The organism is Paenibacillus sp. sgz302115 (assembly GCF_056120445.1).
Genome location: NZ_JBVYOK010000017.1, coordinates 57,672 through 115,342, shown reverse-complemented (window position 1 = coordinate 115,342; position 57,671 = coordinate 57,672). Strand labels below are relative to the sequence as shown.

The window sequence follows — 57,671 nt, the reverse complement described above, 5'->3', positions numbered from 1 at the left end:
CATCCACTGCCGCCAGGAGCCTTTGAGACGGCTGATCTTGCGGCGGGTCCGGTCATCCAGAATCTCGGCGCCGCCGCCCGGAAGGGAATCGAGTCCTGCGGCGTGGATCTCACGGACAACCTGTTCCAGCGGCAGGCCGGATACCTCCACCATCTTCATAATCTCCGCAGGAGAGAAGGAATGCATTGTAATCTCCGGGAAACGCTGCTTAATGCCTCGCAGCAAATCCGTATAATAGCTAAATGGCAGATTCGGATTGGTTCCGCCCTGCATCAGAATCTCGGTACCGTTCACGGCAATGGTCTCGGCGATTTTCTGATATATTGCTTCATCGGGAAGAACATAACCTTCTTCAGAACCAGGTCTGCGGTAGAAGGCACAGAACCGGCAGTACACATCACATACATTGGTATAGTTAATATTGCGTCCAATGACGAAGGTAGCCATCGGGTCCGGGTGCCAGCGTTTCATAATAATATCAGCGGCAGCGCCCATTTTCTCAATTTCGTTGCTTTCGAACAACCGGATTGTGTCCTCCAACCCGAGACGTTCGCCTTTAAGTGTCTTATCCAGAATAAGATCTATAGCACTCATCATTCGCGGCCTCCTTTTTAAGCCCAGAAAATAGGGTAATTTAACATGGCTTCACCGTCTTGAAGGCGGCATCTATTTCAGCGTGAAATCTAAAACAAATATATAAGCTCGTTTCTTCATCGTATCACAATCAGGGCAGCTTGAAAAATCCTAATTTTAAAATAAAACAGCAGCGCACGGGATGGCGCTGCTGCCGAATCTGCTTATTTTCCGGCCATGCCTGGCCGATTACTATGCTTCCAGCTCAAGCCGTGCGGCTTCCAGCGCCTGGGCGAGATCTGCGATCAGATCATCCGCATGCTCGATGCCGACGGAGAAGCGCAGCAGGCGGTCGTCCACGCCAACCGCATCGCGGATCTCTACCGGAATATCGGCATGGGTCTGCACTGCGGGGTAGGTCATGAGGGACTCCACGCCGCCCAGGCTTTCGGCGAAAGCGATCAGCCGGATATGACGAAGCAGCGGCTCGACGTACCGGGCATCTTTTACCTTAAAGGAGAAGATTCCGGTGTTGCCCGAGGATTGGCGGTTCTGGATCTCATAACCTGGGTGGTCCGGCAGTCCGGGATGGAACACCTCCGCAATCGCCGGATGCCCCAGCAGATAATGGGCCAGCGCCAGCGCATTGCTCTCATGGCGCTCCATGCGCAGCGCCAGTGTCTTCATGCCCTTCATCAGCTGATAGCTGTCATTCGGCGCAAGCACGGCGCCCAGCGAGTTATGCAGTATGGCCATTTCCGCCGACAGCTCAGCGCCTTTGGTTACAATCAGGCCAGCGAGAACATCGTTATGGCCACCCAAGTATTTGGTCGCGCTGTGGACGATAATATCCGCTCCCAGCTCCAGCGGCCGCTGGAAAAATGGTGTGAGCAGCGTATTATCGACAATCGTGAGCAGCCCGTGCCGGCTGGCCCACGTACATACTGCGGCGATATCCGTAATCATCATGAGCGGATTGGTCGGCGTTTCGATAAATACAGCCTTGGTGTTCGGACGCCGTGAAGCCTCCAGCCCGTCCAGATCATTCGTATCCACATAGGAAGCGCTTATGCCGTATTTGGAGAGAATCCGCTCCAGCAGACGGTAGGTTCCGCCGTACAGATCCAGCGACACCACCAGATGGTCGCCTTGTCCAAACAAAGCGAATACCGTAGTCAGCGCAGCCATCCCGGAACTGCAGGCAAAAGCGGCATCCCCGGACTCCAGCTCCGCAGCCGCCTCTTCCAGCACCCAGCGGGTAGGGTTCTTCGTGCGGATGTAATCAAAGCCTGTGCTCTGTCCGAGCCTCGGGTGACGGAATGCCGTCGCATTGTATATCGGATAGTTAATCGCACCCGTCGCCGGGTCTTCCAGTGAACCAATCTGCGCTAGTCTGCTCTCAATTCTCAATTTCTCATCCATTGCTGTCGCCTCCTAAGTGTGTGTACACGAAAATTCCTTCTATATTTAGAATACTAAATAATCGGCCTGGTCTATATCGTAAGGGGTCTCCTGGTATACATAGTAATTGAGCCAGTTAGAGAATAATAAGTTGGCATGGGCACGCCAGACAGCCGGCGGTGTACGCTGCGGATCATCCTGAGGATAGTAATGCTTCGGAATCGCAATGTCCATTCCTTTGGCGATATCCCGGTCATACTCCCATTTTAACGAGAACGGATCATATTCGGAATGTCCAGTCACAAAAATTTGCTTGCCGTCAAGTGTCGAAACCAGATACACTCCAGCTTCCTCCGATTCGGCAAGGATCTGCAGCTCGGGATTCGCAAGAATGTCTTCACGCGAGACATCGGTATGGCGGGAATGCGGAACATGGAATACCTCGTCAAAACCGCGCAGCAGCTTAACGTTAGCCTGGTTCACTGTGTGCGAAAAAACACCAAAGCATTTCTCGTCCAGATCAACCTTGCGTACACCATAGTGATGATACAGTCCGGCTTGAGCGGCCCAACAGATATGCATGGTCGAGGTCACATTTTGCTTGCTCCATTCAAAAATTTCTTTCAGCTCTTCCCAGTAGTTCACATCCTCGAATTCCAACTGCTCTACAGGAGCGCCGGTAACGATCAGTCCGTCAAAGCGGCGGTCGCTGATTTCATCAAAGGTTTTATAAAAGCTCTTCAGATGCTCCGCCGAAGTGTTCTTGGAGGTGTGGGAGCTGGGATGCAGCAGCACAACATCCACCTGAAGCGGTGAATTCCCGACCAGGCGCAGGAGCTGCGTCTCCGTCGTTTCCTTGGTCGGCATCAAATTCAGGATCGCAATCCGCAGTGGACGGATATCCTGGTGGAAAGCCTGGCTTTCATCCATTACAAAAATATTTTCTCCGGACAAAACCTCTTTGGCCGGCAAGCTGTCGGGAATTTTAATTGGCATTGTTGTCTTCGCTCCTTCTGTTCATGTGGATATCAAAAAGACCCTTCTCCGGGGAGAAAGGTCATATATCTGCAGTCATATGCGCCTCTCTCATCTGCCAGAGAACTTGTGCCGGTCAGCCTAAGGCCATCCATGCAAAGCTTCCGCAAGAATTAGCACCGTGCGTAAATACGCCGGTTGCCGGGTTTCATCGGGCTAGTCCCTCCACCTGCTCTTGATAAGATTTAGCTGTATTCAATTGAGAAAAAGTCACACAAACGTTGAATGCTTTTCTTAAAATTCACTTTAAATCATGAACCTCCTTTTCGTCAAGTCCATACAATGCTAAAGGGTCTCTAAAACCCCCGAGAATTTAGCTTGAAAGACCCAAACCCGGGCGTTATACTAGACAAGTGTTTCACACCCTATATGACGAAAAGAAGAGGTGAGAGAGGAATGGAAGGCGACCCGAGTTCGCAGTTGAACGTCCAGAACGAACAACCACACAGGATTAACATCAGCTTGCCGGCGGCGGGAGCGTCTCTTCTTCATGCCCTCGAACCGTCATTTGGCCTTATCCATTGATCGTACCACCGGCCAAGCTGATTTTTTCCCTGTGCCTAAATTAGCACATCCCTGAAGAAGATCAGGGACAGAAGGAGTGGGATCAGATGAAAATCCGGCTGGTAAACGCAGGGGTTTTTACGCCTGTTGATGACATTGAAGAAACTTTGACCGCCCCTGCGGAAGGATTTTATTGGATTGATGCGGATGTAGAGGATCTGGAGCTGCTTCAGCCTTTGTACAATCTGCATGATCTGGCCGTGGAGGACTGCCTTAGTGAAGAGGATCAGCGTCCAAAGATTGAAATTTATGAAAGCCATTATTTTATTGTGGTGAACAGCATCCGTTTTGACGATGAGGAAATTTTCCTACGTGCGCTCAACGTATTTTTGGGCAGAAATTTCATTATTACCGTCACCAAGCAAAAGATCAATGAGCTGCGTGTCCTGAAGCCCATTCTGTGGGAGCAGGAGGTCAGCGAGCCTGACCGTTTCCTGTATCTGCTGATCGACCTTGTCGTAGACAATTATTTCTCCGTCGGCGACCGGATCGAAGCGCGGATTGAGAAGCTGGAAGAGGATATCCTGATGCACACCAAGAAAACGCATCTTAGCGAAATCATCGGTCTGCGAAGTGAAATTCTCTGGCTCAAGAAAATGCTCGGACCGCAAAAGGAAGTTATCAATACGCTGAACAAAAAAGACCTTCGCCTGATCGACGACCAGTTGCAGAAGTATTTCAGCGATATTTATGAAAATGCGGTCAAGATCTCTGAAACATTCGAAACGTACCGCGATCTCATGGGCAACTTGCGCGAAGCTTATCAATCCAGTATCGCCAACCGCGCCAATGAAATCATGAGAGTATTTACGGCCATTACCACGATATTCATGCCGCTGACCGTCATTACCGGTATCTACGGTATGAACTTTGACAATATTCCTGAGACACATTCAAAATACGGCTATTATGGAGTAATCGGCGTCATGGTGACGCTCGGCTGCGGAATGCTGGTTATTTTCCGCAAGAAGGATTGGCTATGAACTTAAACGTACGAATAAGCAGGACGAAGGCTCCGGGTTACCGCAAGGTAAGGAAGCCTTCGTCTTTTTGGTATGCTGCTACTCCATGCGCTCGAACAATCGTTCCGTATCCTCGCGTTTGCACAGCTCCCGCTCCGGATTCATCACTGCTGCCGCTCCAGAGGCGATGCCGAACTGAACCGCCCTACGGAGCGGCCACCCCCGTTCCAGACTGTAGACCAATCCGCCCACCAGACTGTCACCTGCTCCCACCACACTCAGCACAGAAACTTCAGGGGCCTGCAGATGCTCACAGCCTTCTTTGGTAATGAGCAGCGCTCCTTTGCCGCCCAAGGAAACAACGACCACTTCAGTCCGCCCTTGCTCAATCAGCTCCAGCGCAGCCGCCCGTACCTCCTCATCACTGGAGATTGCACGCCCGGTCAGCTCTTCCAGCTCGCGCACGTTCGGCTTGAGCAGATAGACCCCCGCATTAGCAGCCAACTGCAGAGCTTCCCCCGAGGTGTCAACAATGACCCGGGCATTCCACTGCTTAGCAGCTTCTACCACCTGACCGTAAAAATCCGCAGGACAGCCCGGCGGCAGACTGCCGCTGGCAACAATATAAGTTGGCGTCACTTTCAGCGACTTCAACTGCTCCAGACACTGCATCCAGTCGCCCTGGGCAAAATTCGGCCCCGGCATGTCGAACCGGAACTGCTGTCCGGTGGATTCCTCCACGACAATCAGATTCTCCCGGGTCTGCCCCGAAATCGGAATCTCCTGATGGCTCACGCCTTCCTGTTCGAGCATATGATGCAGCAATTGTCCATGCAGTCCTCCCGATGCATACAAAGCCAAGGACTCGCCACCTAATCTGTGGACCGCCCGCGACACATTTACTCCCCCGCCTCCCGGTTTATATGAGGCTTCCCGGCAGCGCAGCTTATTGTCAGGGACAACTCGCTGAATACTTGTGCTGGCATCTACGCTGGGATTAACCGTCAACGTTACGATCATAGGGACATCTCCTTTTTTGAGTGTATACAGGTATGATACTGCATTGTGCTGTTTTTTCCTAAAAATGCTATCTACAGATTCGTCGCAATCTGTAACTGGATTGCCTGCTCCCGCCGGTAACGGATGCGGATTAACCGCAGGCGCTCATAGTAGATATCCAGTCCTTCTGCGGGCGAGAACGCTTCGCCATAGGCTTTGTAAAGTACAGGCTTCAGGAAGGTATCGCCCATAAGCTCAAAAGCCGTCCAGATGTTATCTTGCTCGCTGAGGGGTACATTACCCAGCTCATAGGCAATTAGCTTCTCCACGGAGTAGCCGTCTTTTTCCAGTTCCTCTACGCCCTCAAGCACTTCACGGCGGCTTATACCGCTCAGCGCTTTAAGCTGCTCTATGCCCAGACCCTCCTCAATTCCCTGCAGCAGCGTTCTCCGCAGACGCATACGCTCAAGCTGCTTCTTGTATTTAATTTCTTTCTGCTTATATTGCCAAGATACAAAGCTGTCCTCATCTACGGCTACATGCACCCAGTTCAGCGGATAGTTATGCTCCCGGTGAACTGCGGAGGTAATATTCAGCCAATCCCCGCCATACTGTGAGGCTTTGCCCTCACCCACACCGGGAATTTGCAGCAGCTCCTCCGGCGTGCGGGGAAGAAAGGCGCTAAGCATGCGCAGCAGACGGTTGCTGGCGAGGATGTAAGGCGCTTTCCGCTCACTGGATGCCTTGCCCCGCCGCCAGGCGCACAGCTCGTCATAGACAGTCTCATTGCCAAAGTGCTCGCTGTAATATTGCAGCTTAAGCTGCTCCTGGCTCCGGCTGCCGGACGAGCCTTCTTCTTCATGAAATACGCCATCAATCAGGGGTCTGTAGCCATCCCCCATCTTCACAGCCAGCTCATGCCGGTATACGCATAGTAACTCATTCCAGGAGCTGCCTTCATACCATAAGCTGTCTCCCCTTTCCTCAGTACCGGAGAAATCGCGCCAGCCCAGACGCCAAGTGCCCTCATCTTCCCCAATCCATAGCTGGGCAAATACCTCCTGGTCCGCCCCGGATATTCTGGACAATCGGTTCATAAATACAATCTGCATCCCAATCCCTACCTTCCTTGTCTTACAGCATGCATGATCCTTGCGCTGACCGGAGTTTCCTGCTTCCCGTGCGGTCCAACTGCCCAGGTGCTGTACAGCGTGAAACATCCGTATATTGGCACAAAAAAAGCACCTCTCCCACGAATTCGTGAAAGAGGTGCTTCCTCTTGAATGCTATACTGTTAATGCTTACAATACCATATATTGAGAAACAGTCAATCTCTTTTTATCCAGACACAGATTACTACCGGCCCAGCGCCAGCTTTGCCAGTCCAAGTGCGCCGGCTAGTCCGGCATTGTCGCCAAGCTGCGGCGGAACGATGTAGCTCCCGATGGCTTCATTGAGCGCAGGATGCTGCACATAGCCGCCCAGCAGCTCTTGAAGCTTGGCGTGAACAGCCGGGAAAAGCTGGCTCTGCTTCATCACGCCGCCCCCCATTACAATCTTCTGCGGCGAGAGAATGAGCACGTAATTCATCAGCGCATGGGCCAAATAATGGGCTTCCATCGCCCAGGCCGGATGATCTGCAGCCAGTTCGCCGGCTGGCTTGCCCCAGCGGTAACCAATAGCCGGGCCTGCGGCCAGACCCTCTAAGCAATCCTTATGATATGGGCAGAAGCCCTCATAGGTATCCTCCGGGTGGCGCCGCACAAAAACATGCCCCATTTCGGGATGGGACAGGCCATGCACCAGCTTGCCTCCGACTACCGCGCCGGCTCCGATCCCTGTCCCGACCGTAATATAAAGACAACTATCCAGCCCTTGAGCCGCGCCCCATGTGTATTCTCCCAGCGCCGCACCGTTGACATCCGTATCAAACCCGATGGGCACATTAAAGTGTTCAGCTACGGTTCCCACCAGATTATATTGCCCCCAATAAGGTTTCGGTGTCGTTGTGATGTACCCGTAGGTCGGGCTGCCGATCACCGGATCTATCGGTCCGAACGAGCCGATGCCGATGGCCTCCACATTTTTGCCGGTAAAATAGTCCAGCACAAGCCCCATCGTTTCCTCAGGTGTTGTCGTTGGAAAGCTGACCCGGTCGATAACCGTACCGTCCTCAGTTCCAATTCCGCATACAAACTTTGTTCCCCCTGCTTCAATCGCTCCCAAAACTTTCACTGCAGCAGTCTCCCTTCCCCATAAACGTCAAGCCTTAGATTGGCTCTTCGTGTAATAAAGCGTTATCTTTCCCTTATTATACGTGCCTGAGCGTTGTATGACAAGCGGTTGACATACTAAAAAAGCAACAACATTAAGAGCAGGAAATTCGCTGAATCCAATAACTGCTCAGGCACTCTGCGAAGAACCCATAAATTACAGCAAGTCTTGGCCGAATAGCCTGAGCCTTTGTATTACTGCGTGCATGGCCTGGTTGGAGCGAACCTTTACACTACATCTTGCATCGGCCTTGGCTGGAGCGAACTGAAGTGGAAAAAGTACACCTAATCCAAGTCGTGTAATCCCCCTGAGATTAGTTAGTGGAAAAAATCCACTTATTTCCTTCTACAATCACTGAATGGATGGAAATGGAGAGGAATAAGTCTACTTTTTCCATTTAATCATCAAAAATTCAGTAAAATTCATGAATTAGGTTTCCTTTTTCCACTTCATTTTGCTGACAGTTTCCCTGTTGTTGTTCATTTCATAAGCGAATTCTTACTGCAGAATACCTTGCTTTCTCTCACGGTAGCTGCGGCACGCTTCTACCAGCCGGACTGCCGCCGGAAAATGCGAAGCCAGATGAATGTGCGCATAAGCAGCCATAACATTCCCGCAGGAGTAGCCCTCCGGCTGGCTGCCGCTTCTGCCTTTGCTATCATATGCATAGGTCCACGACTCTCCGGTAACATAGCTCATCAAGGAGTAGTGAAATTCATGGCCGCGCAGGCTCTCTCCCTGCTTCAGCAGCAGGCAATTCTCCCGCGCTGTAACTTCGCGGTAGCCCAAGGCCACGCGCCGCTCCTGCATGACGGTATGGGCGGGGATAATCCCGGCCATCGCATGCACTGCTCTGGCGCGGTCCTTGAGGCTGCGGGCCAGCACCATATAGCCGCCGCATTCCGCATACAGCGGCATTCCAGCCGCTGCCGCTGCCCTGAGGCCGCGCAGGAAGGCCGAATTCGCGGCGATCCCGGCGGCGAATTCCTCCGGGAAGCCGCCGCCAAGGTAGATGCCGTCCGCATCCGGCGGAATACCTTCGCCGCTGAGCGGGCTGAACAGGGCAAGCTGCGCCCCGGCGCGGGCAAGCAGCTCCAAATTATCGGCGTAATAGAAATTAAACGCCGCATCACGGGCAACAGCAATGACCGGTGCCCGGTCATTTGCAGGGGCCGGAGCCTGGGGACAGATCACATCCCAGGGTGGATTGGACCGCATTTCTGAGCAGCCGTCTCCCGGGAAGGCCGGTGTCGGGAGGGGCGCTGCGGCGGGCGTTGGCTGGACCGCAGGCCTTGCTGCCTCCACCGGGCAGCCAGTGGGAGTGGCAGTGACTGGCTGATCCTCCTCCGGCACTGGCGCAGATAGAGCTGGCTGCGCTGCTTCGGCAATCGCTGGTAGTACCGCATGCTGCTCTTCCCCTGCCACCTCAACCGGGCAGCAAGCAGGAGCGGCAGCGCCTTGCTGCTCCTCTCCCAGCATTGCCGGCGCTGGATAATGCAAGGCAGGCGCTGCCACGGCAAGCTCCAGCAGCGCATCCAGGTCCGTGCCCTCTGCCAGCAAATCTGCGGCACGGTCGAATAACGGCTCCAGCTCACCTCGTTCGACGGCGGGCAGCAGCCCTAAATGCCGTTCCGGGATATCCAGCCCGTGATCCCGTTCCAGCCAGCCGATGACCGGAATGCCGCAGGCCGCTTCAATCGCGGCTTTGACCATCCGGTAATGGCTGGCGCTCCCGCAGCGGTTCACGATCACCGCAGCGATGCAAAGTTCCCGCTCCAATTGCTGAAAGCCCAGCACAATCGCCGCCGCGCTGCGGCCCATGCTGCGCACGTCCACCACCAGTAGCACCGGACTACCTGTAAGGATGGCTATCTCTGCCGTTGATCCTGTAAGCGAAGTCGCTTCTTTGCCGTCATATAGCCCCATAACACCCTCGATCACCGACAAATCGGCTTCCTCCGAGGAACGCAAAAAATACTCCAGCATATAGCTGCTCGAAGTCATCCAGGAATCCAGATTGCGGGCGGGCCGACCCGTTACGGCAGCATGATAGGCCGGATCAATATAATCCGGCCCGCATTTGAAGGCCTGCACTGTAAGTCCGCGCCGGGCAAAGGCCCGCAGCAGGCCAAGCGTTACCGTAGTTTTGCCCGATCCGCTGCCTGTACCAGCGACCACGAAGCGGGGGCGGAGCGCTGATGGCTGCTGCTGTCCGCTTAGTTCATTCATTTGTTACTCCCTCCGCTCCGCCATAGTTGACCCTCGCTACAGCGATTGTCGCATTGCCGCTTTTTTTCTTCTTCAGCACAAGCTCCCGCGCGCCAGAGGACAACAGAGCCGCAGGCTCGCAGACACCGTAGGCTCCAGTCGCTTTGAATACTGTATCCGAGGGCTGCTCCAGCGCTACCGTATTCAACTGCTCCGGTGAATACAAGACCAGCTCCCATCCATACTTCCCGCATAAGGCCAGTAGGCCATCTTCGTCCCCCTTGATCGCGGCAGTGGCGAGATTGCGGACGCTTAATAGCGAAAGCCCCAGCTCCGCAAGAGTGCCCAGCACTACAGCTTCCAATTCTTCCAGCGATGTGCCGCGATTGCAGCCCATGCCAAGGACTAAGCTGCGCGGATGATAGACTACCGTCCGTTCCCCCAAAGCAGTCATCTCCGGCTCTGCCAGATGCCGGTCAGTGACCACAATCGCCGCGCTGAACGGGAATTCCCGCAGCTCTGCCATGCTGCCGCAGAGCCGCACATGCTCCGGCAGTTTAGCTCCGGGCGGCAGCCAGCCGCGCTCGCCGCTCTCCTGCAGGAAGGCCACCGCCTCCCCGTTAACCACAGCGGCGCTGACTGTCTTCATCGGGGCGAAGCTGTCCGCACGCCAGCCGAATTCCCGGCCCAGCAGGTCCACCGCGAAGGTGCCCTGCACATCCGAGGCGGTGGTGATCACGGGACGGCTGTCCAGCAGCTCTGCGATCTGCAGCGTAAGGCGGTTGGCACCGCCCAGGTGACCGGAGAGCAAGCTGATGACATGCTCTCCCCGCTCGTCGATCACGATGACGGCGGGATCGGTTCTTTTATCCCGGAGCAGAGGCGCAATCAGCCTTACTGCCGCACCCAGCGAGAAGAATAGAATGATGCCTTCGTAGCGCCGGAACAGCTCCGGCAGCAGCACTTTGACCGGCCCCTCGAACACATGCCGGGTGCCTGCTGCCTCCTGTAGTTCTCCGCTGTACTTGGCGCAGCAAAAGACCTCGGTATCCGGCAGCCGCCCGCCCAGCGTAAGCGCCAGCCGGATACCGTTTCTGGTAATGGCGACCGCTGCGTACCTGCTAGCCATTCGGGCCCAGTCCTTCCCGGCAGCCGTGAGTGAATGTCTTGTCGTACAGCTTCGAGCGGTGTTGGTCACGGTCTACCAGAGCAGGGTCCAGCGCCCAGCCGGCCAGGATCATCGCATGCATGGTAATGCCCGCTTCGCGCAGATCATCCGCAAGCTTCGCCACCGTGGTCCGCAGAATCTGCTGGTCCGGCCAAGTGGCCCGCTTCACGACAGCTATCGGCGTGTCCGGGCTCCATCCGGCGGCGAGGAATTCCTCCGCTACGTGCCCTGCCAGTGAAGCGCTGAGGAACAGCGCTACAGTGCAGTGATGCTCCGCCAGGCGGCGCAGCTGCTCACGCTCCGGCACCGGCGTCCGTCCTTCGGCGCGGGTCAGGATCACCGTCTGCGTCAGCTCCGGGACCGTCAGCTCCGCCCCCAGCGCCGCCGCCGAAGCAAACACGGAGCTGACGCCCGGGATGATCTCATAGCTGACACCGCAAAGCTTCAGCAGCGACATCTGCTCCAGAATGGCGCCGTACATGGACGGATCGCCTGTGTGGACACGGGCCACGCTTTTGCCGGCCTGCACTGCCGATACCATTAGCTCCACCTGCTGCTCCAGGTCCATGCCCGAGCTTTGCAGCACCTGGGCTCCCGGCTTCGCACTGGCGATCAGCTCCGTGCTGACCAGCGAATCGGCATAGAGCACAACATCCGCCGAACGCAGGATGCGGCTGCCTTTTAACGTAATCAGCTCGGGATCACCGGGGCCTGCACCCACAATATATACTTTTGCCTCCAGCATCGTAGTCTGCGTCATTTGCTCACCACCATAAGGCTCAAATATTCCAGCTCTTTGCCGCGCAGCTCACGCGCATCCCGCCACACGGTCTCATACGGGGAGGTCACCTTGGTGACGACGGATGCTTTTCCGCCAAGCTCAAGCTCGTCCAGCACATCCAGCACCAGCTCCAGCACCTTGGCCACCTTCAAAAACACCACCGTATCATGCTGGAGCAGCGCTTCTTTCAGCGCCTCGCGGTCCTCCGTAGCCGGGATAATCCCCACCCGCTGGTCGCCATCGGCCAAAGGCTGTTCAAGCGCGGCAGCCGCGCCAAGCACCGACGAAATTCCCGGTATCGAAACAATCGGCACACCGGGATGCAGCTCCTGCATCAGCCGGGCCAGATGAATAAAGGTGCTGTAGAGATTCGGGTCCCCCTCCGTCACAAAAGCAACATCCCTGCCCTGCTTCAGCTCATTCCAGCACAGCTCCTCCGTACGGTTCCAGCCGTTTGCCAGTTGTTCCGGATCTTTGGTCATCGGGAATACGAGCCCCAGCATGATTTTTTCTTCAGCATTGACGTGCATGTCCACAATTTCCTGGGCGTAGGATTTCCCGCCTTTTTTGGTTGCCGGATAAGCGATTACCGGACATTCCTGCAGCAAACGGCAGGCTTTGAGTGTAATCAGCTCAGGATCGCCGGGACCCACACCCACACCGTACAAGGTTCCCAGCCCAAGGGGAGCCAGCTTTTTGTCCGCGAACGTGTTCTCGTCAACAGCATCATACAGAACATTTACGGCCTGCATTGCCGCTTCGGCGGGCAAATTTCCAGCATCAGGCTGCTCATTTACACGCTGCTGCCGCAGTCCTGGCGCGCCTCTGGTTTCAGTCATTTTCATCATAATCCTATTCCCCTCCTCATGTTGCAATTATGTAAATTATCCAGAGACCCTTGGCTTTCGCAGAAAAAATAAATGTATTTACTGCAGCTAAAAGGACGCGATTGAACGAAATAGCAGCGATAGTTGCATTCTGTACATTTAAAAAAGCCGGAAGCTTCTCTTTTGCGGAAATACTGTCTTTATAAGTGTACGCAATACAATTAATCGGCAATAGCGTCCAAAAAGCACCTTTTTAGTTGCAGGAAATGCAATTAGCAGGCTGGGTACTACGCCCGCTGATAACGTAGACAGGGTTCAGCCCCTCAAACCGGGTCATACCGAGGATCGGCTTGCCGCGTGAAGCCTGAAGCTGCGTCACCTCTGTTGCCATTCCCGCGAGCTTCAGCGCCTCCATGCCGGCATACAGCGTCTCAACGGTTATCGCTCCGATAACAATCCGCCCTTCCGGCTGAAGCCGCTGTGCGCAGTGGGCAATAATGCTCCCCAGCTCGCCGCCGCTGCCGCCGATGAACACCGCATCCGGGTCCGGCAGCAGCTCCAGCCCCTGCGGGGCTTTGGCATGGATAATCTCGAAATCGGCGCGGAATTTCCGGCGGTTCGCTTCCATGTTGGCCAGATTGTCCGCTCCTTTTTCCAGGGCGTACACCTTGCCAAGTCGGGCGATCCGCGCACATTCCGCCGCTACTGCACCGGAGCCGGAGCCGATGTCCCAGACTACTGCATCCTCGGCCAGATTCAGCTCCGACAGGACAAGAGCGCGCACCTCGCGCTTCGTGATCAGCCCCTTTTCCGGGCGCCGCTGGTGGAAGACTTCGTCAGGGTAAGCAAAACCGCGCCTCCGGGCAGGTCCGCTTCCCGGCTTCCGCCGCAGAATGACCACATTCAGCGGAGCAAAGGTCCCTTTTTCCAGCTCCTCCAGCTCCCAGAACCGGCAGACCTCCCCGCTCCCGCCCAGCCGCTCGCAGACAAAAGCCTCATATTCCGTCATTTCGAACTCCCGCAAATAAGCGCCAATTGCTGCCGGTGTATTGATTTCGTCGGTCAGCAGTGCGATCTTGTGCCTGCCGTCCATCCGCTGCGCCAGCCCCCGGATAGGACGCCCGTGCAGACTGATCAGCTCGGCATCCTGCCAGCTATCCCCCAGCCGCGCAAAAGCAAGCTGAACGCTGCTGTAATGCGGAATGACTTCGACATTCTCCGGCCCGAACCGGCGGACCAGATAGCCGGCAATGCCAAAAAACAGCGGGTCCCCTGACGCCAGCACCACCGCCCGCCGCTCTCTCCACACTTCCTCCAGCTTGTCGGCAAAAGCCTTGAGGCCGTTCTTCAGAACGATTTTCTCGCCTTGGTAGCCACTGAAAAAAGACAGCTGCCTCTCCCCGCCGAGCAGCACCTCGCTCCTCTGCACCTTGCTCAGACTGTCCGGCGTCAGCCCGCCGGCTCCATCCTCACCGATGCCAATAATATAAATAATGTCAGCCACAGATCTCCGCCCTTCCCAGCACTCGGCCCTTCATCGTGATCAAGACCATCTCCACGGTCATGTCCCCATTTATATGCTCTAGACAATGCCTGCAGGCATGCACGCACAACTGTTCAAAAAAGCCGTCATTCCCGGCCTCCGTCATCATATCCACGACCTGGGAGGCTGTATTGGCGGCGGCAATCTCCTGTACCAGCCTCTCATCCGCCCCCGACTCCGCTGCAATCCGGGCAAGAAAGCCGAAATCTACCGAGGCATTTTTGGAGTGGATCAGCATGGCCCCCTGCGCCACCTTTGAGTACTTGCCCGCCATGCCTACCAGCGTGACTTTGGTGATTCCATAGGCCTTGGCATGCTCCAGCGAGAAGCCTACATATTCGCCCATTTGGATAAAAGCTTCCTCCGGAAGCCCGGCGAACATTGCCTGCGCATATTTCTCACTGCTGCCGCCTGTGGTCAAAATAATCTGCTTGTTCCCCATCGCTGCTGCGACTGAAATCGCCTGCACCACGCTTGCTTTGTAGGCCTCGGTGGAGAACGGCGTCACTACGCCGCGCGTGCCAAGAATAGAGATGCCGCCAAGAATGCCGAGCCGCGGATTCAGTGTCTTCAGCGCAATAGCTTCCCCTTCCGGCACACTGATGACCACCCGCAGCCCCCGGGACGCGCCATGCTCCTCCAGCACCTCGGACACAGCCTCCTGAATCATTCGCCGAGGAACCGGATTAATCGCCGCTTCCCCAACCGCCACCGGCAGTCCCGGTTTGGTGACTCTCCCGACACCCTTGCCTCCGTCAATCTCCACACCGGGAGCATCGCGCCAGCTTACAGCCGCCTCAATCCTGGCCTGATGTGTGGCATCCGGGTCATCCCCGGCATCCTTGACCGTTGCACAGACCGCCGATGCATCGCCGTGGCGCTGCCAGCCGGTCAGCCCGAAGGTATGCCGGAAGCCTGCCGGCAGATCTATATCCACAGTCTGCGGAAACTCGCCTGTGATGAGCAGAAGCGCCGCGCCTTTGGCGGCTGCGGCAGCACAGGCGCCGGTGGTGTAGCCCCGGCGCAGCGGGGCCGGGGAGCTGGCGGCAGCGGGTTCTTGACCGATGCCAGTGGCCTTGGGGCTGGGCGGTGCCGGCGTGCCGCCTAACTCTTTGACGCTGCTCATTACCTTGGCAGCATCGAGGTCACTTGCGCCGTCCTCTGGCGGCGTACCTCCAGGGTCCGGGCCGCTCTGTGCTGCCAACACACCACCAGGACTCAAGCCACTCCCGCCACTGGCTAGCCCAGAGCGGGAGTGTAGCGGCGCTTGCTTCCCCTGCAGCTCCGCTGCAATCCGGCTCCTGTGGCTATGCTCCAATTCCTGAGCGCTTTCCAGCCCGGGCAAATCCAGTGATTTCTGAAACTCCAAGGCCATCAGCTCTCCTTTTCTGCTGTTAGATGTAATTCTTTATCAATAGCTGCATCAGCCCTGATTCTGCAATTCTTCCGCTTGACGGACTGCCAGTAAACTCAAGGCATTGACCGCCGCGACAACAACCGTGCTGCCGCCTTTGCGTCCAATATTAGTGATATAAGGGATGTCCAGCTTACGCAGCTCATCCTTGGACTCCGCCGCCGATACGAATCCAACCGGCATGCCGATTACGAGCCCCGGCCGCGCTGCACCCTCTTTTACCAGACGAATCAATTCCAGCAGCGCCGTAGGCGCATTGCCGATCACATAGATGCCGCCCGGCGCTTCGGCGCAGGCTTTGCGGATTGCGAGAATCGCGCGGGTCGCCCCCAGTTCCTTCGCCTGCTCAACAACATCCGCATCAGAGATATGTACTCTAACCTCGCCGCCATATCTGTGAATCCGTTCCTTGGCGATCCCGGCCTCCACCATCCGCACATCGGCAATAATCGGTTTCCCCTGCAAAATAGCGGCAATCCCCGCCTCAATCGCCTTGGGATGAAACACCAGACTCCGTCCCAGCTCAAAATCGGCAGAGGCGTGAATGATCCGCTGCACCACCGGATACTGCATTGCGGTAAAATCATGCGCTCCCAGTTCCTCGGTAATCATCTGAAAGCTCAGGCCCTCGATCTCCTGCGGCTGCACCGTGAGCGGTTTAAAATCCGTGCCAAACTCCATATCTATCCCTCTTTTCGTAATAAGAACTGATCATCCGCCAACACACAGCCATCCGGCTTTCCGCTCTATCGGAGCGATATTTTTACCGTTCATTTGTTCAAATTAAAGACACACTCTAACCGCAGCGCATTTTCCCGCCTATTCCAGCATCCGCGCCACTGCATCCGATATCCCGGCAAAAGAATCATAGACCCCGCCAAAAGCTCCAAAAGGAGTCTGCGGCCGCGCAATCAAAATCACATACAGCCCCATATCAAGCGCCGCATGCACCTTCTCATCGACGGAGCCTTCCGCGCCGCTCTCTTTGGTAATCATGACCTGCGTGCCATACTGCCGGTACAGCGCCTCATTCAATTCACGGGAAAATGGCCCCTGCAAAGCAATGATGCTGCGCTGCTCAATCCCAAGTGAAAGGCATTTCTCTATATTCTCCAGGCAAGGCAGCAGCCTGACCGTCAGCCGGATACCGGGAGCGTTCAGCAGTTCCCTGGCGAAAATCTCCAGCGTCTTGCCGCCCGTGGTCAGCATGACCGAGCCCTTCAACTCCTTGGCTCTGCGCGCGGCTTCTTCATAAGAGTGTACAACAATCAGCTTTGGCTGGCTGTCATATTGGATACTGCGCCGCTCGTAGCGAAAATACGGAAGGCCCAGCGCAGCCGCCGCGCCCATTGCATTAGCATGTGCCTCCAGCGCAAACGGGTGGCTTGCGTCTACTACAGCACGGCAGCCTCGCTCCTGCAAAAAAGTGAGCAGTCCCTGCTGATCCAGCCGGCCGACGCGGCTCCTGATGCCGGCGGCCTTCAGTCGCTCCGCAGCGCTGGGCGTTACCACTGAAGCCAGCAGCGGCAAGTCCCGCTCCGCCAAATGCAGCGCCAGATCACGGGCATCCCCAGTCCCGCACAGCATAAATATCATCGCGGTCAGCGCTCCTTCCGGGCACTGGCCTGGGATACTCCCGCATGATGGTGATGTCCGCCACCATGTTCATAGCCGTGCCCATGATGGCAGCCTCCCTCATGGTGATGCCCGTTACCATGTTCATGGCCGTGCCCATGGCAGCCTCCCGCATGATGGTTATGTCCGTCACCTTGTTCATGACCGTGCCCATGGTGGCAACCTCCCTCATGATGATGATGTCCGCCACCATGTTCATGACCGTGCCCATGATGGCAATGACAATCTCCCTCATGATGATGGTGATCACCATGACTATGACCGTGTCCATGGTGGTGGTGATGCGCGGCAGCTTCATCACGATATTTGCAGTTGTCACAGTTGGAATAGGCCTGTCCTTCCAGGGTCTCATCAATGCGCCCCAGGAGCATGTCTGCCAGTAGCGGATGAGAGCCCAGATAGCTGCCGATCTCCACTTCAATCTCTGGATGGGCGGCGGCGAACAGCCGGACCGTTTCGTTAAACTGCTGCATCAGCAGCCCGTTGAACAGCAAATACGGCAGCACCACAATTTTACGCGCGCCCAGAACCAGACAGCGCTCCAGACCCTCGGGCAGCAAAGGCCTGGTAATGGCAATAAAGCAAGCTTCGACGCTTTTATAGGAGGTGCGTTCCCAGAGCAGCCGGGTCAGCTTGAAGAAATCGCTGTTCGCATCGGGGTCGCTGCCCCCACGTCCCATTAAGAGCACTATTGTATCTTTATCTTCAACTGCAGAATGCCTCGCCCCGGCACAGGCAGCTCCGGCCTCCAAAGCTTCAGACACTGCAGCCGCAGTCTCCAGCCCGGCAGCATTCATCTCTTCGGGCAGGCTGCTCATAAATTCCGGCTCGTTCAGCGGCACAGCCTCCCTGATACGGTCCAGCAAAATATCCACGGCTCTCTCCTGTACGCCAACCGGACATCCATACACAAACTCCACACCGGGATATTTCAGCTTGGCCTCATCCAGCGCCATCGGAATATCCAGCTTGGAGTGGCCCGCCGCGAATAGAATAATCGGAACAACATAGATTGTTGCTGCTCCTCCTTGCACACACCGGTCAATGCCTTCGGAAATGGAGGGTGCGGACAGCTCAATAAAACAGGTTTCAAAAGCCAGCTCCGGTCTGCGGGCGGCGAGCATTCGTGTGAACTCACGCAGCTCTTCATTGCCTTCCTCTACCCGGCTGCCGTGACCTACGAGCAGAACGGTTCTCTTCCCGCTGTCCTCCACTGTCATATCCTTACTGCCCATACCCATCCGCTCATAAAAAGCATGAAATCGTTCATTCATGCGGCCTTCCGCACGATATTGCCGAACAACCTCCATTACTGCGGCTACCGCTTCGTCCTCGTTCATTCCTTCACGGACCAGGCTGCCCGGATGGGCGGCCCGCCCGGATTTTTTGCCGCCGAGGTACAGCTCATAGCTGCCTCTGGACCAGATCAGGCCGATATCCTCCAGAACCGCCGAGTTGCAGGCCATCCCGCACCCGGCAATACTAATGCGCAGCTCACGCGGCACGTGCTGGCCGTTCAACTGTTCGTAGAGCCGCTGCGCCGCTCCCAGCGCATCCTGTTTTCGCAGCTCACAAAACCCGCAGGTGATCACTTTCACAAAATCCCCCGGCAAAGTAACGTTCAACCCGGCCGCCGTCAAAGCATCGGCTATTCCTGCTTGCTCCGCCTGGATGCTCCGCAGCAGAAAGTGTCCGTCTTTGGTGTACACAAGCCTCCCGTCAGCGCCTGCCAGCTCTGCCAGCAGCTTCATTTGCTCACCGCTGAATGTCCGGCTGCCAATTGCCGGAGCAATCTCCAGTTCGCAGGCTGCGGACGGATTTGCTGACAGATCGCCGGAACCCATGCTCTTCACTTGCTCCACCGGAGCAATGGATAATCTTGCATTTAACGCAGCCAGCTTGCCCGCTCCATTGCCCGTAATCTCTACTGCCTGCTCGTTCGCTCCATTGCCAAGGCCCATCGCTGCATTCTCAGCCGCTCTTTCACCCGCATTCAGCGCTGTCCTCGCGCCCGCTCCAGTGCCTGCGCCCCCCTCCGGCGCTGCTCCGGCTCGGAGCACGGCATCCCGGCCGGCTTCGCCCCCGGTCATCGCCGCCAAAGACCACGGCTCCGCTGCGGTCCGCAGCCGCTCATGCGGCTTCAGTGCCTGCGTATCGGCCCCAAGACTATACTTGCGCTCATAGCCGCGCGGCGTGATCATCACGCCCTCATAGACCGTCGTGGCTGAGTTGCCGACAATGACTGTGGAGAGCATGCCAATCTCATGCTCCAGCATGTCCTGAAGAGTCGTGACCACCGTCATCTGGCGGTCGCGGTAGGCGCTTTTGACAATGCCGACCGGCGTAGCAGGATCGCGGTAACGTAGCAGGATATGACGCGCCTCTTCAATCTGGCGGGTCCGTTTTCCGCTGCGCGGGTTATAAAAGGCAATCACGAAATCCGCAACTGCCGCCGCCTCCACCCGCGCCGCAATGCTCTCCCAGGGCGTAAGGTGGTCACTAAGGCTGATCGTGCAGGAATCATGCATAATCGGCGCACCCAGCAGTGAGGAACAGGATTGAATCGCCGAAATGCCGGGAATGACTTCAACCTCCACCCCCTCATTGCGGCTCCAGCCCCGTTCAATCAGCACCTCGTAGACCAGCCCAGCCATTCCGTATACGCCTGCGTCCCCGCTGGAAATTACGGCAATGGTCTGTCCCGCCTCTGCCCGGCACACCGCTTCCTGGGCCCGGCTGACCTCCTCGGTCATGCCTGTGCCGACAATCTCCTGATGCCGCAGCAGCGGCTTGATCAGGTCCACATATGTCGTGTAGCCGATCACGGCTTCACTCTCTTCCAGCGCAGCCAGAGCACGGCCCGTAATGTGCTCCAGCCTGCCTGGACCAAAGCCTATAATCAGCAGCTTTCCTTGTTTCTTCACCCTTGTTCCCCCTTTAGTTTTCGTCCTCAAAACTCCAATTTGCTATAGCGATTGCACTTTCTACAACAGAATCTACTCCAAAGACAAGAACCTACAATTCTATTGCACTTCATACACTAGAATCGAACAAAACTCCCGCAATACGTGCATTATCTAAATTTCTGTTGCACAAAATACACCAGATTACTCTTTTAGCCAGTTGTGCTCAAAATCTATTGCACCTTTTACAATTACAGAGGCTGCGTAAACCGGGAGGGAGTACGGCGAAAATATTCAAACCGCCTCCAAACAACTACGCAAACCCTCAAACACCTGCGGACATCAAACTAGCTGCCGCAATCCCTTCACATCGCGCTCCGAGTAGAACGGCTGGGCGTCCTTACAAGGAGCCTATGCATCCGAAACAGCTACTCTCCTTTTTGCCTTCAGGTATCCGTTTCAGTGAAACTTAATATCTCTTACATTTTCAAAAATCCCCTTGCCCGCTATCGCCCAGCATCCCGCTCAGCAGCGCTTTGAAATCTCCCGCATTCCGGGGCGCGCTGTGCCCTGCAGTCAAGCGGCGGGGCAGGCTGTGCCACAGATCGGCCAGCAGCGGAAGCTCAAGGCCCACCGCCTGCAGCGCTTCCCTCCGGGCAAAAATATCCTCCGGCGTTCCGGAGGCAACGCAGCTTCCCTGATCGAGGACGATGATCCAGTCCGCCCAGCGGTAGGCCAGGTTCATGTCATGCGTTGCCATAACGACCGTAGTGCCCTTGCGGTGAATGGTATCCAGCCCCTCCAGAAGCTGCGCCTCGGACACCGGGTCTAAATAGGACGTTGGCTCATCCAGCAAAATCAGCTCCGGTCCCATCGCCAGCACACCTGCGAGCGCAGTACGCTTTTTCTGGCCCAGGCTGAGCTGATGCACCGGCTTATCCTTCAGTGCTGTCAGATTCATCTGCTCAAGCACCGCAGTGCAGCGCATCTGAATCGCCGCCTCATCCATCCCCATCCCCCGCAGCCCAAATGACACATCCTCCAGCGGTGTGCTTAAGATGAGCTGCTGCTCGGGGTCCTGAAAAACAAGGCCGACTCTGTGCCGCAGCGCGGCCAGCTCTTTTTTGGCGTAGGATACAGGGCTTCCCGCTTGCTGCACCGTCCCCGCCTGCGGCCGCAAAATGCCTACGGCATGCAGAAACAGGGTGGATTTGCCGGAGCCGTTGTGGCCGAGCACCGCTGTTTTGCCACCCTTGGGAATGGAGACGGTCAGCTCCCGCAGTGCGGGCTCCGCCGTGTCCGGGTAACGGAACACCACTCCCTCAAAGGCCAGACAGTAATCCTTGTTGTCCATAATGCTCTCCTTCTTCAGCTCATTTCACTTCATCTATTGATATGTAATCCACAACTGTGCCAGCAGCAGAAGTACGATTCCGGCATAGGCCTCCAAAGCGAATCTCCGCGGCACTGGGCGGGACACATAAGGCGGCAAAGGAATCTCCCCGGTAAAGCCCCGGGCCACAAGCCCCTGCGACAGCCCGTAATAACGGTGCATGGTGCTTGCGAACAGCGCTGCCGCCATTCCGGCAGCCTCCCGCAGCTTGGGCATGAACCCTCTCTTGCCGCCGCGCAGCCGCCGGGCCAGCAGCATGCCGTGTGCCGTATCGTTTAGCAGAAACAGGAAGCGGTACATAATCAGCATCACCTCCAGCACGATCTGCGGCATACGCAGCCTGCGCAGCACCTGCAGCAGTTCACCGAACGGCGTAGTAAACATAATAAAAAAGAAGCAGGACAGGCATGCCGCTACCCGTGCCAGCAGCACGCCCGCCCGCAATCCGCCCTCCGCTGTAATGTAGATGTACCGCGCCGTCCCCGGCAGCGGCAATGACAGCGCAGCCTCTCCTGCAGCTGGACGGCCCACCTCCACCATGAGCGCCGGAACGCTCAGGAGGTAGAACAGCAGCGCCGTGCCGAACAGCAGCCCGTAGGCGCTGAGCGGGATTTTTGCATACAGGAGGCACCACAGGATCATCCACAGCGCAATAACAGCCTGCAGCGCAGGATGCAGCACATAGGAGAGCGCGAGCATGACTGCGGCGAACAGGCTTTTCCACATCGGGGAGAGCTGCCGCAGCGCATTGCTGTGGGACAACGCATCAATTCTTCTGATCATTTCTGCTGCTGCCGCTCCCGTTTCCCCTTCATAAGACCAATCGTATAGCCGATAATTCCGGCTCCAATTGCCGCCTGCAGCGCAAACAGCATACTTTCCGTCTCTCCCGGCAGCTCGGCCAGGGGCTTGAACCAAGGTTTATAGTTAGGATCAATCTCCGAAATCGCTCCCTCGGCCGCATCGTCGGCCCCGCCGAATTCCCCGTTCACCAGCAGCAGCGGCAGCACCACCAGCAGAACAACCGCCAGCAGCATCAGCCCGTTTCTCCATTTGCTTTTCACTCTGCGCTTCCTCCTTTGGCTCCCCGTTTCAAGAGCGACAGCTCCTGCGGGCTATAGGCCTTCAGCCAGTTCCACAGCAGCACGGTAAGCAACCCCTCGCTGATGGCCAGCGGAATTTGGGTCACGGCAAATATGCCGCCGAATTTAACAAAAGAAGCCAGCATACCGCCGTCCGCCGACGGAAAAGCCGCCGCAAGCTGAAAGGACGTGACAACATAGGTCATTAGATCAGCCGCCGCTGCTGCGCAGAATACCGCCAGCTTTTCGCGTTCCGTAAGCTTCATCGTCAGCTTATAGACTGCATATCCAGCAAAAGGACCCGCGACAGCCATCGAGAACGCATTCGCCCCGAGGGTGGTTATTCCGCCGTGCGCCAGCAAAAGCGCCTGAAACAGCAGCACAATGGAGCCGATCACGCTCATCGGCAGCGGCCCCAGCATCACGGCGCCAAGTCCCGTCCCTGTGGGGTGTGAGCTGCTCCCGGTTACCGAAGGCATTTTGAGTGCGGACAATACAAAGGTAAACGCACCCGACAACCCAAGCAGCAGCTTCAGCTCGGGATTGTCTTGGGTCATCTTTTTCAGCTTCATGATTCCAAGCACAAAGAACGGCACAAAGGCCACCCACCAGAACACAGCCCATCCTATCGGCAAAAATCCCTCCATAATATGCATCGCTTCGGCTGTACCCGGCTCATTCAGCGCAAAATAAACCGTAAACCCGCCAACCAGCACTGCGAAGCTGCAAAAACTGCGCTTGCTCATTCTCTCCTCCATCCTTTCATCAGTTGTTCTTCTGCTGCAAACCAAAAAACTCCCGCCCTCAGAGGGTGGGAGTTATATGTACGTCGAAAGATCACAAAGAGAAGGCTGCTGTCCCGCCGGTAAGATTATGCAGGCACACCCTCTTCTCTGAACCTCTTCGTACACCGCTCCTATCCGCGTAGAGTCGTGTGTGCGCAAACAAGGTAGGTCTCCTGGCTTGGAATGCTGGCGTCATACCCCCGTCTTCCCCGGCGCTCTGCCGAGTGACATCGTGAAGGCTGGCTTTTCCTTACAGTGGCGGGACCGCTCGGGAGTTGCACCCGATTCCCTGTTACCCCTTGAGGTACTTTGTACGATCAAAGGCACCTTGTTTTCATCGCTGATTCATCCTGTACATCATAACGGACATGGCCGGCCGGTGTCTGTGATAAAAGTGGAAGCGCCTGTAAAGAGCTGCATAGCTTGTAAGAAGCTCATTTGAATAATATAATTATTAACTATATATGAACTCTTATTTTCTAACCTGTCCTGGAGGCTGTCTATGAAACTCGATCTTACCGAAGAATCACTGCCTGTATATGAAGCCTTATCAAGCGCCGTGCGCCTCCGCATGCTCCGCCTGCTTGCCGTTCAGCCAATGAACGTTAAGGAGCTGGCATCAGCGGCCAAGCTCAGCAGCGCCATTATGACCATGCATGTCCGCAAACTGGAGACTGCCGGGCTGATTCAGACACATATGGCCCCCGGGCGGAGCGGTCTGCAAAAGATTTGCACGCTAGCCGCAGAAGGTGCGGAGATTATTTTTCCCGGCCCGGGGAGAGCCGAACGCAAAAGCTACCGCATCGAGCTGCCCGTGGGGCATTATTCCGACTTTCAGATTGAGCCGACCTGCGGGCTTGCCACTACGGAGCAAATCATCGGCAGTTTCGACGACCCGCGTTATTTCTGGGATTTGGAGCGGATGAATGCGGGGATTCTCTGGTTCGGCAAAGGCTACGTCGAGTATAAGATCCCCAACTTTCTGCTGTCCAGTGAGCAGCCGGAGGAACTGGTCATTACGATGGAAATTGCCTCCGAGGCTCCGTCCATCAATAATAATTGGCCCTCGGACATCACCTTTACACTGAATGGCGTCAAGCTGGGCTACTGGACAAGTCCCGGTGACTATGGAGACAGCAGAGGCAAATATACGCCCGCCTGGTGGCATCCGCTTACCAATCAGTATGGTCTGCTCAAACAGCTGCGCATTACTTCCAAAGGCACTTACATGGACGGACTCAAGCTCTCCGGGGTGACGCTGGATGAGGTGGGCATCCGCAGCAAGCAGTGGACCTTCAGGCTGTCGGTGGAGGAGGATGCCGAGCATGTCGGCGGACTTACACTCTTCGGCAAAGGCTTTGGCAACTATAATGAAGACATGCTGGTTGAGCTGTTTTATACGGACAGCGCCGATGCCAAAGAAACGGCTGCTCCTTAAGTTGTGACCTGAAGGATGTCCCGCTCAAGCCGAAGGCATAAGCACAATAAAAAGCCCCTATCGCCGCTGCACATTTGCATGCGGAGAATAGGGGCTTTTCAATTCAGGCGGCGCTGGCTGCAAGCCTTCTGCGCCGCCTGCTTATTCCGTGACCGGCTGCCAGAGTCCGCCGCCGGGAAGCGGACAGCCACGCGCCTTGAGCCGCGCAACAACCGGTATAATGCAGCCGCAGGCGGTGCAGGTCACACCGTCCTGCAGCTTGGAGCAGGCTCCGCAGAGAGCAATGCGCTCCGCATACACTTGATCCGAAGCGGTGTTATCCTCATTGAACATGGAGGATGCCAGAATACGGGCAATCTGCGCTTCTGTAACCTTATATTCGTCCCGGCAGCCTTTGCAGCCAGTGGTAGTCGCCATAGCTGTACTCCTTTTACGCCTTCGGTGTAATTTCCAGTACCGTCACCGACATCGCCGGCAGTTCTACAGTAAGCGTATTGCCTTCCAGCGTAAATGCAGTGAACGGCTGTGGAACAACCGCTTCCGGCTCGCTGAAGGTGTTGTGGGCGTCAATCTTTGCCCCGGCAAGCGTAGTGGCGGTGATATCTGCCGCTTGGCCTGCAAGACCGCGCAGCTCCAGCGGAAGCGTAGCTATAGACGCATGGTTCAGATTGCATAGGCTGACGTGAATCACACCTTCCGCGTTGACCGAAGCCGAAGCGGATACTTCCGGGATTTCCCGTCCGCCTATGCTGTAAGAGCCGCTCTCCACCGTCAAATCCAGCAGCTCGGCATCCTGATGCACCTTGTACATGTTGAACACATGATACGTTGGAGTAAGCAGCATTTTCTCCCCTTCGGTCAGAATGACCGCCTGCAGCACGTTGATCGTCTGGGCAATGTTCGCCATCCGCACACGGTCGCTGTGCTTGTGGAAGATGTTCAGTGTCAGTCCGGCCACCAGCGCGTCGCGGATCGAGTTCTGCTGGTACAGGAATCCGGGATTCGTGCCCGGCTCCACATCATACCAGGTTCCCCACTCATCGACGATCAGGCCGACTCTTTTCTCGGGATCGTATTTGTCCATGATCACACTGTGGCGGGTAATCAGCTCTTCCATGTGCAGCGCCTTTTCAAGCGTTGTGAAATATTCCGAAGCTTCAAAGCCGGTAGCCGCACCCTTCTGCTCCCAGGTGCCAGGGACCGTATAGTAATGCAGCGTAATGGAATCCATAAACCGGGAGGCTTCGCGCATCAGCACTTCCGTCCAGTTGTAATCATCCGAGTTCGGGCCGCAGGCGATCCGGTGGATGCGGTTATCCCCGTAGTTGCGCACATACGTCTGATATTGGCGGTACAGATCCGCGTAATATTCAGGACGCATATTTCCTCCACAGCCCCAGTTCTCGTTGCCCACGCCAAAATACTTCACAGCCCAAGGCTCCTGATGTCCATTCTTCTGTCTCAGCTCAGCCATCGGAGAGACGCCGTTAAAGGTGAGGTACTCAACCCACTCCGACATTTCCTGAACCGTACCGCTGCCCACATTGCCGTTGATGTACGGCTCGCATTCCAGCATGGCGCACAGCTCCATAAATTCATGGGTGCCAAAATGGTTGTTCTCAACCGTGCCGCCCCAGTGAGTGTTGACCATCCGTTTGCGGCCTTCACGCGGCCCGATGCCGTCCTTCCAGTGGTATTCATCGGCAAAACAGCCGCCCGGCCAGCGCAGCACCGGCACCTTGATTTCCTTAAGCGCTTCCACAACATCATTGCGGATACCCTTGGTATTCGGAATCGGTGAATCCTCTCCTACCCAGATGCCTTCATAAATACAGCGTCCCAGATGCTCGGAGAAATGCCCGTAGATGTTCCGGTTAATCGTTCCCTTGCGGATATCCGCGTTAAGCACAATACGTTGAGCCATGAAAAATGCCGCCTCTCTTTAAATTAATATATTTATTAATTATTTAATGATTATATTAATATTATAAAACTCTTCTTTTCGGTTCGTCAACAACAAAAGCGCCTTGTCTATCAAAGGGCTCGCAAGCCCCCATCCGGGACATTCATCCCCGCTGGACATACTAGAAAAAGCTGCCCCAGGGTATCGCCCGGAAGCAGCTTTTCAGTAGCATCATTCTTACATAGGGCTAAACCCTAATGGAGCAAAAGCGTTCTGTACAAAATAACCGCTGCCTGCGCCCGGGTCGATAACCCCTTAGGTGCAAAGACATTGCCGCTTAAGCCGTTCACAATCCCATGCTGCTGCATTGCCGCAACGGCTTCGGAGGCGTACAGCGCAATCTCGGCTTTATCGCTGAATGCAGCATCCGCTGCCGCCGATCCGCCCAACTCCAGCCCGAGAACCTTGAAAGCCCGGTACAGCATGACCGCCAGATCCTGACGGCTAATGCTGTCATTCACTCCAAAGCTGCCATCCGGCTTGCCTTCGATAATGCCCAGCTTCTGGGCCGAGGCTACAGAGGTGTAATACCATGTGCCCGGCTGAGTATCTGTGAACGGGGAGACGGCGGCGGCATCCTGCAGATCAAATGAATTGATAAGCATCGTAATGAACTGCGCCCGGCTGAGACGTCCATTCGGATCGAATTGTCCGCTGCCCACTCCGGTGATCGCCTCTCTGGCCGCCAAGGCCTCAATGGACTCTCTGGCCCACTCGGCTTTGGACAGATCCTTATAGGTCACATCGGCATGCGCCGGTACATACTTGCTGAAATGCTGCGGACGGAACGTTACAGTCTGCGAAGCCGGATCATATTTGGTGCTCTTCACCGGCTCCAGCGCACCGTTATCCGCTACATAATAGACTACAACCTTATTCGCCTTTTCGCCCGGCCGCAGTGTATAAGGCACCTTCACCGTTACTTCTTTCTTGTCAAAAGCACCCGCAGAGCTGCCATCCAGCTTCAACTGGAAATCATAGATAACCGCATCCGGTCTGACCTTATCCTGTACTGACACTGGTAAGGAAGAAGAGCCAGCTTGCGCGACAGAGAACTGCAGACTGCCCGCGGTTTTGGCTGCTTCCTTGCCGAAAAACGCCTCATTCAGCGTGATGCTGGCCAACCCGCTGTTAATGGTGACTGTCTTTAGCTTCTGCCCTAACGCACCCCGGATTTCTTCAAGCGGGAATTCGATTACAACCTGCTTGGCACCCGTTCCCGGCTGCAGAACAATGGTCAGGTCTTTGCCGCTGAGCTGACTGATTGCCTGCTGTAGACCGGCAGAATTAATCTTTACCGATGCTACTCCGTTCTCATCGGGTTCAGCTCTGAATACGAGTCCCCCTCCGGCTGCGCCGGGCTTGCCTGCTGTGTCCGGCAATGTCCCGGTGCCGCCCGTTCCATTCGAGCTGTTCGCAACCGTAACAGAGGCCTTGGCATCAGGCGTGTAGACAGACCAGACGCCGCTGTGTCTGACTTTGATGGTCTTCAGCGCAAAAGAGCTTGTGCCGTTCGCTTTGGCGGTAAAGGTGATCTTCCCGAGGACTGCCGCCCCGCTATCGCCTGCCGCATTGCCCAGCTTCGTGTAAACGGCGCGCAATTGGCCCGCGTCCAGCAGCTCCGGATTGACGATAGAGCTGAAGCCGCCGCTTAGATTCGTGGTAAAGGAATCGCTGTTCACAGACCATTTTGCAGGATCAAAACCCAAATTTAGCTCATAAGCCGTCCAGTCCCGGGCCTTGCTCACACTTACCTGAACCTCCACCTGCTCGCCGGCCGTCACCTTTGTCCTGGAGACATTAACGGAAAATTCCGGCTCATCCGCCGCAAAGCCCGCGGAAGGCCATAAGGAACAGAGCATGAGAATGACTAGACCAACTACTAATAATTTCTTGTTCAACGAAATTGCCCCCTCTCTTATGGACTGACTACAATCAGGCTCGCCAGCGCATACAGATCCTCGATGTCGATGATGCCGTCCCTGTTCAGATCCGCCTTCTCATACTCCGTCCAGCCCGGGTCCGATGCCTTCTTGCCGTAATAGAACTTGACCAGTTGGAGTACGTCGTCCAGCCCCGCTTTGCCGTCTCCGTTCAAATCTCCGGCCACCCCGGCAGTTACGGATGCTTTGAAAACTTGAACTGCTGCCTGCAATTGCAGGATCGCCTGCTCGATCTCCGCTTGAGTAGCCACAGTGCTGTTCAGCACCTTCACCGCCGCTTCAATCGAAGTCCATAAAACAGCCTTGGAGCCTGCCGGATATTGACCTGCAAGAGTGCCCTCTACAGCGGCATCGTACAGCGCCCGCGCATTCACAACCGCTTCACTCAACGCCGTTTTCGAGATTGCCGTAATCTCGAAGCTGTAGTAGACGCTTTCGGTTACCGTTGTTTCAAAGCCGGAGCTGTCGGTCAAAATGATATCGGACAAATACACGCTGCTCGTCACGGTCTGCTCCGGCACCTTGGCCTGAAGCTGTATTTTCAGCAGCGCCGAAGGACCCGTACCGCCCCCCTCCGGCTGTGCGTCAGCCGCAATGTAGCGGATTACGCCCGGCTCAGCAGACGCCTCAACAACTGTATATCCGGGCTTCAGCGCCTCTGCCGAGATATAGTCGAGCTGCGCCGGATCATAATGGAAGGTGAACTCGCGCGCATACACATTTTGCGTTACTGTGTTCAGTCCGAAAATGGCGTCAAACGTCTGATTGCCGATCAGGCTAGGAGGCCCCGTTAAGGTGAACGCGGCAGACGCAGGCGGTTTCAGCGTAAGATCTGCCACTGCGGCCTGCAGCGCGTCGATGGCTTCCTTAATCTCGGCCTCGGTCGCCAGCCCGTTATCACGGACAGCGACAGCCGCCTCCAGTGCCGTTTGCAGCGCCGCCCAGCTTGCTGGCGTATAGTGGGCCTCAGTGAGCGCCCTGGCCGCAGCAACCGCTGTGTTCAGAGAGGCGCGGTCCGCCTGCAGGACATAATGTTTTTCCAGCACCCCGCTTGTTTCCCCGTCAATGACTGCAACGGCCTTCAGCGTCGTTTCACCGATCGGCAGAGCAATCGGCTGCGTATACTGATAAGTGGCGTATGTCGCAGTGGTTACAGCAGGCGTGCTGCCATCGAGCGTGTAATAGATTTTCGCATTGGCAGCCGGAGGAGACAGCGTCACCTTTTGCGGATACAGGTACGGTCCCGATTCCAGACTTGCCTTCGGCGGCGTCAGTACGAACGGCTCAGGCAAGGTCGAATATACCTGTACCTCTACCAGACCGCTGCCCCAGCCATTGCTGAGCGCATCGTTGTTAACGCGCCGCACTTCATTGACCTTCAGCTTCACATACCGGTACTGTCCGACAAGCTTATCGGAGTTGAAGCCTGCCCACATATTAGTGCTGTTGTTGACCAGTTCGATCCAGTTCTCGTTATCCTTCGATCCGAAAATCTGATACCGGTGATACATTTCCGAACCGTTGTACAGCCGGTAGGCCACATCAATCCGTGAGAGGTCGTAAATACCGCCCAGGTCTACCGTGTACTCATACGGTGCGGCCAGATTGCCGAAGAAGGCGCTCGAATCGCCCCACGTATTCAGGTTGAAGGCGTAGCCGTCGTTCGCTTTTTCAATGCCTGTGGCCGCATTGCCCGTGATGGTTGCATTTTTGCCCTGGGATACCAGGTACGCCTGCGGAAGCTCCACAGCGCCGGTCGCCGCATTCAGCTTCCAGCCCGTCGTGAACGATACGGAAGCGGTATGGTCGGCATTGTTGAACTTAATCGGCAGCCACACATACCGTGAATCGGAAAGCTGGCTTGACCGCCATCTGTCGCCCATGTAGACATACGTTTTGGAGCCGTCCTCACCCGTCAGCTTCATGATGTTGGTCGGCTGGCTGTAGTAGGTGCTGTTGTTGCCGAAGGCATATTTTTCGATAATCTGCCCGTCCGCCTTCACCGGCGTCCAGCCCTCAGGGTCCTTGAGATCGGCGTTGAAGCTGACCGTTCCCTGGTTCGGCAGCCAGCCCGATTGGCCGGACGATACCATATAATAGCCGTCATCCGCACGGACTACCGCCGGCGCCTCGCGTCCGACATCCTCGTAGAAATGGTATGATTCAAAATCGGCCGCTTTGGTTGCAGGATCGCTGAACTCATAAGTCGTCAGGTCCATATCCGTATAATCCGCGCTCAGCCGGTGAACGCGCATCGAATGGCCTTCTGCCGATACGAGATACGCTTTGCCGTCATCATCGGTAAAAGCCGTAAAGTCGCGCGAAATGTAGCCCATTTGCTTGGTATCATTTTGCACGCTGGCCGGGACGGTCACCTTGACGCCACTGGTTTTGTAATATTCGGAGTCGAGATAGATGCCGCCGTCACTGCGCCAGTTTTTCAGGGTACCGCCTGGACGCCAGTGTCCGAGGAACGTGTACGGCCCTTCCGGGCGATCCGCGACTGCAACCGCAATCTGGCTGCTCGCATAGCTGTTCGACGTTTCCCAATGCCCGTAGAGGACGTATTTTCCGGTTGCCTCATTATAAATCAGCTTCGGCCGCTCCCATTTGGCATCCAGCAGCCCGTATTCCGCGCCTTCCGCCGTCTTGGCAAACTGGTCGAGAATATTGCCTTCGCTCTTCCAGTTCACCAGATCGCGCGAGGAGTAGAGCGACACCGCATAGAAGGATGCGCCGTTGTGAAGCTTGTTCTCCCCTACCCAGTAATAGATCGGCTTGCCGTCTGCGGCCACCTGCTGCAGGAACCCGCCGCCGTGCGCCTGGATCGGATTGCCCTCGGTGTCATACCAGGTTTCTCCGACAGGAACGCCGGCCGTGGAGTAATCTACGACTCTATCCGGGTGGACGGTCTGCGCCCATTTGAAGGCTTCGTCAATCTGCAGCGCGGCCCGGTCTACAGCCCACTGCGTTGCGGGAGCATCGGCTAATACTTTATCCGCATTGCTTAGCGCTGCAGTAATCGTCGCCCAGGTTCCGTCAGTATACGCGCCCCGCTCCGTATCCTTCTTCTCGTCGTATTTCGTCTGCAGCGCCGCTTTGTCCACATACGGCGTTCCGAACACCGCCAGCTCAATGATGCCGTCGGCCCAGGTCGCATTTTGCCCGTTCATTACGTTGATTACCTCGTTCACGGTTAAGCGTACATACCGGTAATTTCCGGCATCCGTGATCGGGTTCGTAACAAAGCCGACGACATTGTTGGCCGAACCGTCTACGAGCTTAGTCCAGTTCGCCTTGTCCTTGCTGCCTTCCAGGGTAAAACGGTAGGCCGTATCCGAGCCGTTCACCTCTCTTGTCGTCAGGTTGATCTCGGACAGCTTCGCATACTGCTCCAGATCAATGACAATGTTGTAGCCAAGCGAGCTGTGGCTTACCCAGGAAGAGGAAGACAGATCCGCTCCGTCAGTAACGGCGGCCCCGTCCAGCCCCTGGGAGTCAACAGCCTTCTTGCCCAGCGAGAGGTTCTGGCCCGCCTGTACTGGAATCATCCCGTAGACCGGGTCCAGATCAAGCCGGTGGAACCAGTCGGCCGTCGCGACGCCGTTATGGAACACCATCGGGAACAGCCTTGCGTAAGTGCCCATCGGATCGGGATAATTGGCGGCGTATTGCGCGCCCCAATGGTACCCGTTCAAGGCGAAGGCAGTCCGCCCGTTCGTTCCTGTCCAGGAAGCGGTCCCGTTCGCCTGGGTCGCAAAGGAGGAGCCGTTGCCGATTGGCCGGAGCGGTGTCCACTCTCCGGCAAGAGAATCCGCAGAGGCATATTCCGCCTGGCTTGGATACCAGCCGTTGGCCGTGGAACCGAAGAAGTAATACCGGCCGTCGTATTTCAGAATGGACGGCGATTCCTTGTGCTTGTTCACGAACACGGTGTTCACCAGTGTCACAGGCTGCTCCCAGCCCGCATCCAGCTTGGCAATGCCGATATCGCTGTTGTTGCGGGTCGCATACAGAATGTAGCCTGTGCCGTCATCATCGACGAACAGCGACATGTCGCGCGATTCCTGATTGAACGGCCGGCCTCTGAAGGTGGCCGCAAAATCATTCCCGCCCGGAGTCACCGACCCAAGGAACAAGGCGGCACGCCCGTAGCCGCTGCTCGCTTCCTCGTGTGCGGTGAAGATGATTTTCCCGTTAGCCGGATTAAGCCGGTAGCCTTCGCTCTCCACCCGCATATCGCTGAACGAGCCGAGCAGGCGTTCATTGCCATACGTATGTCCATCGGTGCCCGTCAGCTCGTATATGCCGGTCGTGACAATCCCGGTATCGGCATCCTTGACCGCCCGGTATGTGTAGCTGTACCAGGTGCCTCCGACCTTGACTCCAGTCGTATCGCCCTGCTTGAGATTGTCTGCACCGGTATAGTTGTCCTTAGTCTTCACAATGGCTGAAGGATCGTAGGAGAAGGTGCTGATTGTATTCGTCTGTGCGGTTGCAATGACTTCACCTTTGCTGACCGCCTTGACGGTGTAGCTGTAATTCTGGCCTGCGGCAAGGCCGTATTCGTCAATCGTATCCCCGTAGGTCCGGTTGACAAGCACATCACCGCGGTATATCTCGTAATAGTCGGCGCCCGAAATGACAGGCCAGGATATTTTCACATTGTTGACCGTATTCTGTCCGTCCAGCCGGAATTCGGTTGCCGTGGCCGCCCACTCGCTGCCGTAATATGCCACAGTCGTGATGGCGCTGCTGCTGCCGCCCGCAGTGATAGCGGCCGCTTTAACCGTTGTGCCTTTGGCTACGTTGAAGGGGCCTGTGTACGGCTTACTGTCAAGGCTCGGGTCCGTACCGTCGGTCGTGTAGTAAATATACTTGCTGCCTGCCGGATGCGAGATCGTAACCGGCCCGTAAATTTGTCCCGCGGCAGGGGAGATGACCGGTGAAATGTTCGTCACACGGAATTCAGTCAATTCCTCCAGCGATAGCGCTTTGTTAAAAATCTGGTAATTGTCGATCAGCCCGGCATAATATTCGCCCGAGCCCCAGTTCCCCTTCCCGAGCTGAAGAATGCCGCCCGATGAGGTCAGGATGCTGGTCAGCGCATGGCTGCTGCCCACCGTTGACTTCAACTCGCCGTCGATATACAGCTTGGTGTCCGCCGCCGATATGACGATATCGACATGCTTCCAGTTGGAGCTGCCGGCCGTCTGCGCACTTGCAGGACGTGTGCCGCTGTTGTTGTACCGCTCCACGGTAACGGCAGAGGCGGTGTCGATGACACCCAAATAATGCTCGTTCAGGTATGACTGCGCATTCGTATTCGGAGCAGCGAACAGCGCCCAGCCGCTGCCTCCGTTCGGCTTGCTGTCATAGGAAATTGTCAGCTCGTTCAGTCCGGCCAGCAGCGGCTTGCCGTCGGTCTTCGTAATATTCAGCCAGAAGCTGCTGCTGATATTTGCCGCTTTGCCGTTGCCCTCGAACGAATCAGCATAGCTGGCTGTACCTTGAACCGCAGCCTTCGCCACACCTCCGGTCAGCCCGCTTACGGCATTGTCGAAATTGAAGCTCGCAATCAGATTGTCCCCGGCATCAACCGGCGGCACCTTCACGGTGTAAGATTTGCTGTAGCCGAACCAGGTCATCGTCAGCGTGACGGTTTTGGCGCTTTCTCCCTGTGCCGGGCGCGTCACAGCGCCGGTGGCCGGATTGATCGTATCCGCATCGCTTGAGGTCCAGACGATGTTCGGATCGCTGAGCAGCGCTACATTGCTGCGGACCTCCAGCCCGTCCGCCAGCGTCTGTGATGCAAGCAGATCATTCCACGCAAACAGCCGGATCTCCCCGGCGAAGTAATCCGCCGCCTGCGCATCCAGCGCATCTTTGAATACACGGACATCGCGGTAGTGTGAATCGAGGTTGGAGAAGGTCGCAATCGTACGGTTGAGCCGGAACTGCCCGTTGCCGATTTTATCGGCTCCGATTCCATTCGAAGCGGCCTCCGCCGCCTTGACCCCGTCCACCCACACGGTCAGCTTGCCTGTACCGGCTGTGCCGTCCAGCGCAATCGTATAGTTATGCCACATATCGGCTGCAGGAGCGTCGAAGGAGGCCACCACGGCATCCGTTCCGCCCTGCTTCAGCACAACTGCCGCTTTACCTGTGCTGTAATAGGGCCGCAAGGTGATGTTGTTATTGTTGTCGGCCCCGTAGGACAGAAGGGTGTTAGCCGCGCTCGTCGTCCGCGTCTGGCTCCCGTTCAGCTTAATATCGAGCGAGAAAGAGATTTTATCTCCCGTAATGGCTGCGCCCGGATTCGTGCCGGCAATATGGCCGTTATTGGCATTGCCCGGATTGACGAGCGAAACATACTGCGCGTTCCAGACCGGAGAGCTGCCGCTTAATACCTGTGAAGTGTTCAGCTTGTTCTGATATTGATACGTACTGTTCAATGGATAATACGCCACCGTCACACTGTCCAGCGAGCTTGCATCGAAACTCGCTGCGTGAGCATAAGGAACTGGCGAAAGACCACCGATGAATACGCTTACAATTAATGATGCACGCAGTGTCCTCGTCCAGGCTTGTCTCAGCGTTGACCTCAACCCCATTGCCATTCCCCTTTTCTCTATTAAAGTAAAAGTCATAGAATACCGTCATTCCGCCTCTGCTCCGAATTGCTCCGGACTTGCCCTTTCCATCCCCCCTCTTAAATCACAAGCGCTTACAAAACAATACTGCCTATGGGCATGGTTCTCTCTTTTTGATTGGATTATAAAGGAAGAATGGTGGGATCGGTAAGTGCAACATTCTGCTGCGAGTGAACAAAGCTATCTTTTCGCCTGTATACATATCTTCAAAATTGAACAATTGCAAACAGCCGGACTGTGAACGGCAAAACGGCCCTCCATCAGCGAGATGGAAGACCGTTTACCTAATAAGAAAAATATATTATTTAACTCACTGCCTCACCGAGTATTTTTACAAGACCGCCAAACTCTAATTCCTCAAATTTCTTTGTGGCAGCCTCATGACGCAGATTCCATAGACATTCATTGAGATCACATTCAATTGGCACATCCAGGCGGATTCTAGCCAAATCTCTTGAAAGGTGCAGCATGTCCAGGTTTTCTTCAATTTTCTTCTTGATGCCTGCAGGAAGCATTTCAAGGCATTCGAGACAGCCTTCAACAGATCCGTACTCGCTCAACAGTTTAAGGGCAGTCTTTTCACCTATACCTTTAACCCCTGGGTAATTGTCACTGGTATCCCCCATAAATGCCTTTAAATCTATCACCTGCAGGGGAGTTAGCTGCTTAGCAGTAAACAGAGTCTCTAAATCATACACAGTGTAATTAGAACGTCCCTTATTCATTATTACAACTTTTATCTGTTCAGTGATTAACTGAAGCATGTCATGATCTCCGGTTAAAATAAACACCTCAGTGTCGCCTTGAAATTTTTTTGCCAGCGTGCCAATACAATCATCAGCTTCATACCCGGTTAGGCCAATATTGGGCACACCCATTTCAGACACGACTTCTTTGACTAAGTTGAATTGCGGCAGAAGTTCAAGTGGAGCCTCTGAACGATTTTGTTTGTACTGGCTATAGGTCTCGGTACGAAAAGTACTGCTCCCCATATCCCAGCAGCAAATAACATGTGTCGGGTTGAAATTGTTAATTGCATCAAAAAAGTATTGAATAAATCCATACACCGCATTTGTAGGCAACCCGCTACTAGTTTTACGAATATATCCAGAATAAGAAGTCGCATAAAAAGCCCGGAACAGCAGAGCCATTCCATCGACGATCATTACCCGGCCCGTAGTTTCTGCGCTCATGTGTAACCTCTCCTTGTTTGTTCTTCATTTAGGCTTACTCTTTGATATATACCGCACCAGCGGATGAACTAAAAAATCAGATTTGACTCCAAGCTTCTGCATATTGCTCGTCCTTGAAGCCCACGGTAACCTTCTTGCCGTCAGTGACAATTGGGCGTTTGATCAGCATGCCGCTGCCTGACAGCAAGGCCAACTGCTCATCTTCGCTCAGGCCCGGAAGCTTGTCCTTCAGTCCAAGACTCTTATAGACTTCACCGCTCGTATTAAAAAACTTCTTAAGCTCAAGCCCGCTGTTCGCCACCAGCACGCGCAGCTCCTCTACAGTCGGCGGCTTCTCGGCGATATGCTGCAGCTCCAGCTCATGCCCCGCTTCCTTTAACCATTTCACAGCACTGCGGCAAGTACCGCATTTCGGATATTGATAAACCTTCAGGTGACTCATTGGCTACTCCTTCAGTAAAAGTAATATGCTTTGGCTCAACAACGGCATTTTTGCCGTTGTTGGTGCCCAAAGTGGCGGCGACTCGGGCAAAAACGGCATTTTTGCCGTTGTTGGCGCCCAAAGTGGCGGCGACCCGATTATCAACGGCATTTTTGCCGCTATTGACGCCCAAAATGGCGGCAACCCGATTATCAACGGCATTTTTGCCGTTGTTGACGCCCAAAGTGGCGGCGACTCGGGCAACAACGGCATTTTTGCCGTTGTTGGCGCCCAAAGTGGCGGCGACTCGGGCAACAACGGCATTTTTGCCGTTATCGGCGCCCAAAGTGGCGGCGACTCGGGCAACAACGGCATTTTTGCCGTTGTTGGCGCCCAAAGTGGCGGCTGCTCGGGCAACAGCGGCATTTTTGCCGTTGTTGGCGCTCAAAGTGGCGGCGACTCGGGCAACAGCGGCATTTTTGCCGTTGTTGGCACCTAAAGTGGCGGTGACTCGGGCAGTAACGGCATTTTTGCCGTTATTGACGCTCAAAGTGGCGGCGACTCGATCAGCAGAGGCTAACCTTCTGCTGCCATCCGCCGCAGCTTCTCCTGCAGCCGCGCCATATCCGGCGGCAGCGGAGCGTCGAAGACCAGCTCCGTGCGCAGCACCGGATGCTGGAAGGCCAGCCGCACGGCATGCAGCGCCTGACGCGAAATGGATGCATCCAGCTCCGCAATCCGCTCCAGCTCCACTCGCTCTCCCGCGCCCAGCTCCACGACCCGCTCCAACTCCACTCGCTCGTCCGCGTCCAGCTCCGCAATCCGCTCCAGTTCCGCCCGCTCGTCCGCGTCCAGCTCCGCAATCCGCTCCAGCTCGACTCGCTCTTCCGCGCCCAGCTCCACGATCCGCTCCAGCTCCGCCCGTTCTTCCGCGTCCAGCCCTGCAATCCGCTCCAGCCCAGGCCCCCTGGCCAGCTCCGCCTGGCCGTAGAGCCTGTGGCGGTACATGCCGTCGCCGATCAGCGGGCAGCCGATGGAGCTCATGTGCACCCGGATCTGGTGGGTGCGGCCGCTCTCCAGCTTCAGCTCGACTAGCGCTGCGCCGGGATAGACCTCCTTGACCTCATAGCGGGTCAAGGAGGGATAGCCTTCCGGCGTCACAATCCGCCGGTGCGGCTCCAGCGGGTCGCGGTCGATGGGACCGTCGATATCCCCGCTTGGCGCAGCAGGAACGCCATGCACAAAAGCAGCATAACGCTTGTCCACCGTTCCGGCAATCATCTGCTCGGAAATATGCTGGTGGCTGTAGGGATTCTTCGCAATGACCAGCACGCCGGACGTTTCCTGGTCCAGGCGGTGGACAGGGCGGAAGCGGTATTGTTCTCCTTTTTGCGCCCAGTAATAGACAACTCCATTAGCAAGGGTGTCGGTATAATGCCCATGCGTCGGATGTACAATGATGCCTGCCGCCTTGTTGACAACAAGAAGATGCTCGTCCTCATAGAGAATCTCGAACGGAAGCGGCTGCGGCAAAATGTCCTCCGAGGTTTCCTGCTCCATGCGGATTTCCACAAGATCTCCGGCATGGACCCGGACACTGATGTAGACCCGCTCGCCATTCAGCATGATGCCCTGCTCTGTCATTTTGAGCCGGGACAGCAGCTTGCGCGATACGTCCATCCGCTTCTGCAGAATCGTCTTAAGCAGCCAGCCGTCCTCGGACGGCGGCACTTGATAGGATATAGGTGAATAATAGCTCGTCATATTAATTGCGGAACACCTTTTTACTGCGCACATATTCCACGTCAGCAATCCCAAGGCGCGTATTAGCCGCGCGGGCCAGCGCAAAGAAATAATCCGACAGCCGGTTCAGATAGATTACAGCCTCCGGGTTGATATCCGCACTGCGTCCCAGCGTAACCGCGCGCCGTTCCGCCCGGCGGCAGACGGTGCGGCACACATGCAGCACTGAGGACAACTGGCTTCCCCCCGGCAGAATGAAGCGCTCCAGTACCGGATTCTCCGCCTGCAGCAGATCAATCCAGCCCTCAAGACGTACTGCCATCTCGCTTTTCACCTTATATTTGCTCTCGCTGATCTTCACAAAAGCCAGATCAGAGCCGCAATCGAACAGCTCATGCTGAATCTCCAGAAGCTGCTCCCGGACATCCGCGAACTTCTCATCCTCCATCAGGCTGCGCGCCTGCCCGACAAAGCAGTTCAGCTCGTCGATGGTTCCGTAAGCTTCAACGCGCACATCGTCCTTGCCTACTCTGCCGCCGATAACCGACGTTTCTCCCTTGTCACCCGTACGTGTATAAATCGCCATTTCTTGACCCTCCTGACTTTCAGTCACATAATATTAGTTTAAACGTTCAACTATAAATAAGGCAAACAAAGATCGTCATTTCCGCCATGTAAAAAATAACTATAAAAAGAAACTCCCTTCCTTTAGAGCAAATGAACATTGTATCATAGATCTAATTGAGCATCGTAAAGGAGCAGTCAAATTGAGGATTATTGCTGCAACGGATTCGGACTATGAATATATTAGAAACCATGACCGTCATATCTCAGAACATTTGATTTTATCCAAAATTAGCAGGAACGAGATTTACATTTTCCAAAATGAACGTGAAGTCATTGTAGGCTGGATGCGCTTCGGTTATTTTTGGGACAACACCCCTTTTATGAACATGATTTGGATTGATGAACCCTACCGAAGCAATGGCTTAGGGAAAAGAGCCCTCCTTTTCTGGGAGGATGAAATGAAGATGAGGGGATTTCAATTGGTGATGACATCCACGCAAGCTAATGAAGGCGCCCAGCATTTTTATAGAAAATTGGGTTATCGGGATTCAGGGTGCTTATTGCTCGAAGACGAGCCATTGGAAATCCTTCTAACTAAGAAACTGGAACAATAAGTTCAGCGAAAGACACCGCCGGTCATTGCTTCCTCCGTATCAATAATTGCTGCTGCCTTGTAAAAAGCTTATCACTTCCCGGTTTACGGCCTCCGGCTGTTCATGATTGACGCCATGCCCGGCGTCCGGTATAACTTGATACCGAAAATCTCCATCCTTCAGCAGCCTGATAAAATCCCGCTTATGGTCCAGCTTGTAATCGCCCAGTAAAAAATAGAGCTTATCTCTGATGCGCAGCGCTCTCTCCTTATCATACCGCTGCAGCTTATGGATGAACATGGCCTGCTGATTGTGATTCTTCATTAACAGCACCAGATGGTCGGCCACTTCCGGATACTTCTCTAACATGCGGGAGTTTGGCGAGCTAAGCTTTTGGACAACCTTGAGCAGGTTGCTGCGGGTAGGCAGGAGGATTTCAGGAAACATCATCAGCAGGGTTTGTACCATCGCCTTGAACGGTGCAGTGATCATTCCCCCTTCCATACAGACCACACGCTCAACCCGTTCACTTTCCATCGTTGCGTAATTGTAGGCCATGTATGCCCCATTTGATACACCTGCGATATGGAACCTCCCCAGCTTCAGGCTGTCAGCAATACTGGTTATCCAGTCTACCTGGCTGAACGTCTGTTTGGTGTAATTTTCATTCGGAACACTTTTTCCCGGCCCGCCTAGGGTATCCACCGCAATGCAGTAAAAATGACGGGACAACATCTCCATGTTGAGCAGCCACATGACTGCCGAGTTGTCACCCACCCCGTGAAAGAGCAGCAGAGGCGGATTTGCAGCATTGCCGGCAAAAATACAGTGTGTCGTACCGTATGGAGTGACAATATCCTTCTCTTCAATCTCAGTTTTCCACTGTTCAAGAAGCGAATCGTAAGATTGCAGCACTGCCTCTCTGCCAACCTCACTTTTAAAAATCTTCACCATAGCAGATCCCATCCTTCAAGGTATTTGTCCGGCTAACAGTCCCTCTTCATAAAACGCAGAATCAGCCCGGCTGACGGGAAGGGGGCTTCCTGAGAGGTTTGAATTCTTGCAATACCCAGACCCTGGATAAATGAAAAATAGGCGATAGCGATAAGCAGCGGATCTCCGTCTACAATCTCATGAGCCTGTTGGCCCTCGATAATTAGCGGAACCAGATGTTCAAAAGGCAGCTTGATTTTATCCTGGGCAATGCGCTTCGCTTCCTCCGGTATCGCATCGGTAGTTGAGGTCTGAAGCAAAATCAGCCGCCAATGCTGCATAGCCAGGCTGTCAGACGACAGAAAGGCTTCGGTCAGCCACAATATTTTCTCCCAAGCAGTCCCTTCCAGCTCAGCAGCATACTGAACCGATAATCCCGCCCCCTCTGAGGCAAGCTCGACAACCTTAGTAAAAATCTCCTCCTTGGATTTGAAATAGGTATACACATAACCTTGGCTGAACCCGGCACTTAGGGCGATGTCCTTAATTTTGGTACCGGCAAAACCCTTTTTAGAAAATACTTCTATAGCGTGCGTGATAATCTGGCGGGTCGCATCATCAGGAGCCAATCGCTCAAAACCCTCAATGAACCTCATCTCCAAAAGCTTACTCTGTACGCTCAAGTAGAGTTCCTCCTTTTGAATGAATCTTCATTCATAATAACACTATATGGATTACTATGTAAATAAATGTTATCTCACCAAACAACAACGGCTGCGCCGTCCTAAATCACAAAAAAGGGACCCGAAGGTCCCCACTATGACATTCTCTTCACTAGCATGCTAACCCCTGCGGGAACGTCTCTTCATATACTCATTAATCTTCAAGTCCAGCAGGCTGCTGATTTCAATAACGTTAGCCGAGGTAAAGGAGTTCTCCTGCACAAAAAGCTGCTCCATTTTCCCGCGGAGTACCCGAATTTCATCTTCCAAAGAGAGTCTGCGTGCGTTGACATCACCCTTGGGGGGCCGTTTCCCGCTTCCGGTCAAACATTCCCCACCGTAGGAAGGCAAGTAATAATCGGCGCTGAGCACAATCATCCCTCCTAAATGTATTATTCAGAATAGAAAAGGTCCTTGTAAGTACTATTACAGGTGTTTCTTGTCCTTAGAGTAAAATAATACCATACAGGAGGGCGATCCGCTATAGTCCTATTTGCTTCATTCTCGCGCACTATTCCGTTCGTTCACGTTCGAGCTGTGTGACAAACGCCCCTATCCGCTCAATGGCCTCATTCAGTTGGGACACCGAGGTGGCATAGGAACAGCGCAGATAACCTTCACCGCCAAGACCGAACACACTGCCGGGAACCGCAGCCACCTTGAATTCAAGCAGCAAGCGCTGGGCAAACTGGTCGGAGGTCAGTCCGGTGTGGCGGATGCTCGGAAATGCGTAAAATGCGCCTTGCGGCTCATGGCACTCCAGGCCGGCATCACGCAATCCCTTGACAATGAGACGGCGGCGCTGATTATAGGAGTCGACCATCCGGTCCTTCTCCTCCATGCCGTTGGTCAATGCCTCCAGCGCGGCCACCTGGCCCATCGACGGAGCGCACATGACGGTGTACTGGTGAATCTTCAGCATCGCGGAGATTAAATCCGGGTGTCCGCAAGCATAACCCATCCGCCAGCCGGTCATGGCAAAAGCCTTGGAGAAGCCGCTGACCAGAATCGTCCGGTCTTTCATGCCCGGCAGGGAGGCGAAGCTGACATGGGTGTCTCCGTAGGTCAGCTCGGCATAGATTTCATCGGAGATGACGATAAGATCATGTTTCTCCACTACCTTCGCAATCGGCTCCCAATCCTCACGGCTCATGATCGCGCCTGTCGGATTGCTGGGATAACAAAGAATAAGAACTTTAGAACGCGGGGTAATCTTGGCTTCCAGCCCCTCTGCAGTAAGCTTGAAGTTGTTCTCCCCAAAGGTCTCGATCCCTACAGGAATCCCGCCGCCAATGGCGGTAATCGGCGAGTAGGAAATATAGCACGGCTCTGGGATAAGAATCTCATCTCCCGGCGAGATTAAGGCGCGCAGCGCCAGATCAATCGCTTCACTACCGCCCACCGTGGCGATAATCTCATTAGCCGGATTGTACTCCACTGCGAAGCGGGTGTGCAAATATTCGGCAATGCCTTCCCGCAGCTCCGGCATGCCTGCATTTGAGGTATAGCCGGTGAAGCCTCTTTCCAGCGAATACACGCAGGCTTCCCTCACATGCCAAGGTGTCTTGAAGTCCGGCTCTCCGACCCCCAGGGAAATGATATCCTTGCTGCCTGCCGCCAGATCAAAAAATTTACGGATGCCCGATGGCTGGATCTGCTGGACCAGCGGGGACAAATATGAGCTCATTGGTCTGCCTGTATCTCCGGTGTGCTGACTGTTATTAGTGATCATGTGATTACTTCCTTTACGGAGATATCATAAGACGGTTGTCTTCCTCATGCTCTTCAAAGATGATACCGTCCTGTTTATATTTTTTGAGTGTAAAGTTGGTTTTGGTAGAGAGCACCGAATCAATCGGCGACAGCTTCTCGGAGACAAAATTGGCGACCTCCCGCAGATTGCGGCCCTCTACTTCCACTAACAGGTCATAGGCGCCTGACATCAGATAGACCGATTTCACCTGCGGGTACAGGTATATCCGTTCAGCAATGCCTTCGAAGCCGCGGCCGCGTTCCGGTGTAATCTGCACCTCGATCAGAGCGGTTACCCGTTCATCATCAACCTTATCCCAGTTTACAACTGTCGCATATTTTACAATCACATGGTCTTTTTCCATTTCTTCAATGGCCTGTTTGACATCCTCTTCTTCCGCTCCAAGCAAAGTCGCCATTAGCGCAGTAGAGCTTCGCGCATCCTCCTTGAGCAGTTCCAGCACTTTCCTCTTCAGTTCATTCATTTCCTTCATGCCTTCCCTCCGCGTAAAGAGTTTAATACTAATATGACATGAAAATGGGAGTTCTGCAAACAAAAATCAGACCGGCCGGCAAGTGCAGAACAGCAAAAAACAGAGAGACTGTTAAAGTCCCTCTGCTCCCTTAACCTCGAATATTCCGCCCACATTAAGCTTGCCTCGCTGCACGGGGGTGCAGGATTACATATAATATGGGTTATGTGTGTTCGCTTGATGCGTTGGAACCTGTCCAGCCTGTGCGTAGGCCCCGGCGTTGCCTGTCTTCTGCTGCACGAACTGCTGGCATTTCTGCCGGGTTTGCTCAGCGGACTGAATTTCCTTGTCCAGATCCTGGCGCAGCGCTTTACCCGGAACGGTATACATATTCATTTGGGACATCTTCGTATAAAGCTCACCTTGAAGGCGCAGCGTATCCATCGTCAGGTCCGTGAATACCCGCCGCACCGTTGGACAATTCGACTCTGTTGCGGCCGTAGTATATTCGCGGACGGTCCGCTTCAAATCAGCCAAAATTGTGTTCATTAAATCCTCATCCGACATAAATGCCGATCCACTTTGTGCGTACACGAAAAAACCTCCTAAAATTTTTGTGAGTATTAACCCGCTCCAGAAACATCTGCCTCAGGCTTTGTTAGCAATGCTTCTTTAGCTGATTTTATTGCGGTTGTGTCGGTGCGTATTGCTGGTGCTGATGGAGCAGATGTACCAACGCGTCCATATGATGGGAATGGCTTTGAATATGCTGGATGCAAATCTGGTGTACCGTGGAGTTTTGGGTGGTTCCGGCGGTAGCGGCCAGCTGCTTGAGCAGCAAATCCTCGTTGGAAATGGAGTCCACGATATATTCCAGTTCTTTTCCGCTAAGCGCCTGCATTTGCGTTGATTGCATGTTCTGAATTCCCTCCTTCAAAATGTTCAAGCAGTCCTTAGTATGCCTGAGACCGCAATTCTTTATGTGCCGCCGGGCACAAAGCCAAGAAGTTAAAAAGGCGTTATTCGCGCATGAGAGTCCGCCAGGCTGCCAATAATACGATATCGGAATCTCGCCAAAGGAGAGAGCAGCAGATGAAATTGAACAGCGGGCGGCTGCCCTGGGAAAATACTCTTATAAATCCTCCGGTCTATCCGGCACTAGAGGGGGATGTCCGCTGCGATTGTCTGATCGTAGGTGGGGGTATGGGCGGGGCAATGGCTGCTTACCGGATGTCCTTGAACGGAGCAGATACAGTACTCATTGATAAAAGAGTCATTGGGGGCGGCAGCTCCCATGCCAATACCGGACTGCTGCAGATAGCCAATGACAAATCATTAACCTCCTGTATAAATACGTTCGGGGAAAAGAACGGAGTATTATTCTACAGACTGTGCCAGCAGGGCATCCGAAGAATTCTGGAGCTGCCGGGCAAGCTGAATATTGATCCGCGGATTATTCCCCGCAGCAGCCTGTTATATGCCAGCAGACCTGAGGACGTTCCCGCGCTGCGGCTGGAGCATGATCATCTTGTCGCCCACGGCTTTGATTCGGAATTCTGGGAGCAGGACAAGGTGAGCGCACATTACTCCTTCACCAAGCCGGCTGCACTCTATTCTAAAGGCGATGCGGAAACGAATCCTTACCGGACCGTTCACAGCCTGGCCCAGAAGGCGCACTCGAATGGCGTTCGTGTATACGAACACACCAGGGCGCGGCATTATGAGTACAGTAAGGATGGGGTAGCCTGCATAACGGACAACGGACGGATCTATGCGGGCAATATTATTTTTGCAATGGGCTATGAGACGCAGGAGATGAAAAAGGACCGGGGGGCGTTACTGGTCAACACTTACGCGATAATGACTAAACCCCTGAAAAATCTCCCCAAATGGCACGAACAGAGCCTGATCTGGGAGACGGCCCGCCCCTACTTGTATTTCCGCACCACGCCGGACGGCCGCATCATTGCCGGGGGCAAGGACGAGCAGTTGACCAATCCGCAGCGCCGGGATGTCCGGGTGCTCACTCAGAGCCGGCGGCTGCTTGAGGAGATAGAAGCGCTTTTCCCGGAAACCCGCGGAATTCAAGCCGAATACTCCTGGGGTTCGGTTTTCGGATCAACCAGGGACGGACTGCCTTATATGGGACCGCATCCTGATTTCCCCCACTGCTTCTTCATTGAAGGCTACGGCGGGAACGGCACGGTCTACAGTATGATCGCCGCTGAGCTTTTGGCCGATACCCTTGCCGGTAAATACAGGCCGGAGCTAGAGCTGTTCTCGCTGACGCGTACCTCCAAGCCCTCCCCTTCACCGGACTAAGACGCGCACTCTATATCCATTGCACAAAGGGGATGCCCGTCAAGCCTGATGGCTTTCGGACATCCCCTTTAATTTTGCGTATTACGTGCCTAAATTTCAGACAGCTTATTTTGCTGCTTGTACGAATTCAGCCGATTTAATCCCTGCTTGACGGCCGAAAATAATGATTTCTGCAACAGAGTTGCCGCCGATCCGGTTTTGACCGTGCAAGCCCCCTGTAACTTCACCTGCTGCAAACAATCCTGGAATCACGCTGCCGTCTTTTTTCAGAACTTCAGTGTTAGTGTTGATTTTTACGCCACCCATAGTGTAGTGAACCCCAGGGCCGATTTTAATTGCAGAGTATGGTGCAGCGGACAAGTCATTGTCCATTCCTGTTGTTCTGCCGAATTCGGCATCATTTTTATTCTTAACCGCGCTGTTCCATGTTTCCAATGTCTTTTTCAATTGATCCGCTGGAACGCCGATTTCTTTGGCCAATGCCTCGATAGTATCCGCTGTTTTTACAAAGCCCATTTTTTCATATTGCTGAATCGCTTTGACGCGGGTTTTAACCCCGGAATCAAAGATAAGGTATGCTGATTTTTCTGGAAGCTTATTGATCGCAGCGGTAACATTATCACGGGTATCCATTTCGTTCGTGAAACGTTTGCCTTCACTTGAAACTAGCAGAGCGCCTTCCCCGCGAACCGCTTCCCCGATCAGATAGGATTTCTCCTGCTGTACCGTCGGGTGAACCTGGATCTGATCCATATCGACTGTGTAGCCGCCGACCTTCTCGATCATTTTGATACCGTCGCCTGTGCTGCCAACCTGGTTGGTGGTTACGTACCCCTTCAGATCAGGTCTAACTTGTTCAATCATTTCCTTGTTGGCACCGAAACCGCCGGTTGTTACAACGACAGCAGAAGCTGTAATAGTCTTTTCGTCAGCTTGGTTGAAGAGGACCTTCACGCCGTTAACTTTGCCGCCCTCTTGCGTAATTTCCTTTACATCGGCATTTACAAACAATGGGATGCCTTTATCTTGAACGTTTTTCACCAAACCTTTGACAAGGTATTGGCCCACCGCAGAGCCGTCTTCAGGACGGTGTGTGCGTTTTTCCTTCATTCCGCCTGTAATCGTGATATTGTTCAAGCGAATGCCGATCGAATCCAGCCAATCAATCGCGCTTGCGGAATTGTCAACGAAGAAACGAAGCATCTCTTTGTCGTTGGTGTTATGGCCGCCTTTTAAGGTCTCTTCATAAAATAAATCATTGCTGTCTTCAATCCCTTGCTCTTTCTGGAATTTCGTCTGGGAAGCATTCATCCCCGAGGAAGATTTGGTAGTATTCCCGCCGGCAACCGGCATTTTTTCCAAAATAACCGGATTCAAGCCTTTTGCCTTGGCTTCAAGCGCAGCAGACATACCCGCACCGCCTGCACCGACAATGATGATATCATATTTATCCTTTAATTGATCGTAAGGTGTATAGCTTGCTTCAGATGCTCCCGATACGGCTTCAGCTTTTTCTTTGGTCTCACTGGTCTTACCTTTGTTCTCACTGCTGGCGCTGTTGCTGCTGTTGTTGTTGCCGCATCCTGCGATAACCAGCATGACAGAGAGAATGAGAATAAGAGCAGCGGCTGCTTTCTTTTTCATGTGATGTTGCCCCCTTGTGCATATTTTCACAATTATCATAGCGGTAAAGGGGCTGGCCTTGGAAGCTTACGTAATTAAAAAAATCGTTTAGTAATTAAAGTAAGTGAAGCTTCTGACACCTGCAGTTACTTTTCTGTCCTTCTTTCTCGATTAGTCAGAAGCTAAAATGATCTTATAGGAATATCCAATCAACTATATAATATTTATATATTATTCTTATAAGAAGCCGTGCTATATAATAGATCATAAAGCTAGCCCGCAATGAGAATTAGGGGACATTCTGATCCAAGAAAGGAAACAAGAAGATGGTACAGCAATGGAATATAGGAAGCTATGATACAGCTATGTCGTTTGTGTCTCGTTACGGAGAGTCGCTGCTTGAACTGCTGCAGCCGCAGCAAGGGGAGCGGATTCTCGACTGGGGCTGCGGCACCGGAGACCTGGCCAGCGCCATTGCCGCTAACGGCGCTGACGTAACCGGAATCGACGCATCTGCCGAAATGATCCAAGCCGCACGCACCAAGTATCCCGATCTGACCTTTATTCTCGCGGATGGACAAAGGTACGTTGCGGAGCAGCCTGCCGACGCTGTCTTTAGCAATGCCGCCATTCACTGGCTGCGCGATGCAGACGGAGCTGCCGCCTCCATCGCTGCCAGTCTGCGGAAGGGAGGGCGTTATATCGCCGAATTTGGCGCACACGGCAATATCGCTTCTATCGTTTCAGGATTGCCGCACGCATTTGCCGCCATCGGTGCAAGCGACAAGCTGGAACTGCCATGGTACTTCCCCACAATCGGGCAGTATTCGACCTTGCTGGAACAGCATGGGCTGACCGTAGAACTAGCAGTCTGCTTCGACCGCCCAACGTCACTGGAAGAAGGGGATCTGGCTTTGCAGAAGTGGATCCTTACTTTTGCCAATGGGGTCTTGAGTGTACTGAATGTATCTGAGCGGGAGGCGCTCCTTCAGCATTTGGAGCAGGAGCTGAGACCAACGCTCTTTCAGAAGGGGCGCTGGGTAATGGACTATCGCAGAATTCGAGTAGTTGCTTACAAGCGGTAAGTCAGATCAATGGTCCTCTGCATATTTCACAAAGCTGAACCTCGCATCGCCAAGATCTTGTATGCCTAACCGCATTCTGCAGCAAATTGACCAGGATACGAAAAAACTGCTCGCCGGGGATAGCAACTTGCAGGCTCTCCCCTTCAATTAAGCTCGTGCGAGATATTCTGCAAGAACTCAATCTGGTTGCGCTGATGCTGCCGAATTCGATCCGACATCGACTGGAAGGTGGTAATCATTTCCCCAATCTCGGTTCTGTCCCCCCTGGGGAAAATCTTTCCCCGGTGAATAGGAAGGCTCATATCGCCCAACCGCTTCCTTCAGCCGATTAAGCGGCCGCACCACCCGCGAGACAGCGAGCAAGCCCGATTGCCAGAATAACAACAAAGCTGACGCCAATGGATAGCAATGTCGTTCTCATCAAAGATCCGTACAACGCTCTGAGCGAGGAGAACGGAGAATAGATGAATATTTCATTAGGAAGGCCTGACAGCCTTTCTTTGGCGTATAATATTTTCCGGCCGTGTAAAAGCGCTATTCCCTTACTCCCGGTAGGAGTATATTGCAGCAGCAACGATTTCAGCAACTTCGCCCCGCGTAACAGCTACATTTCTGGCTCCTTTTGTGGATATACCGCGTACAGGCCAGTTTTTTCTCTGGGCTACACTGTACACCGGGTCTGGCCATCCGTTGGCGTAATTGTTTGCTACGCAAGTTACTGGAACGTGTATGGACGCATTCTGGCTCTTGCGCTTATTCCTGTGTATTCCTCGTTTACGTAAGTGCTTCCTTGAGGGTTTGTTTAATCGGCAGGCCTACTTCCGGGGTGGTGTATTCCACAGAGTGACTTTCTCTGGTTCGGAAGCAATGCGCCTCAGGGACTGATTTGCTTGGCGTGCTTTTTCCTAACCTCTGGCTGGGGAATTCTATGCTGCGACTCCTGAACAATGGCGCTCATGGATGCACCGGTACTTGGCGTCGCTGCTTAGATGCAGTGTAGTCAACTCTCTTTTGAGGGTATGGCGTTCGGTGGCCTGAAAGCATGATTACAGGCAAAATGCAATTAAAGTAACTGAATCTTGTTGCTGGTGAGGCGGGATGCTTACGGAGGGTGGTATAGGCAAAGAGCCCGCGTCGGACGCGGGCTTCTGATGCTGGAGTTATTTTGATGTAAGAGATTCGTACAGAGTGCCAAGATGTATCTTCAGTCAACAGGGAGGCAACTCTAGGGTTAGGCGGAGATCTGGAAAGTACTTACAAGGCGCATCAGATAACTTGCAATAAAAGTGCCGGATTCGTTTAATTCATCATACTAGCGGCAATGCGGATGACCTCATCCTTGGTCAACTCCGATTTCTCCTGGCGAACCGTTACATGATAAATGATCTGCGCTTCCGGGTCAGGCCAGATCAGGTTATACATATACCCCATGTCAATCTTCTTGTTGCTGGAGTTTTCGAGATAAATGAGCTGCTTGCCGCCAATCTCAATATTCTCCACCTTTGTCGCTTTGGACCACGACAGGCCTTCTGCCGGTTTATCTTTGTCATCAACACGTGAGGCACTGATTCTCACCTGAACCTTCCCCTTCTTGTACACCAGTGAAGAAAAAAGATAGGCAATGTTCTCCGCCTTCTCCACTCTCCAGGTCAGCCGGAAGTTGTCTCCCAGGTCTCTCTCGCTTCCGCCTTTAAGCTGCTTCTCATCTGGAACCTTTATGAAAGAAGGCTTGATAATCGCCTGGTCCAAGGCATACCCGTCCGGCATATACCCCGGCTGCTTCACTATCGGAGCGTTGTACTTCTCTACACTGGTCTTATAGGCGGCATAGTCCTTGAACGTGATCGGCGGGCGGTACATGCCAAGATTAGGTTCTTCTTTCCGGTCTTCACGTGTGATAACATAGGTGGCATACTCTCCAGGAAGCAGCAGCTTCTCAAGGGTATTGTAGCCCTTTGAATATTTCATCTTGTAGAGTTCTTCCTCTTTGCTCGGCTGTACCTGGGCCGGCAAGGGAATCAAGGCTTCTTTCGCCTTCTCTATCATACCGCCTGATTTCGTCGCCGGAAGCGGCTTATAGGGCAGCACCTTGTACTGAAATTGGGCCCCCTGCCGGAGTTCACCGGAATACTGGATATAGCCACCGCCCAGCAAGACTATTACAAGGAGTGCCGCCACCCAGCCCTGCACGGGAACCCGCAGGATTCGCTTCCGGCTCCGCCCCGTTCCGGCTTCTGTCTCTAGCCTGCGCATAACGTTAGGAGCCCCTCCGTTTGGCGGAAGTGTCTGCAGAGGTGTCTGCTCTTCTGCAACAGGTAAGGTCCCGTCAAGCCCGAGCGCTTTCATTACCGGTTCATGAACATCAACGGGGATGAAATTGGCAGACCGGTCTCCGGCCTTCAGAAACCACTCCTCCGAGGTTAATTCACTCTTGCCCATAGTTGTTTCTCCTTTCTCTCCAACACCTTTTTAAGCTTGTTTTTGGTCCGTTCATATCTTTTGCGTGCGGTAGCCGTACTGACGCCCAGAATTTCGCCGATTTCCGCAAACGATTTATCTTCATAAATACGCAGAATCAACAAATTCCGGTCTTCCACATTCAGCTTCCCCAGGGCGGCCGAGACCGGCTCGCTGAACAGGCCGTTCTCGACCATTTGTTCGGCGCTGTTCACCGCAACCTCCTGCCGGAGCAGCTTGCGCAGCTGAAGCTGAAATTTCTGCCGCCGCAACTGATTCAGACAATGGTGGTAAGCGATCTTATAGAGCCATGATACGAAATCCGCCTGCGGCTTGTATTGCCCGATATTCTGATAGGCCTTAATCAGGACATCCTGCACCGCATCCTCCGCCTCTTCCCTGCTGTTCAGCAGCCGGAAGCAGTAGAAGTATATCCGCTGCTGGTACAGCCTGATTACATCTGAGAACAGGCGGGCATCTCCGGCCTGTATCCTCCTAATCTTCTCTTCCATTGAATCCACGTTGGTCTCCTTTCTTCTATTTCTTCTGTTTCTATAGATATAACACTTGAGCAGCCTCAGGCGTGACATTTATTTCTTCCGGCTGCACAGCAAAAGAGACCAACAGATGAATCCCTGTTGATCTCCCTATCCACGGTTTATAAGCAAATTCAGGAGAGCAAGAGCATGAGACTCCTGCTTATTTCACCCATGTGTTCTCCAAATACACAGGGATGAGTCCAAAGGAATACAAGCTTAATTATTCACAGACTGAATTGGGATAAAGCCGCCGGTATTTGCGTGGATGTGCTTATAGTTTTATAATTGGGACTTACAGAATCGTATTACAAGGAGGACAGAAACTATGGAGAAAAGCAAAAAATATATGCTAGCCGGTGCAGTCCTGACGGCAGCAGGTATTTCTCTAATGACCTATACAGCAAGCCGCTATACTTCATTTAAGAGAGTGGTTTCCAGAATGATCCGTCTGGAAGATATCGCCTCACTTGAAATCACCCGCTTGTCCTCTGTTCCCGGTGAACAAAAGAATATTGTGGTTACTGAGCCGGAGGCTATTAAACAAATATGTGATGATTTCTCTGATGTCCGGTTAAGGAAATTAGCAAGGAATGTAAGCACAGGCGACAAATACAGCTATTATATAACTATCGTACAAGCTGACCGGAAGCAACGTTTCGATATTATTCTGAAGGACAAACATCATATGATTATTTATGATAATGATATGAACAATCCGCATTTACATACTTACAAGATTATGAGTCCATTTTATCCGCAAGCACTGAAACAGGCCTTTGATTGATACCCAGGTCCGGAGACCAGGGCAAACTATAAACCTCAGCACTGATTTATTTTAGGAAAAACAAACAAAGAAACCGCTTGGTCTTATTTAACCCAAGCGGTTCTTCATTTATCCTGTGAGCTCAGCCCTTGGCCGGAAGAATATCCTTGTTGAACTCTACTTCGAACAGATACTCGTCCAGATCCACTTTCATCGCTTCGTTGAAGATGTTGGAGGCAATCATCTTGCAGCCAACCGTTGTAATCAGCACGATCTCTTCGTTCGAAAAATGCTTCTTCAGCCCTTGGTAGATCGACGGGTCAATGTTATTAGCGTTGTTGACCAATCCCCGGCCGTAAGCAATCAGCACATTCTCCACGTCTGTAAACTCAAATTCATCGAAAGCCAAATCCAGATCACGGAGCAGCTTGGCATGATAAGTCGAACAGACCAGGCAATCGTTCTCGGTAGAGATAGCATAACAGTAAAAATATACGGCCCGGCTGCCTATGATCTTCTGCAGCTCGTTGCGCACCGGGTAGAACTCCATCGCCCGGAATGAAGGCATGGAATAGAGCAAGGTCCGGACCATGTTAGTGATGCGGGCATTGCTTTGTATCTTTTCATCATATAAAGCCTTAGCTTCCTGCGACATTTCTTCGTATTGGAGTACTGGAACTATACTCATAATGTAATTCCTCCTTCAGCTTTCTTCAAAATAAGGGATATCAATTTTAGGAATAGCTTGAATCAGGGACTGTGTGTAGGAATGCTGTGGATCTAAAAACACTGCCTGAGTGGAGCCCGACTCCACCACTTCTCCTTGTCTCATCACCATCACCCGCTGAGAGATGCTGTAAATCACTTCAAGTCCATGGGCGATGAATAAATAGGAGATTCCCCGGGTCTGCTGAAGCTCCTTAAGCAAATCCAAAATTTGCGACTGTATGGTCATGTCCAGCGCCGAGGTAGGCTCATCGCAGACAATGATGGCCGGGTCCGCCGCCAATGCGCGGGCGATCCCCACACGCTGACACTGCCCTCCGGATAACTCGCGGGGATAGCTTTGCTTAGCATATCCCGGCAGACCAACATCCTCCAGCAGCTTGTCCACTCGCAGCTCTATTTCCCGCGGAGACAGCTTGAAGTATAACCTCAACGGCTCGGCTAAAATATCCCGAATCTTGAGGCGGGGATTCAGCGACGAAACCGGATCCTGAAAGATATACTGAATGTTCCGCTTCATCGCAAGCGAACGTTTGTCGATGGCATTCAGCCCCTTGCCATCCATGACAATCTCCCCTGCCGTAACCTTGAGCATTCCGGCAATCATTTTGGCCAGCGTGGTCTTCCCGCTGCCGGATTCACCGACAATACCCAGCGTTTCCCCCTTCATCAGGGTAAAGGAGACGTCTTTGACGGCAGTGAAAAGGCCGCCATTTTTCATCCGATAGGTTTTGCTAAGTTGCTTGGCTTCCAATACGGGCTGATTCATTTAGCCGCCTCCCCTTTGAAGTAAATCCGGGGCATGCTGTTCAACAGCTTCCGGGTATAGGGATGCTGCGGATTCGTGAAAATCTGCGCCTTGGTCCCCTGCTCCACCAATACACCTTTGTTCATGACCATTACCCTGTCTGCCATTTCATATACAACTCCCAGATCATGGGTGATGAACAATAGCGTCATACCATATTGCTGCTTGAGCTTACGGAGCAGCTTCAGAATATTCGCCTGAACAGTAACGTCCAGTGCAGTCGTCGGCTCGTCCGCGAGCAGCAGCTGCGGCTTGGACGACAAGGCCATGGCGATCATGACACGCTGCCTCATCCCGCCCGACAGCTGGAACGGGTACTGTTTGACCACTTCATCTACATTGCGGATTTCCACCTGATGCAGCAGCAGCTTGGCCTCCGCCAGTGCCGCCTTCCGGCTCAGCTTCGGGGAAGCATGCAGCCTGATCACGTCAATCATCTGCGTGCCGATCGTGTAAACCGGATTAAGCGCACTGAGTGCATCCTGAAAGATCATTGCCATCTGCCGCCCGCGAATAGCATCCATCTCCTTCTCGCTCAGGGTCAGCAGGTCCTTGCCCTGGAACAGAATCTGTCCGCTCCGGTACGAGGCGGTAGATTCCGGCAGCAGCTGCATGATGGATTTGGCGGCTACGCTTTTCCCGCTGCCGGATTCACCTACGAGACAGACGGTTTCTCCGGCAGGAATTTCAAAAGATAACCCGGAGAAAACGATGGTGTCGCTTTTGCTGGTATTGAAGCCTACAGTCAGATTGTTCACTTCAATTAATGGATTTGTACTCATAGGCTTGGCTCCTTGAACAGAGGGACTAACGGAAGCTCTGTCCCCATCTCTCCCAGCAGACGGTTCAGAGCAGCATCCGCCAGCGCCAGATCGAAGATAGACAGACCGAACGCATTGAACATCAGCTTCTGTCCCGCATTCTGCAGTGGCGGCGTCCCGTGAAGAATATAATTCTCCAGCAGCTGAACCTTGTCTCCCACCGCCGGCTGTTCTCTGGCCAACTGGAACAAGGATTGGCTGCTGGTGAGGATGCCTCCCTGATAATCGTCACAGATAATCGCATCGAAGGCATTCACCGCATCGGCGGCTATATCCGCTCTTCCAATATGCAAATATAAGTGCCCCTTAACAAAGTGGGAGGGGGTCAGATAAGGACTGCCTGTCGAGGTAGCAGCAAGGACAATCCGGGCGAAATCCAGTGTTTGCGGCAGCTCACGGTGGACCTGCCAGACAAACTGGCGGTCCGCTGACAGCCTGCCCATTTCTTCTTGGAATTGCTTGGCATGGCTGTAGTTGCGGCTCCAGACATGCACCTCTCTCAGATTCTGCAGATAAGGCAGCAGACCCAAGAACTGATGGCGGGCCTGAAAGCCTGTTCCGCAGATTAGGAGCGAGTCTGCTGCCGGGTCGGCTAAATATTTCACTGCCGTGGCCGACACCGCCGCAGTCCGCAGTCCGCTGATCAGCTCGCCTTCGACAAGCGCTTTGGGCACCCCGGTTAATAGATCATTAAGCACAATCACAGGATGGGTATAGGATTGACCAGCCGCTGACGGGGGCACGTGCGAAGACCACTTGATCCCGGCCACCTGCGCCTCTTTGAGGTAAGCGGGCAGAGAGTAAAAAGCACCCGCTTCCGGCTGCGCTGGAAGCATCGCAATTTCCTGCGCGCCTGCGGCTGTTCCAGCCGCTTTTTGCCTAAAGATGTGTTCGATAATCGGCTGGGCCACCCTGATGTCGGCAATACCGCTTCTCTTGATGTGTTCACGCGATAAGATATACAATTCGAAACTCACTCCTATCCCTGGCCGGAAAAGCTTACTGCGCTTTCTCTCTCAACCAGTCACTGAGCAGATTAACGGTCAGAATGACAAAAGCGATCACGAGCCCTGGCAGCGTGGACAGCCACCAGGCCGTGCTGATGTAGTTCCTGCCGTCATTGATCATTCCTCCCCATGATGGGGTAGACACATCTATCCCCAGCCCCAAAAAGCTTAACGATGCCGCGAGCAGAATCATACGTGACATCTGCAGTGCTACCTGAGTCGCAATTGTATAGAAGGTGTTGGGAAAAATATGTCTTCTCATCACCGCAACATCCGATACCCCCATCGCCTGTGCCGCCTGCACATACTCCAGCTCCCGCAGAGACAGAACCTGGCTCCGCACGACACGGGCAAAGGTCACCCAGCCTGTAATAGACAATACAATGACAATGTTCGTCAAGCCGGAGCCGAGCACCGCAACCATTACGATAGCTAGCAGCATGCTGGGAATAGACATCTGAATATCCGCCAGCCGCATCATAATGGCATCGATTTTACCGCCGTAATAACCTGAGATAATTCCGATAATACTGCCGAACACGCCCGAGATCGCCACCGCCAAAATGCTCATCCACAGGGATAATCTCCCCCCATACAGCAGGCGGCTGAACACATCTCTGCCTAATTGGTCCGTCCCGAGCAGACTGATGCCCGAATGGGAATTGAATGCGCTGAACGGTGCAATGAAGATATCCTGCAACGACTGTTTGTATGGATCAAAGGGAGCAAATAAGGGGGCGAACATCGTCAGAATGAAAATCACACTCAGCGACAGAATGCTGACGACGCCTTTGGTGTTGCCCCTAAGCAGAGATTTATTGTTCATGGTGGTTCCTCTCTTCATTATTGCACTTTGATTCTGGGGTCAATCCGAAGATAGATTAGGTCCGTGATAAAGTTGATAAAAATGTAAATAATACTAATGATCAGAATGCTGGCCTGCACCAGCGGAAAATCACGGTTGCTGACACCCTGGATAATGAGCTGCCCGACTCCGGGCCAGGAGAATATCGTCTCCGTGACCACCGCTCCGGCAATCATCACCCCAAATTCCAGACTGATTACCGTAATAACCGGGAGAAAGGCATTTTTCAGCCCCCGCTGCAGCACACGCCGCCGCTTCGAGAAGCCCTGTGCCTTGCTGGTTGTCATGTAGCTCTGGTCAATGACCTCGATCAAAGAGGCACGCATCGTGCGTGCGATCGGCGCAATAGGATACGCCGCCAGAGTAAGGGCGGGAAGAATCAGTGATTCCAGCCCCTGGTTGCCGGAGGTCGGCAGAAGATGCAGGTTAACGGCGAAAATCAGAATGAGCACAATCCCAACCCAAAAACCAGGAAGGGATTGTATAAGAAATACGCCGCCGCTCAGCACATGATCGATGAAGCTGTTTTTTTTGTAAGCGGACAAAATACCTGCGGAAAGACCTAACACTACAGCAATCAGGATAGCCGATACAGCCAAATCAATTGTAGCAGGCATCCGGCCAAGCACCAGTGACAGAGCCGAGTCCTTGTAATACAAAGAGTTGCCCAAGTCTCCCGTCACCAGATTCTTGAGATAATCAATATACTGCAGC

At 54.0% G+C, this 57,671-nt stretch carries 50 protein-coding genes and 2 riboswitches (2 of these 52 cut by a window edge); of the genes, 7 read left to right on the top strand and 43 right to left on the bottom strand.

The genetic code is table 11. From position 1 onward, the window contains the following. The 3 genes from mqnC to metA all read right to left on the bottom strand — a co-directional run. A protein-coding gene (mqnC, locus tag AC0LWN_RS25000) for a cyclic dehypoxanthinyl futalosine synthase (RefSeq protein WP_474670193.1) crosses the window boundary here: on the bottom strand, positions 1 to 594 show its 5' portion. 543 nt of this gene lie to the left of the window's left edge; only the first 594 of its 1,137 coding nucleotides appear in the window; the start codon lies at positions 592 to 594; its stop codon lies beyond the left edge, outside the window. A gap of 231 nt (positions 595 to 825) precedes the next feature. Beyond that, the gene (locus tag AC0LWN_RS24995) at positions 826 to 1,995 is read right to left on the bottom strand and encodes an aminotransferase class I/II-fold pyridoxal phosphate-dependent enzyme (protein WP_474670158.1); all 1,170 of its coding nucleotides are present in this window, start codon (positions 1,993 to 1,995) and stop codon (positions 826 to 828) included. Positions 1,996 to 2,040: 45 nt separating this feature from the next. Next, on the bottom strand, positions 2,041 to 2,970 hold the full coding sequence (gene metA / locus AC0LWN_RS24990; protein ID WP_474670156.1) for a homoserine O-acetyltransferase MetA: 930 nt from the start codon (positions 2,968 to 2,970) through the stop codon (positions 2,041 to 2,043). A gap of 87 nt (positions 2,971 to 3,057) precedes the next feature. After that, a riboswitch (SAM riboswitch) is annotated at positions 3,058 to 3,194 on the bottom strand. A gap of 426 nt (positions 3,195 to 3,620) precedes the next feature. Here metA and corA point away from each other — a divergent pair. Next, positions 3,621 to 4,556 (top strand): magnesium/cobalt transporter CorA, encoded by a 936-nt coding sequence (corA, locus tag AC0LWN_RS24985; protein ID WP_458964871.1) that lies wholly within the window; start codon positions 3,621 to 3,623, stop codon positions 4,554 to 4,556. A gap of 78 nt (positions 4,557 to 4,634) precedes the next feature. Here the strand turns inward: corA and AC0LWN_RS24980 are convergent, their stop codons facing one another. The 16 genes from AC0LWN_RS24980 to AC0LWN_RS24905 all read right to left on the bottom strand — a co-directional run bounded on the left by AC0LWN_RS24980 (position 4,635) and on the right by AC0LWN_RS24905 (position 23,508). Further along, positions 4,635 to 5,555: a 1-phosphofructokinase family hexose kinase gene (locus tag AC0LWN_RS24980; protein ID WP_474670154.1), complete on the bottom strand. Its 921-nt coding sequence runs from the start codon at positions 5,553 to 5,555 to the stop codon at positions 4,635 to 4,637. 71 nt (positions 5,556 to 5,626) lie between these two features. Continuing rightward, positions 5,627 to 6,646: an HRDC domain-containing protein gene (locus AC0LWN_RS24975; protein WP_474670152.1), complete on the bottom strand. Its 1,020-nt coding sequence runs from the start codon at positions 6,644 to 6,646 to the stop codon at positions 5,627 to 5,629. A 244-nt stretch (positions 6,647 to 6,890) separates the two neighbouring features. Beyond that, complete coding sequence (locus tag AC0LWN_RS24970; RefSeq protein ID WP_474670150.1) at positions 6,891 to 7,769, bottom strand: ROK family protein; 879 nt, start codon at positions 7,767 to 7,769, stop codon at positions 6,891 to 6,893. Positions 7,770 to 8,306: 537 nt separating this feature from the next. Beyond that, on the bottom strand, positions 8,307 to 10,037 hold the full coding sequence (locus AC0LWN_RS24965) for a cobyrinic acid a,c-diamide synthase CobB (protein WP_474670148.1): 1,731 nt from the start codon (positions 10,035 to 10,037) through the stop codon (positions 8,307 to 8,309). After that, positions 10,030 to 11,145: a cobalt-precorrin 5A hydrolase gene (locus AC0LWN_RS24960; RefSeq protein ID WP_474670146.1), complete on the bottom strand. Its 1,116-nt coding sequence runs from the start codon at positions 11,143 to 11,145 to the stop codon at positions 10,030 to 10,032. Before AC0LWN_RS24960 ends, AC0LWN_RS24965 begins: the two co-directional genes overlap by 8 nt. After that, the gene (cobM, locus tag AC0LWN_RS24955; RefSeq protein WP_474670144.1) at positions 11,138 to 11,944 is read right to left on the bottom strand and encodes a precorrin-4 C(11)-methyltransferase; all 807 of its coding nucleotides are present in this window, start codon (positions 11,942 to 11,944) and stop codon (positions 11,138 to 11,140) included. The genes AC0LWN_RS24960 and cobM overlap by 8 nt, the downstream gene beginning before the upstream one ends. Then, positions 11,941 to 12,816, bottom strand: coding sequence for a precorrin-2 C(20)-methyltransferase (gene cobI / locus AC0LWN_RS24950; protein ID WP_474670191.1), 876 nt, complete (start codon positions 12,814 to 12,816; stop codon positions 11,941 to 11,943). The genes cobM and cobI overlap by 4 nt, the downstream gene beginning before the upstream one ends. A gap of 229 nt (positions 12,817 to 13,045) precedes the next feature. Beyond that, a complete protein-coding gene (gene cbiE / locus AC0LWN_RS24945; protein WP_474670142.1) occupies positions 13,046 to 14,296 on the bottom strand; it encodes a precorrin-6y C5,15-methyltransferase (decarboxylating) subunit CbiE in 1,251 nt (416 codons plus the stop codon). After that, positions 14,289 to 15,461 carry a cobalt-precorrin-5B (C(1))-methyltransferase gene (locus tag AC0LWN_RS24940; RefSeq protein ID WP_474670189.1) on the bottom strand — a complete coding sequence of 391 codons (1,173 nt, stop codon included), beginning with the start codon at positions 15,459 to 15,461 and terminating at the stop codon, positions 14,289 to 14,291. Before AC0LWN_RS24940 ends, cbiE begins: the two co-directional genes overlap by 8 nt. A gap of 297 nt (positions 15,462 to 15,758) precedes the next feature. Beyond that, positions 15,759 to 16,430, bottom strand: coding sequence for a precorrin-8X methylmutase (locus AC0LWN_RS24935; protein WP_474670140.1), 672 nt, complete (start codon positions 16,428 to 16,430; stop codon positions 15,759 to 15,761). 138 nt (positions 16,431 to 16,568) lie between these two features. Next, positions 16,569 to 17,345 carry a precorrin-6A reductase gene (gene cobK, locus AC0LWN_RS24930; RefSeq protein WP_474670138.1) on the bottom strand — a complete coding sequence of 259 codons (777 nt, stop codon included), beginning with the start codon at positions 17,343 to 17,345 and terminating at the stop codon, positions 16,569 to 16,571. 5 nt (positions 17,346 to 17,350) lie between these two features. After that, positions 17,351 to 20,308, bottom strand: coding sequence for a precorrin-3B C(17)-methyltransferase (gene cobJ / locus AC0LWN_RS24925; protein WP_474670136.1), 2,958 nt, complete (start codon positions 20,306 to 20,308; stop codon positions 17,351 to 17,353). 466 nt (positions 20,309 to 20,774) lie between these two features. After that, a complete protein-coding gene (locus tag AC0LWN_RS24920) occupies positions 20,775 to 21,641 on the bottom strand; it encodes an energy-coupling factor ABC transporter ATP-binding protein (protein ID WP_474670134.1) in 867 nt (288 codons plus the stop codon). A 33-nt stretch (positions 21,642 to 21,674) separates the two neighbouring features. Continuing rightward, on the bottom strand, positions 21,675 to 22,463 hold the full coding sequence (cbiQ, locus tag AC0LWN_RS24915; RefSeq protein WP_474670132.1) for a cobalt ECF transporter T component CbiQ: 789 nt from the start codon (positions 22,461 to 22,463) through the stop codon (positions 21,675 to 21,677). Beyond that, entirely contained in the window at positions 22,460 to 22,744 is a 285-nt protein-coding gene (locus tag AC0LWN_RS24910) for an energy-coupling factor ABC transporter substrate-binding protein (RefSeq protein ID WP_474670130.1), read from the bottom strand. The genes cbiQ and AC0LWN_RS24910 overlap by 4 nt, the downstream gene beginning before the upstream one ends. Further along, on the bottom strand, positions 22,741 to 23,508 hold the full coding sequence (locus tag AC0LWN_RS24905) for an energy-coupling factor ABC transporter permease (RefSeq protein ID WP_474670128.1): 768 nt from the start codon (positions 23,506 to 23,508) through the stop codon (positions 22,741 to 22,743). Before AC0LWN_RS24905 ends, AC0LWN_RS24910 begins: the two co-directional genes overlap by 4 nt. Positions 23,509 to 23,693: 185 nt before the next feature. Further along, positions 23,694 to 23,893, bottom strand: a riboswitch (cobalamin riboswitch). Positions 23,894 to 24,049: 156 nt separating this feature from the next. Here AC0LWN_RS24905 and AC0LWN_RS24900 point away from each other — a divergent pair. Next, entirely contained in the window at positions 24,050 to 24,985 is a 936-nt protein-coding gene (locus tag AC0LWN_RS24900; protein ID WP_474670126.1) for an ArsR/SmtB family transcription factor, read from the top strand. 141 nt (positions 24,986 to 25,126) lie between these two features. Here the strand turns inward: AC0LWN_RS24900 and AC0LWN_RS24895 are convergent, their stop codons facing one another. The 6 genes from AC0LWN_RS24895 to AC0LWN_RS24870 all read right to left on the bottom strand — a co-directional run bounded on the left by AC0LWN_RS24895 (position 25,127) and on the right by AC0LWN_RS24870 (position 37,179). Beyond that, entirely contained in the window at positions 25,127 to 25,402 is a 276-nt protein-coding gene (locus AC0LWN_RS24895; RefSeq protein WP_474670124.1) for a DUF6171 family protein, read from the bottom strand. Between the two features lie 13 nt (positions 25,403 to 25,415). Continuing rightward, positions 25,416 to 26,909 (bottom strand): alpha-N-arabinofuranosidase, encoded by a 1,494-nt coding sequence (locus AC0LWN_RS24890; RefSeq protein ID WP_474670122.1) that lies wholly within the window; start codon positions 26,907 to 26,909, stop codon positions 25,416 to 25,418. 233 nt (positions 26,910 to 27,142) lie between these two features. Then, the gene (locus AC0LWN_RS24885; protein WP_474670120.1) at positions 27,143 to 28,849 is read right to left on the bottom strand and encodes an S-layer homology domain-containing protein; all 1,707 of its coding nucleotides are present in this window, start codon (positions 28,847 to 28,849) and stop codon (positions 27,143 to 27,145) included. Between the two features lie 17 nt (positions 28,850 to 28,866). Then, entirely contained in the window at positions 28,867 to 35,505 is a 6,639-nt protein-coding gene (locus AC0LWN_RS24880; RefSeq protein WP_474670118.1) for an FN3 associated domain-containing protein, read from the bottom strand. 344 nt (positions 35,506 to 35,849) lie between these two features. After that, positions 35,850 to 36,737, bottom strand: a complete 888-nt coding sequence (locus AC0LWN_RS24875) for a 5'-3' exonuclease (RefSeq protein WP_474670116.1) — start codon at positions 36,735 to 36,737, stop codon at positions 35,850 to 35,852. A gap of 76 nt (positions 36,738 to 36,813) precedes the next feature. Continuing rightward, a complete protein-coding gene (locus AC0LWN_RS24870) occupies positions 36,814 to 37,179 on the bottom strand; it encodes an arsenate reductase family protein (RefSeq protein WP_474670114.1) in 366 nt (121 codons plus the stop codon). Positions 37,180 to 37,204: 25 nt separating this feature from the next. Here AC0LWN_RS24870 and AC0LWN_RS24865 point away from each other — a divergent pair, with 25 nt between their 5' ends. Next, positions 37,205 to 37,657 (top strand): hypothetical protein, encoded by a 453-nt coding sequence (locus AC0LWN_RS24865; protein ID WP_474670112.1) that lies wholly within the window; start codon positions 37,205 to 37,207, stop codon positions 37,655 to 37,657. 77 nt (positions 37,658 to 37,734) lie between these two features. On the opposite strand, the gene AC0LWN_RS24860 is transcribed toward AC0LWN_RS24865, so the two are convergent. Both AC0LWN_RS24860 and AC0LWN_RS24855 read right to left on the bottom strand, forming a co-directional pair. Continuing rightward, positions 37,735 to 38,922: an RluA family pseudouridine synthase gene (locus AC0LWN_RS24860; protein WP_474670110.1), complete on the bottom strand. Its 1,188-nt coding sequence runs from the start codon at positions 38,920 to 38,922 to the stop codon at positions 37,735 to 37,737. A gap of 1 nt (position 38,923) precedes the next feature. Further along, a complete protein-coding gene (locus AC0LWN_RS24855) occupies positions 38,924 to 39,487 on the bottom strand; it encodes a cob(I)yrinic acid a,c-diamide adenosyltransferase (protein WP_474670108.1) in 564 nt (187 codons plus the stop codon). Between the two features lie 181 nt (positions 39,488 to 39,668). Between AC0LWN_RS24855 and AC0LWN_RS24850 the strand changes: the two genes are divergently transcribed. Then, positions 39,669 to 40,082 carry a GNAT family N-acetyltransferase gene (locus AC0LWN_RS24850; protein WP_474670106.1) on the top strand — a complete coding sequence of 138 codons (414 nt, stop codon included), beginning with the start codon at positions 39,669 to 39,671 and terminating at the stop codon, positions 40,080 to 40,082. A gap of 39 nt (positions 40,083 to 40,121) precedes the next feature. On the opposite strand, the gene AC0LWN_RS24845 is transcribed toward AC0LWN_RS24850, so the two are convergent. From AC0LWN_RS24845 to AC0LWN_RS24815, 7 genes are all read right to left on the bottom strand, one after another. Then, positions 40,122 to 41,015 (bottom strand): alpha/beta fold hydrolase, encoded by an 894-nt coding sequence (locus AC0LWN_RS24845; RefSeq protein ID WP_474670104.1) that lies wholly within the window; start codon positions 41,013 to 41,015, stop codon positions 40,122 to 40,124. Positions 41,016 to 41,047: 32 nt separating this feature from the next. Then, positions 41,048 to 41,677: a TetR/AcrR family transcriptional regulator gene (locus AC0LWN_RS24840; RefSeq protein ID WP_474670102.1), complete on the bottom strand. Its 630-nt coding sequence runs from the start codon at positions 41,675 to 41,677 to the stop codon at positions 41,048 to 41,050. Between the two features lie 159 nt (positions 41,678 to 41,836). Next, positions 41,837 to 42,043, bottom strand: a complete 207-nt coding sequence (locus tag AC0LWN_RS24835; RefSeq protein WP_458964903.1) for an aspartyl-phosphate phosphatase Spo0E family protein — start codon at positions 42,041 to 42,043, stop codon at positions 41,837 to 41,839. Positions 42,044 to 42,227: 184 nt separating this feature from the next. Continuing rightward, on the bottom strand, positions 42,228 to 43,448 hold the full coding sequence (locus AC0LWN_RS24830; protein ID WP_474670100.1) for an aminotransferase class I/II-fold pyridoxal phosphate-dependent enzyme: 1,221 nt from the start codon (positions 43,446 to 43,448) through the stop codon (positions 42,228 to 42,230). Between the two features lie 13 nt (positions 43,449 to 43,461). Continuing rightward, positions 43,462 to 43,962 (bottom strand): Lrp/AsnC family transcriptional regulator, encoded by a 501-nt coding sequence (locus AC0LWN_RS24825; protein WP_474670098.1) that lies wholly within the window; start codon positions 43,960 to 43,962, stop codon positions 43,462 to 43,464. 186 nt (positions 43,963 to 44,148) lie between these two features. After that, complete coding sequence (locus AC0LWN_RS24820; protein ID WP_474670096.1) at positions 44,149 to 44,535, bottom strand: spore coat protein; 387 nt, start codon at positions 44,533 to 44,535, stop codon at positions 44,149 to 44,151. Between the two features lie 88 nt (positions 44,536 to 44,623). Next, positions 44,624 to 44,857 carry a hypothetical protein gene (locus tag AC0LWN_RS24815; protein ID WP_474670094.1) on the bottom strand — a complete coding sequence of 78 codons (234 nt, stop codon included), beginning with the start codon at positions 44,855 to 44,857 and terminating at the stop codon, positions 44,624 to 44,626. Positions 44,858 to 45,033: 176 nt separating this feature from the next. Between AC0LWN_RS24815 and AC0LWN_RS24810 the strand changes: the two genes are divergently transcribed. Further along, complete coding sequence (locus AC0LWN_RS24810; RefSeq protein ID WP_474670092.1) at positions 45,034 to 46,263, top strand: NAD(P)/FAD-dependent oxidoreductase; 1,230 nt, start codon at positions 45,034 to 45,036, stop codon at positions 46,261 to 46,263. A gap of 105 nt (positions 46,264 to 46,368) precedes the next feature. Here the strand turns inward: AC0LWN_RS24810 and AC0LWN_RS24805 are convergent, their stop codons facing one another. After that, positions 46,369 to 47,907, bottom strand: coding sequence for a flavocytochrome c (locus tag AC0LWN_RS24805; protein WP_474670090.1), 1,539 nt, complete (start codon positions 47,905 to 47,907; stop codon positions 46,369 to 46,371). Between the two features lie 305 nt (positions 47,908 to 48,212). Between AC0LWN_RS24805 and AC0LWN_RS24800 the strand changes: the two genes are divergently transcribed. Further along, positions 48,213 to 48,971, top strand: a complete 759-nt coding sequence (locus AC0LWN_RS24800; protein ID WP_474670088.1) for a class I SAM-dependent methyltransferase — start codon at positions 48,213 to 48,215, stop codon at positions 48,969 to 48,971. A gap of 1,299 nt (positions 48,972 to 50,270) precedes the next feature. Here AC0LWN_RS24800 and AC0LWN_RS24795 read toward each other — a convergent pair. Further along, on the bottom strand, positions 50,271 to 51,410 hold the full coding sequence (locus AC0LWN_RS24795; protein WP_474670086.1) for a DUF4367 domain-containing protein: 1,140 nt from the start codon (positions 51,408 to 51,410) through the stop codon (positions 50,271 to 50,273). After that, positions 51,392 to 51,940: an RNA polymerase sigma factor gene (locus AC0LWN_RS24790; RefSeq protein WP_474670187.1), complete on the bottom strand. Its 549-nt coding sequence runs from the start codon at positions 51,938 to 51,940 to the stop codon at positions 51,392 to 51,394. The genes AC0LWN_RS24795 and AC0LWN_RS24790 overlap by 19 nt, the downstream gene beginning before the upstream one ends. 352 nt (positions 51,941 to 52,292) lie before the next feature. Here AC0LWN_RS24790 and AC0LWN_RS24785 point away from each other — a divergent pair, with 352 nt between their 5' ends. Next, the gene (locus AC0LWN_RS24785; RefSeq protein ID WP_474670084.1) at positions 52,293 to 52,751 is read left to right on the top strand and encodes a hypothetical protein; all 459 of its coding nucleotides are present in this window, start codon (positions 52,293 to 52,295) and stop codon (positions 52,749 to 52,751) included. Positions 52,752 to 52,872: 121 nt separating this feature from the next. On the opposite strand, the gene AC0LWN_RS24780 is transcribed toward AC0LWN_RS24785, so the two are convergent. The 6 genes in view from AC0LWN_RS24780 to AC0LWN_RS24755 are tightly spaced (at most 34 nt apart) and all read right to left on the bottom strand, a layout consistent with a single transcriptional unit that may run on beyond the window. Continuing rightward, on the bottom strand, positions 52,873 to 53,418 hold the full coding sequence (locus AC0LWN_RS24780) for a carboxymuconolactone decarboxylase family protein (protein WP_474670082.1): 546 nt from the start codon (positions 53,416 to 53,418) through the stop codon (positions 52,873 to 52,875). A gap of 15 nt (positions 53,419 to 53,433) precedes the next feature. Next, on the bottom strand, positions 53,434 to 54,225 hold the full coding sequence (locus tag AC0LWN_RS24775; RefSeq protein ID WP_474670080.1) for an ABC transporter ATP-binding protein: 792 nt from the start codon (positions 54,223 to 54,225) through the stop codon (positions 53,434 to 53,436). Further along, complete coding sequence (locus AC0LWN_RS24770) at positions 54,222 to 55,046, bottom strand: ATP-binding cassette domain-containing protein (protein WP_474670078.1); 825 nt, start codon at positions 55,044 to 55,046, stop codon at positions 54,222 to 54,224. Before AC0LWN_RS24770 ends, AC0LWN_RS24775 begins: the two co-directional genes overlap by 4 nt. Further along, on the bottom strand, positions 55,043 to 56,050 hold the full coding sequence (locus tag AC0LWN_RS24765) for a hypothetical protein (protein ID WP_474670076.1): 1,008 nt from the start codon (positions 56,048 to 56,050) through the stop codon (positions 55,043 to 55,045). The genes AC0LWN_RS24770 and AC0LWN_RS24765 overlap by 4 nt, the downstream gene beginning before the upstream one ends. 34 nt (positions 56,051 to 56,084) lie before the next feature. After that, positions 56,085 to 56,918, bottom strand: coding sequence for an ABC transporter permease (locus AC0LWN_RS24760; RefSeq protein WP_474670074.1), 834 nt, complete (start codon positions 56,916 to 56,918; stop codon positions 56,085 to 56,087). Between the two features lie 17 nt (positions 56,919 to 56,935). Further along, positions 56,936 to 57,671, bottom strand: partial view of an ABC transporter permease gene (locus AC0LWN_RS24755; protein WP_474670072.1) — the 3' portion only. Its footprint extends 182 nt past the window's final position; 736 of the gene's 918 nt are visible here — the last part of the coding sequence; the start codon falls outside the window, past its right edge; its stop codon occupies positions 56,936 to 56,938.

Coding starts and splice junctions, on each gene's coding strand:
- AC0LWN_RS24995 (WP_474670158.1), bottom strand. CDS start 1,995: ATGGATGAGAAATTGAGAATTGAGAGCAGACTAGCGCAGATTGGTTCA.
- metA (WP_474670156.1), bottom strand. CDS start 2,970: ATGCCAATTAAAATTCCCGACAGCTTGCCGGCCAAAGAGGTTTTGTCC.
- corA (WP_458964871.1), top strand. CDS start 3,621: ATGAAAATCCGGCTGGTAAACGCAGGGGTTTTTACGCCTGTTGATGAC.
- AC0LWN_RS24980 (WP_474670154.1), bottom strand. CDS start 5,555: ATGATCGTAACGTTGACGGTTAATCCCAGCGTAGATGCCAGCACAAGT.
- AC0LWN_RS24975 (WP_474670152.1), bottom strand. CDS start 6,646: ATGCAGATTGTATTTATGAACCGATTGTCCAGAATATCCGGGGCGGAC.
- AC0LWN_RS24965 (WP_474670148.1), bottom strand. CDS start 10,037: ATGAATGAACTAAGCGGACAGCAGCAGCCATCAGCGCTCCGCCCCCGC.
- AC0LWN_RS24960 (WP_474670146.1), bottom strand. CDS start 11,145: ATGGCTAGCAGGTACGCAGCGGTCGCCATTACCAGAAACGGTATCCGG.
- cobM (WP_474670144.1), bottom strand. CDS start 11,944: ATGACGCAGACTACGATGCTGGAGGCAAAAGTATATATTGTGGGTGCA.
- AC0LWN_RS24940 (WP_474670189.1), bottom strand. CDS start 15,461: ATGAGCAGCGTCAAAGAGTTAGGCGGCACGCCGGCACCGCCCAGCCCC.
- AC0LWN_RS24935 (WP_474670140.1), bottom strand. CDS start 16,430: ATGGAGTTTGGCACGGATTTTAAACCGCTCACGGTGCAGCCGCAGGAG.
- cobK (WP_474670138.1), bottom strand. CDS start 17,345: ATGATATTTATGCTGTGCGGGACTGGGGATGCCCGTGATCTGGCGCTG.
- AC0LWN_RS24920 (WP_474670134.1), bottom strand. CDS start 21,641: ATGGACAACAAGGATTACTGTCTGGCCTTTGAGGGAGTGGTGTTCCGT.
- cbiQ (WP_474670132.1), bottom strand. CDS start 22,463: ATGATCAGAAGAATTGATGCGTTGTCCCACAGCAATGCGCTGCGGCAG.
- AC0LWN_RS24905 (WP_474670128.1), bottom strand. CDS start 23,508: ATGAGCAAGCGCAGTTTTTGCAGCTTCGCAGTGCTGGTTGGCGGGTTT.
- AC0LWN_RS24900 (WP_474670126.1), top strand. CDS start 24,050: ATGAAACTCGATCTTACCGAAGAATCACTGCCTGTATATGAAGCCTTA.
- AC0LWN_RS24895 (WP_474670124.1), bottom strand. CDS start 25,402: ATGGCGACTACCACTGGCTGCAAAGGCTGCCGGGACGAATATAAGGTT.
- AC0LWN_RS24890 (WP_474670122.1), bottom strand. CDS start 26,909: ATGGCTCAACGTATTGTGCTTAACGCGGATATCCGCAAGGGAACGATT.
- AC0LWN_RS24880 (WP_474670118.1), bottom strand. CDS start 35,505: ATGGGGTTGAGGTCAACGCTGAGACAAGCCTGGACGAGGACACTGCGT.
- AC0LWN_RS24875 (WP_474670116.1), bottom strand. CDS start 36,737: ATGAGCGCAGAAACTACGGGCCGGGTAATGATCGTCGATGGAATGGCT.
- AC0LWN_RS24870 (WP_474670114.1), bottom strand. CDS start 37,179: ATGAGTCACCTGAAGGTTTATCAATATCCGAAATGCGGTACTTGCCGC.
- AC0LWN_RS24865 (WP_474670112.1), top strand. CDS start 37,205: ATGCTTTGGCTCAACAACGGCATTTTTGCCGTTGTTGGTGCCCAAAGT.
- AC0LWN_RS24860 (WP_474670110.1), bottom strand. CDS start 38,922: ATGACGAGCTATTATTCACCTATATCCTATCAAGTGCCGCCGTCCGAG.
- AC0LWN_RS24855 (WP_474670108.1), bottom strand. CDS start 39,487: ATGGCGATTTATACACGTACGGGTGACAAGGGAGAAACGTCGGTTATC.
- AC0LWN_RS24845 (WP_474670104.1), bottom strand. CDS start 41,015: ATGGTGAAGATTTTTAAAAGTGAGGTTGGCAGAGAGGCAGTGCTGCAA.
- AC0LWN_RS24830 (WP_474670100.1), bottom strand. CDS start 43,448: ATGATCACTAATAACAGTCAGCACACCGGAGATACAGGCAGACCAATG.
- AC0LWN_RS24825 (WP_474670098.1), bottom strand. CDS start 43,962: ATGAAGGAAATGAATGAACTGAAGAGGAAAGTGCTGGAACTGCTCAAG.
- AC0LWN_RS24815 (WP_474670094.1), bottom strand. CDS start 44,857: ATGCAATCAACGCAAATGCAGGCGCTTAGCGGAAAAGAACTGGAATAT.
- AC0LWN_RS24810 (WP_474670092.1), top strand. CDS start 45,034: ATGAAATTGAACAGCGGGCGGCTGCCCTGGGAAAATACTCTTATAAAT.
- AC0LWN_RS24805 (WP_474670090.1), bottom strand. CDS start 47,907: ATGAAAAAGAAAGCAGCCGCTGCTCTTATTCTCATTCTCTCTGTCATG.
- AC0LWN_RS24800 (WP_474670088.1), top strand. CDS start 48,213: ATGGTACAGCAATGGAATATAGGAAGCTATGATACAGCTATGTCGTTT.
- AC0LWN_RS24795 (WP_474670086.1), bottom strand. CDS start 51,410: ATGGGCAAGAGTGAATTAACCTCGGAGGAGTGGTTTCTGAAGGCCGGA.
- AC0LWN_RS24790 (WP_474670187.1), bottom strand. CDS start 51,940: ATGGAAGAGAAGATTAGGAGGATACAGGCCGGAGATGCCCGCCTGTTC.
- AC0LWN_RS24785 (WP_474670084.1), top strand. CDS start 52,293: ATGGAGAAAAGCAAAAAATATATGCTAGCCGGTGCAGTCCTGACGGCA.
- AC0LWN_RS24780 (WP_474670082.1), bottom strand. CDS start 53,418: ATGAGTATAGTTCCAGTACTCCAATACGAAGAAATGTCGCAGGAAGCT.
- AC0LWN_RS24775 (WP_474670080.1), bottom strand. CDS start 54,225: ATGAATCAGCCCGTATTGGAAGCCAAGCAACTTAGCAAAACCTATCGG.
- AC0LWN_RS24770 (WP_474670078.1), bottom strand. CDS start 55,046: ATGAGTACAAATCCATTAATTGAAGTGAACAATCTGACTGTAGGCTTC.
- AC0LWN_RS24760 (WP_474670074.1), bottom strand. CDS start 56,918: ATGAACAATAAATCTCTGCTTAGGGGCAACACCAAAGGCGTCGTCAGC.